This is a genomic window from Bacillus gaemokensis, from assembly GCF_001590835.1.
In the GTDB taxonomy this organism is placed as follows: Bacteria; Bacillota; Bacilli; order Bacillales; family Bacillaceae_G; genus Bacillus_A; species Bacillus_A gaemokensis.
The window spans coordinates 115344-173014 of record NZ_LTAQ01000001.1; the positions used below are offsets into that span (position 1 = coordinate 115344).

The 57671-nt window shown below is 37.8% G+C and carries 57 protein-coding genes (2 of these 57 cut by a window edge); 1 reads left to right on the forward strand and 56 read right to left on the reverse strand.

Going from position 1 to position 57671, the window contains the following annotated elements:
• From AZF08_RS00595 to AZF08_RS00790, 40 genes are all read right to left on the reverse strand, one after another.
• A protein-coding gene (locus tag AZF08_RS00595) for a PolC-type DNA polymerase III (RefSeq protein ID WP_033672084.1) crosses the window boundary here: on the reverse strand, nt 1-2184 show its 5' portion. It extends 2118 nt beyond the left edge of the window; 2184 of the gene's 4302 nt are visible here — the first part of the coding sequence; its start codon is at nt 2182-2184; its stop codon lies beyond the left edge, outside the window.
• A 128-nt stretch (nt 2185-2312) separates the two neighbouring features.
• Nucleotides 2313-4013 carry a proline--tRNA ligase gene (locus AZF08_RS00600; protein WP_033672085.1) on the reverse strand — a complete coding sequence of 567 codons (1701 nt, stop codon included), beginning with the start codon at nt 4011-4013 and terminating at the stop codon, nt 2313-2315.
• Between the two features lie 131 nt (nt 4014-4144).
• Entirely contained in the window at nt 4145-5401 is a 1257-nt protein-coding gene (rseP, locus tag AZF08_RS00605; RefSeq protein WP_033672086.1) for an RIP metalloprotease RseP, read from the reverse strand.
• Between the two features lie 17 nt (nt 5402-5418).
• Nucleotides 5419-6561 (reverse strand): 1-deoxy-D-xylulose-5-phosphate reductoisomerase, encoded by a 1143-nt coding sequence (dxr, locus tag AZF08_RS00610; RefSeq protein ID WP_033672087.1) that lies wholly within the window; start codon nt 6559-6561, stop codon nt 5419-5421.
• A gap of 23 nt (nt 6562-6584) precedes the next feature.
• Entirely contained in the window at nt 6585-7376 is a 792-nt protein-coding gene (locus tag AZF08_RS00615; RefSeq protein ID WP_033672088.1) for a phosphatidate cytidylyltransferase, read from the reverse strand.
• 17 nt (nt 7377-7393) lie between these two features.
• On the reverse strand, nt 7394-8170 hold the full coding sequence (uppS, locus tag AZF08_RS00620; RefSeq protein ID WP_033672089.1) for an isoprenyl transferase: 777 nt from the start codon (nt 8168-8170) through the stop codon (nt 7394-7396).
• An 85-nt stretch (nt 8171-8255) separates the two neighbouring features.
• A complete protein-coding gene (gene frr / locus AZF08_RS00625; RefSeq protein ID WP_033672090.1) occupies nt 8256-8813 on the reverse strand; it encodes a ribosome recycling factor in 558 nt (185 codons plus the stop codon).
• Nucleotides 8814-8815: 2 nt separating this feature from the next.
• Nucleotides 8816-9538 carry a UMP kinase gene (gene pyrH / locus AZF08_RS00630; RefSeq protein ID WP_033672091.1) on the reverse strand — a complete coding sequence of 241 codons (723 nt, stop codon included), beginning with the start codon at nt 9536-9538 and terminating at the stop codon, nt 8816-8818.
• Nucleotides 9539-9604: 66 nt separating this feature from the next.
• On the reverse strand, nt 9605-10492 hold the full coding sequence (tsf, locus tag AZF08_RS00635; RefSeq protein ID WP_033672092.1) for a translation elongation factor Ts: 888 nt from the start codon (nt 10490-10492) through the stop codon (nt 9605-9607).
• 82 nt (nt 10493-10574) lie between these two features.
• The gene (rpsB, locus tag AZF08_RS00640; RefSeq protein ID WP_033672093.1) at nt 10575-11276 is read right to left on the reverse strand and encodes a 30S ribosomal protein S2; all 702 of its coding nucleotides are present in this window, start codon (nt 11274-11276) and stop codon (nt 10575-10577) included.
• A gap of 361 nt (nt 11277-11637) precedes the next feature.
• A complete protein-coding gene (gene codY, locus AZF08_RS00645) occupies nt 11638-12417 on the reverse strand; it encodes a GTP-sensing pleiotropic transcriptional regulator CodY (RefSeq protein WP_033672095.1) in 780 nt (259 codons plus the stop codon).
• Nucleotides 12418-12494: 77 nt separating this feature from the next.
• A complete protein-coding gene (gene hslU, locus AZF08_RS00650) occupies nt 12495-13886 on the reverse strand; it encodes an ATP-dependent protease ATPase subunit HslU (protein ID WP_033672097.1) in 1392 nt (463 codons plus the stop codon).
• A gap of 22 nt (nt 13887-13908) precedes the next feature.
• Nucleotides 13909-14451 carry an ATP-dependent protease proteolytic subunit HslV gene (gene hslV / locus AZF08_RS00655; RefSeq protein ID WP_033672098.1) on the reverse strand — a complete coding sequence of 181 codons (543 nt, stop codon included), beginning with the start codon at nt 14449-14451 and terminating at the stop codon, nt 13909-13911.
• 42 nt (nt 14452-14493) lie between these two features.
• Nucleotides 14494-15393, reverse strand: a complete 900-nt coding sequence (gene xerC, locus AZF08_RS00660; RefSeq protein WP_033672100.1) for a tyrosine recombinase XerC — start codon at nt 15391-15393, stop codon at nt 14494-14496.
• Between the two features lie 65 nt (nt 15394-15458).
• Complete coding sequence (gene trmFO, locus AZF08_RS00665; RefSeq protein WP_033672101.1) at nt 15459-16763, reverse strand: FADH(2)-oxidizing methylenetetrahydrofolate--tRNA-(uracil(54)-C(5))-methyltransferase TrmFO; 1305 nt, start codon at nt 16761-16763, stop codon at nt 15459-15461.
• Nucleotides 16764-16812: 49 nt separating this feature from the next.
• Complete coding sequence (gene topA, locus AZF08_RS00670; protein WP_033672103.1) at nt 16813-18891, reverse strand: type I DNA topoisomerase; 2079 nt, start codon at nt 18889-18891, stop codon at nt 16813-16815.
• A gap of 144 nt (nt 18892-19035) precedes the next feature.
• Nucleotides 19036-19905 (reverse strand): DNA-processing protein DprA, encoded by an 870-nt coding sequence (gene dprA / locus AZF08_RS00675; RefSeq protein WP_033672104.1) that lies wholly within the window; start codon nt 19903-19905, stop codon nt 19036-19038.
• A gap of 88 nt (nt 19906-19993) precedes the next feature.
• Nucleotides 19994-20896 (reverse strand): succinate--CoA ligase subunit alpha, encoded by a 903-nt coding sequence (gene sucD, locus AZF08_RS00680; protein WP_033672106.1) that lies wholly within the window; start codon nt 20894-20896, stop codon nt 19994-19996.
• A 19-nt stretch (nt 20897-20915) separates the two neighbouring features.
• A complete protein-coding gene (sucC, locus tag AZF08_RS00685; RefSeq protein WP_033672108.1) occupies nt 20916-22076 on the reverse strand; it encodes an ADP-forming succinate--CoA ligase subunit beta in 1161 nt (386 codons plus the stop codon).
• A gap of 194 nt (nt 22077-22270) precedes the next feature.
• Entirely contained in the window at nt 22271-23044 is a 774-nt protein-coding gene (locus AZF08_RS00690) for a ribonuclease HII (RefSeq protein WP_033672109.1), read from the reverse strand.
• 101 nt (nt 23045-23145) lie between these two features.
• Nucleotides 23146-24009 carry a ribosome biogenesis GTPase YlqF gene (gene ylqF, locus AZF08_RS00695; RefSeq protein WP_033672111.1) on the reverse strand — a complete coding sequence of 288 codons (864 nt, stop codon included), beginning with the start codon at nt 24007-24009 and terminating at the stop codon, nt 23146-23148.
• A gap of 21 nt (nt 24010-24030) precedes the next feature.
• Complete coding sequence (gene lepB, locus AZF08_RS00700; protein WP_033672112.1) at nt 24031-24582, reverse strand: signal peptidase I; 552 nt, start codon at nt 24580-24582, stop codon at nt 24031-24033.
• Nucleotides 24583-24683: 101 nt separating this feature from the next.
• Nucleotides 24684-25028: a 50S ribosomal protein L19 gene (gene rplS, locus AZF08_RS00705; RefSeq protein WP_033672113.1), complete on the reverse strand. Its 345-nt coding sequence runs from the start codon at nt 25026-25028 to the stop codon at nt 24684-24686.
• Between the two features lie 147 nt (nt 25029-25175).
• Nucleotides 25176-25910 carry a tRNA (guanosine(37)-N1)-methyltransferase TrmD gene (trmD, locus tag AZF08_RS00710; protein WP_033672114.1) on the reverse strand — a complete coding sequence of 245 codons (735 nt, stop codon included), beginning with the start codon at nt 25908-25910 and terminating at the stop codon, nt 25176-25178.
• Nucleotides 25910-26425 carry a ribosome maturation factor RimM gene (gene rimM, locus AZF08_RS00715; RefSeq protein ID WP_033672115.1) on the reverse strand — a complete coding sequence of 172 codons (516 nt, stop codon included), beginning with the start codon at nt 26423-26425 and terminating at the stop codon, nt 25910-25912. Before rimM ends, trmD begins: the two co-directional genes overlap by 1 nt.
• Nucleotides 26426-26545: 120 nt before the next feature.
• The gene (locus AZF08_RS00720) at nt 26546-26773 is read right to left on the reverse strand and encodes a KH domain-containing protein (protein ID WP_033664774.1); all 228 of its coding nucleotides are present in this window, start codon (nt 26771-26773) and stop codon (nt 26546-26548) included.
• 14 nt (nt 26774-26787) lie between these two features.
• A complete protein-coding gene (gene rpsP / locus AZF08_RS00725) occupies nt 26788-27060 on the reverse strand; it encodes a 30S ribosomal protein S16 (RefSeq protein WP_000268750.1) in 273 nt (90 codons plus the stop codon).
• Between the two features lie 101 nt (nt 27061-27161).
• The gene (gene ffh / locus AZF08_RS00730; RefSeq protein WP_033672116.1) at nt 27162-28511 is read right to left on the reverse strand and encodes a signal recognition particle protein; all 1350 of its coding nucleotides are present in this window, start codon (nt 28509-28511) and stop codon (nt 27162-27164) included.
• A gap of 12 nt (nt 28512-28523) precedes the next feature.
• The gene (locus tag AZF08_RS00735; protein WP_000891064.1) at nt 28524-28856 is read right to left on the reverse strand and encodes a putative DNA-binding protein; all 333 of its coding nucleotides are present in this window, start codon (nt 28854-28856) and stop codon (nt 28524-28526) included.
• Nucleotides 28857-28988: 132 nt separating this feature from the next.
• Nucleotides 28989-29978: a signal recognition particle-docking protein FtsY gene (gene ftsY, locus AZF08_RS00740; RefSeq protein ID WP_033672117.1), complete on the reverse strand. Its 990-nt coding sequence runs from the start codon at nt 29976-29978 to the stop codon at nt 28989-28991.
• Between the two features lie 14 nt (nt 29979-29992).
• Nucleotides 29993-33565 carry a chromosome segregation protein SMC gene (smc, locus tag AZF08_RS00745; RefSeq protein WP_033672118.1) on the reverse strand — a complete coding sequence of 1191 codons (3573 nt, stop codon included), beginning with the start codon at nt 33563-33565 and terminating at the stop codon, nt 29993-29995.
• Between the two features lie 147 nt (nt 33566-33712).
• Nucleotides 33713-34450, reverse strand: coding sequence for a ribonuclease III (gene rncS / locus AZF08_RS00750; RefSeq protein ID WP_033672119.1), 738 nt, complete (start codon nt 34448-34450; stop codon nt 33713-33715).
• Nucleotides 34451-34509: 59 nt separating this feature from the next.
• Nucleotides 34510-34743 (reverse strand): acyl carrier protein, encoded by a 234-nt coding sequence (gene acpP / locus AZF08_RS00755; RefSeq protein WP_000786063.1) that lies wholly within the window; start codon nt 34741-34743, stop codon nt 34510-34512.
• 72 nt (nt 34744-34815) lie between these two features.
• Complete coding sequence (fabG, locus tag AZF08_RS00760) at nt 34816-35556, reverse strand: 3-oxoacyl-[acyl-carrier-protein] reductase (RefSeq protein WP_033672120.1); 741 nt, start codon at nt 35554-35556, stop codon at nt 34816-34818.
• A complete protein-coding gene (gene fabD / locus AZF08_RS00765; RefSeq protein ID WP_033672121.1) occupies nt 35550-36500 on the reverse strand; it encodes an ACP S-malonyltransferase in 951 nt (316 codons plus the stop codon). The genes fabG and fabD overlap by 7 nt, the downstream gene beginning before the upstream one ends.
• A gap of 14 nt (nt 36501-36514) precedes the next feature.
• Nucleotides 36515-37507 (reverse strand): phosphate acyltransferase PlsX, encoded by a 993-nt coding sequence (plsX, locus tag AZF08_RS00770; protein WP_033672122.1) that lies wholly within the window; start codon nt 37505-37507, stop codon nt 36515-36517.
• Nucleotides 37504-38097, reverse strand: a complete 594-nt coding sequence (fapR, locus tag AZF08_RS00775) for a transcription factor FapR (protein WP_033672123.1) — start codon at nt 38095-38097, stop codon at nt 37504-37506. Before fapR ends, plsX begins: the two co-directional genes overlap by 4 nt.
• 90 nt (nt 38098-38187) lie before the next feature.
• Entirely contained in the window at nt 38188-40236 is a 2049-nt protein-coding gene (recG, locus tag AZF08_RS00780; protein ID WP_033672124.1) for an ATP-dependent DNA helicase RecG, read from the reverse strand.
• Nucleotides 40237-40612: 376 nt separating this feature from the next.
• On the reverse strand, nt 40613-42289 hold the full coding sequence (locus tag AZF08_RS00785; protein ID WP_033672125.1) for a DAK2 domain-containing protein: 1677 nt from the start codon (nt 42287-42289) through the stop codon (nt 40613-40615).
• Between the two features lie 21 nt (nt 42290-42310).
• Nucleotides 42311-42673 (reverse strand): Asp23/Gls24 family envelope stress response protein, encoded by a 363-nt coding sequence (locus AZF08_RS00790; protein WP_000021111.1) that lies wholly within the window; start codon nt 42671-42673, stop codon nt 42311-42313.
• 377 nt (nt 42674-43050) lie between these two features.
• On the opposite strand from AZF08_RS00790, the gene rpmB reads away from it, so the two are divergent.
• Nucleotides 43051-43239: a 50S ribosomal protein L28 gene (gene rpmB / locus AZF08_RS00795; RefSeq protein ID WP_000124776.1), complete on the forward strand. Its 189-nt coding sequence runs from the start codon at nt 43051-43053 to the stop codon at nt 43237-43239.
• A 73-nt stretch (nt 43240-43312) separates the two neighbouring features.
• Here rpmB and spoVM read toward each other — a convergent pair whose 3' ends face one another.
• The 16 genes from spoVM to AZF08_RS00875 form a co-directional block, all read right to left on the reverse strand.
• A complete protein-coding gene (spoVM, locus tag AZF08_RS00800) occupies nt 43313-43393 on the reverse strand; it encodes a stage V sporulation protein SpoVM (RefSeq protein ID WP_001213600.1) in 81 nt (26 codons plus the stop codon).
• A gap of 66 nt (nt 43394-43459) precedes the next feature.
• Nucleotides 43460-44101: a thiamine diphosphokinase gene (locus AZF08_RS00805; RefSeq protein WP_033672126.1), complete on the reverse strand. Its 642-nt coding sequence runs from the start codon at nt 44099-44101 to the stop codon at nt 43460-43462.
• A 147-nt stretch (nt 44102-44248) separates the two neighbouring features.
• Nucleotides 44249-44893: a ribulose-phosphate 3-epimerase gene (gene rpe, locus AZF08_RS00810; RefSeq protein ID WP_033672127.1), complete on the reverse strand. Its 645-nt coding sequence runs from the start codon at nt 44891-44893 to the stop codon at nt 44249-44251.
• A gap of 2 nt (nt 44894-44895) precedes the next feature.
• On the reverse strand, nt 44896-45777 hold the full coding sequence (gene rsgA / locus AZF08_RS00815) for a ribosome small subunit-dependent GTPase A (RefSeq protein WP_033672128.1): 882 nt from the start codon (nt 45775-45777) through the stop codon (nt 44896-44898).
• Between the two features lie 209 nt (nt 45778-45986).
• Nucleotides 45987-47960: a Stk1 family PASTA domain-containing Ser/Thr kinase gene (pknB, locus tag AZF08_RS00820; RefSeq protein ID WP_033672129.1), complete on the reverse strand. Its 1974-nt coding sequence runs from the start codon at nt 47958-47960 to the stop codon at nt 45987-45989.
• An 8-nt stretch (nt 47961-47968) separates the two neighbouring features.
• Complete coding sequence (locus AZF08_RS00825) at nt 47969-48721, reverse strand: Stp1/IreP family PP2C-type Ser/Thr phosphatase (protein WP_033672130.1); 753 nt, start codon at nt 48719-48721, stop codon at nt 47969-47971.
• Nucleotides 48722-48725: 4 nt separating this feature from the next.
• Nucleotides 48726-49814: a 23S rRNA (adenine(2503)-C(2))-methyltransferase RlmN gene (gene rlmN, locus AZF08_RS00830; RefSeq protein WP_033672131.1), complete on the reverse strand. Its 1089-nt coding sequence runs from the start codon at nt 49812-49814 to the stop codon at nt 48726-48728.
• A 4-nt stretch (nt 49815-49818) separates the two neighbouring features.
• A complete protein-coding gene (gene rsmB, locus AZF08_RS00835; RefSeq protein ID WP_033672132.1) occupies nt 49819-51153 on the reverse strand; it encodes a 16S rRNA (cytosine(967)-C(5))-methyltransferase RsmB in 1335 nt (444 codons plus the stop codon).
• Complete coding sequence (gene fmt, locus AZF08_RS00840) at nt 51150-52094, reverse strand: methionyl-tRNA formyltransferase (protein WP_033672133.1); 945 nt, start codon at nt 52092-52094, stop codon at nt 51150-51152. Before fmt ends, rsmB begins: the two co-directional genes overlap by 4 nt.
• A 16-nt stretch (nt 52095-52110) precedes the next feature.
• Complete coding sequence (gene def, locus AZF08_RS00845; RefSeq protein ID WP_033672134.1) at nt 52111-52587, reverse strand: peptide deformylase; 477 nt, start codon at nt 52585-52587, stop codon at nt 52111-52113.
• A gap of 11 nt (nt 52588-52598) precedes the next feature.
• Nucleotides 52599-55004, reverse strand: a complete 2406-nt coding sequence (priA, locus tag AZF08_RS00850; RefSeq protein ID WP_033672135.1) for a primosomal protein N' — start codon at nt 55002-55004, stop codon at nt 52599-52601.
• Nucleotides 55001-56206, reverse strand: coding sequence for a bifunctional phosphopantothenoylcysteine decarboxylase/phosphopantothenate--cysteine ligase CoaBC (coaBC, locus tag AZF08_RS00855; protein ID WP_033672136.1), 1206 nt, complete (start codon nt 56204-56206; stop codon nt 55001-55003). Before coaBC ends, priA begins: the two co-directional genes overlap by 4 nt.
• 200 nt (nt 56207-56406) lie before the next feature.
• Entirely contained in the window at nt 56407-56619 is a 213-nt protein-coding gene (rpoZ, locus tag AZF08_RS00860; protein WP_033672137.1) for a DNA-directed RNA polymerase subunit omega, read from the reverse strand.
• Between the two features lies 1 nt (nt 56620).
• Complete coding sequence (gmk, locus tag AZF08_RS00865; RefSeq protein WP_033672138.1) at nt 56621-57238, reverse strand: guanylate kinase; 618 nt, start codon at nt 57236-57238, stop codon at nt 56621-56623.
• Nucleotides 57239-57251: 13 nt separating this feature from the next.
• Nucleotides 57252-57515 carry an extracellular matrix/biofilm regulator RemA gene (gene remA, locus AZF08_RS00870; RefSeq protein ID WP_001251456.1) on the reverse strand — a complete coding sequence of 88 codons (264 nt, stop codon included), beginning with the start codon at nt 57513-57515 and terminating at the stop codon, nt 57252-57254.
• Between the two features lie 67 nt (nt 57516-57582).
• Nucleotides 57583-57671: the end of a YicC/YloC family endoribonuclease gene (locus AZF08_RS00875; RefSeq protein WP_033672139.1), read on the reverse strand. Its footprint extends 787 nt past the window's final position; the window shows 89 of its 876 coding nt (coding positions 788-876); the start codon falls outside the window, past its right edge; its stop codon occupies nt 57583-57585.

The window sequence follows — 57671 nt, forward strand, 5'->3', positions numbered from 1 at the left end:
AACAACAGGCTTGTCTAATGTTTCACCTAATTTTACTAAGTTAGAAATAATTGTTTTTAATTGCCCCTCATCTCGCACAAGTTCAAGCTCTACTAAATGACGTAATACGACCGGAGGCATAACCTCAATATAATCATAAAACTGTGCAATTTCCTCCACTTCTTCCGGCGCCTTTTGCATCATCGCTTCAAACACTTCACCTTTATCACAAGCCGTACCAACTAATATACCTTCGCGATATTTTTTTAATAACGAACGCGGCACACGTGGTACGCGGTAAAAGTAATTCAAATGAGAATACGAAACAAGTTTATATAAATTCTTCAATCCAATATCCGATGTTGCAAGTAGTGTCGTGTGACTCGGACGTCCACGTTTATACGCATCTCCTTGCCCCATACTGTCATTTAATTGATCGTGATATTCAAAACCTTTTTCAATCACATCTTTTAACATCTTTACAAGTAAATAACCTGTTGCTTCCGTATCGTAAATCGCACGGTGATGTTGTGTTAGCTCGATGTCAAGTTTTTTACACATTGTGTTTAAACGATGATTTTTCATCTCCGGGAATAAGAACCTAGCTAATTCCAGTGTATCAATAACTGGATTTTTTGGCTTTTCTAAACCACATTTCTTAAATCCAACATTTAAAAATCCCATATCAAAACTTGCGTTATGCGCAACAAGTGTATGGTCACCCATCCATGCTTCAAATTTCTTAAACACTTCTCCTACTTCTGGTGCATCCGTTAGCATATCATCTGTTATGCCTGTTAATTCAATGATTGTTGCCGATAATGGTTGATGCGGATTCGCAAAGGATTCAAAGCGATCAATAATTTCGCCATCTTTGACTTTTACAGCAGCTAATTCGATAACGGTATCATAGACAGCTGATAAACCTGTCGTTTCGACGTCAAAGACAACATATGTTTCATCTGCAAGTAATCGATGTACTTCATTATACGCAATTGGAACACCATCGTTTACAAGATTGGCTTCTACCCCATAAATGACCTTTACACCTGCTTTTTTACCTGCAGAATACGCCTCTGGGAAAGACTGTGCAACGGCATGGTCTGTAACCGCTATTGCTTCATGTCCCCATTTTCCAGCTTGGGCAACAAGCTTAGATACTCCAGTAACAGCATCCATTTGACTCATTGGTGTATGCAAGTGAAGTTCTACCCGCTTTTCGCCTTCAGGTGCTTTATCTTTACGAGAAGGTCCCGTTATTTCGTTAATATCGTTCGCAATCATTACTAAGTCCCGAACAAATGTATCATTTTGAACAGATCCTCGCGCTTTTACCCACATTCCTTTTTTCAATGATTGTAGAAGTGGAAGATCTTCTTTATCGCGTGAGAACATCTTAATCATGATAGAATCCGTATAATCTGTTATTTTTAAAGTCAATAACGTACGTCCACTACGGAGTTCTTTTGTTTCCACATGAAAGACATAACCTTGTACTGTTTTTCGTCTTTCTTCATCTTGAATTTCACGCATCGGTGTAATTTCTTCATCCGGTTTAATAAGATAACCAAGTACAATAGGTCCTTCATGCACAACATCGCTCTCTTCAGCTTGCTTCTTTGCCATTTCTTCCATAGCTTGTACAACACGCTGACGATCTTCTTGCTGCGTTTGTTCACGAAACTTTTGAACTTCCTCATCATTTTGTTTAATATTTGTTTCTAGCTGAAAGCGAGGGAATCCAAAGACTTCATATTGATCTCCTACCGACTTGGCAAGATTTTTCTTTAACGCAGTAGATTCTAACTCATTATTTACATCTAGTAATAACTTCACTCCATTTACATGTGGAAGCTGCGTTTTTAAATATGCAAACATTGGAGAAAAAGTGATTCGATCCGTACAAAGTGGCCAATATGCTTTGACCTGTTCCTCCGTAAATTGTTTATTCTCTGTTTGTAGTGCAAATGACGTTTTGGCAATATGTGAAAACGACTGCTTGAGCTGCGTTTCTAACAGTTCATATAATTCTGTTGGTAAAATTCGCGGTACCTGCAAATCAAAATGCCAACTCTTATTTTCTTTATCAACAAGCAATCTTTGGATGCCGCCACCTTGTAAATATTGATTTATAAGATTTTCAGGCATTTGCAATTGCTGAAGCAAAATTTGAAATCGTTCTTGTTGTTCATTTGTTAACGACATGAGCAACCTCCTTCCATCTGCTATTATAAATTGAAATGTTCCGTTCAGCAAAGAAGGTTTTTTCCTTCTTCACTAAAAAGTTTACTCTACAAAGAAAGAGAAGGTACCTCACTTAGAGGTACCTCTTCTTATTTTAAAATATTTGCAATGTACGCATGAAGTTCTTCCACTTTTACTTCAGCAGATTCATTTGTCGCACGTACTTTTACTTCTACAATACCTTCATCTGCTTTTTTACCAACCGTTACACGAACTGGAAGACCAAATAAGTCCGCATCAGCAAATTTAACACCTGCGCGCTCTGCACGATCATCTAACAATACTTCATAACCTTGTTCTTGTAATGAACTATAGATATTTCCGCCTACTTCACGCTGTACATCAGATTTCATATTTACTGGAATCACATGTACATGGAACGGCACGACTGCTTTCGGCCAAACTAAGCCATTCTCATCATTAAACTGCTCAGCAACCGCTGCTACTGTACGAGATACCCCAATACCATAGCAACCCATAATAAGAGGTTTCGTTTTTCCATTCTCATCAAGGAACGTTGCATTCATAGCTTCACTATAGCGAGTTCCTAATTTAAATACATGTCCTACTTCAATTCCGCGAGCAAAGCGAATTGTTCCATGTCCATCTGGAGATTGGTCTCCTTCTTGAATGAAACGCAAATCTGTATATTGACTTACTTTGAAATCACGCTCTGGATTTACATTTACATAATGGAATCCTTCTTCGTTTGCACCACAGCAACCATTTACAACTGCTGCTACAGCATGGTCAGCAATTACTTCAACATCACCTGTTACACCCATCGGTCCTAAAGAACCAACTTCACAATTTAGTAGTTCTCTTACTTCTTCATGAGAAGCGAGTTCAACAACTGAAGCGCCGTATACATTTTTCACTTTAATATCATTTACTTCATGATCTCCACGAACAAGTACAACAACGAATTTCTCATCTACTTTAAATACCATAGATTTAATACAATTCGATGCTTCGATATTTAAGAAGGTAGAAACTTCTTCAATTGCTTTTTGATCTGGCGTTGCTACTTTTTCAAGTTCTTTTTCTGCTTCATCACTCTTTGTATAAGAAACAACAACAGGAGCCATTTCAATATTCGCTGCATAATCAGATGTATCAGAATACGCAATTGTATCTTCTCCTACGTCAGATAATGCCATAAACTCATGTGTATCTTTACCACCCATTGCTCCAGAATCAGCAATAACTGCACGGAAATTCAATCCACAGCGAGCAAAAATATTAGAATACGCTTGATATAGACCGTTATAAACTTCATCCAAACTTTCTTGTGTTGCATGGAAAGAGTAAGCATCTTTCATTAAGAATTCTCTTCCGCGTAATAAACCGAAACGAGGTCTTTGCTCATCACGGAATTTTGTTTGAATTTGATACAGTGTTAACGGTAACTTTTTGTAAGATTTAATTTCATCACGTACAAGATCTGTAATAACTTCTTCATGCGTTGCTCCTAACGCAAACTCACGATCGTTACGATCTTTCATACGCATTAACTCAGATCCATAAGAATACCAACGACCTGATTCTTGCCATAATTCCGCTGCTTGTAATGCTGGCATTAATAACTCTACAGCTCCTGCACGTTCCATCTCTTCTCGAACAATACGTTCCACTTTATGCAATACTTTCAGTCCAAGGGGTAAAAAGCTGTAAATACCAGAAGCATTTTGACGCATGAATCCTGCACGAAGTAGCAATTGATGACTCTTAATCTCAGCATCAGCTGGCACTTCACGTAATGTAGGGCTAAATACCATACTTTGTTTCATCTATTCGCACCTCTTTAATTTACTCTAATACGCAGTAAAACCCCCACCTCAAATTAGGTGAGGGATTACGACTCTAAGAGTTCTATTCATTTCATTCATTATTCATAAAAAACTATACGTTTCACTTTATTTTACAAGAAAAACTTCCGGATGTCATTCCACGTTACAACTAACATAAGTAACATTAATAACGCAAATCCAATAAAATGAACCATTCCTTCTTTTTGACGATCGATTGGTTTCCCGCGCAAAGCTTCAATTAAGAAGAAGAACAAGCGTCCGCCATCAAGAGCAGGAACCGGTAATAAGTTAAATAAACCAAGATTTATACTTAGCACTGCTGCCAAGCTAAGGACACGTGTAATTCCATAATCCACCACTTGATCTGTTAAATTATAGATTCCTACTGGACCTGATAAATCATTAATAGAAAATTGACCTGTCACTAATTTTACAAGGGAATCAAAAATTAATTTTGTCCATGTATATGTCTGCTCAAAACCTGATTTAATAGAACCAAAAATAGATTTCTCTACAGGAGAGTACACACCAATTTTACCAATCTTTTCTTTCCCCTCTGTATCAGCTGCCGGTGTTACTTTCACATTAAATTGTTCACTGTCACGCTTTACCTGCAGCGTGATTTCTTTATTTGGGTTTTCACGTACAATTGTTACAACATCTTTCCATGTACTTGTATTTTTCCCATCAATCGCTTGAATTGTATCATCTTGTTTCAATCCCGCTTGCTCGGCGACACTATCCTTCATTACTTTCCCAACCATTGGCTTGTCAATAGGAACCCCTTGTACAAATCCAAGGATAACAAAAATAACAAATGCAAGAATAAAGTTCATAGCAGGACCTGCAAAAATTGTTAATGCACGCTGACCTAACGTTTTAGAACCAAACTGCCTTTTAAACGGAGCAATTTGTATTTCTTCCCCCGCTGAAACAATACGAGCTTTTTCGTTCACACGAAATGTTTGCAAATCTTCCTCATACTCTTCGTAGCCAGAGATTGTAAGGTTATATTCTAAATCAGCTTGTTCTACTTCAATCACACGAACATTCGGATACTTTTCGCGCCCGTCTAAAACTAATTTCATAACCTCTTCATTTTCATTTAAAACCAGTCCAACTTTTGTTCCCGGTTTTAATTCAACCGTTTCCGCATCTTCACCAGCCATTCTAACATAGCCGCCAAGCGGAAGTAACCGAACCGTATAAATTGTTTCATTCTTTTCAAATGAAAATATTTTTGGTCCAAAACCAATTGCAAACTCGCGGCATAAAATCCCAGCTCTTTTTGCAAAATATAGATGCCCTAGCTCATGGAAAAATACGAGTGCACCGAAAATTAATATAAAGGCAATCGCTGTATTCAATTCCATAACCACCTTTGCTAAATTTGTTCCATCACAAACCGTCTTGTGGCCGCATCAATTTCTTGAATTTCCTCTAAGCTCGGACGTGCAATGACATTGTGATGGTGCATTGCTTTTTCAATAAGGTCTTCTACTGTTAAGAAACCAATTTTCTTTTGTAAAAAGGCCGCTACAGCTACTTCATTCGCTGCGTTCATTACAGCCGGCATGCTCCCGCCAGTCTTTCCAGCTTCATAAGCAAATCGTAGGCAACGGAAACGTTCTTGATTCATCTTTTCAAAATGCAATGTTCCGATTTCCCATAGGTTTAACTGTTTTGTATCTAAAAGAGGTAATCGATCAGGGTATGTAAGTGCATATTGAATTGGTACACGCATATCTGGTGAACCGAGCTGCGCCATTACACTACGATCCTCAAATTCAACCATAGAATGAATAATGCTTTCTTTATGTAAAACAACATCGATTTGCTCATAAGGTATGCCGAAAAGCCAATGTGCTTCAATTACTTCAAGCCCCTTATTCATCATTGTAGCAGAATCAATTGTAATTTTCGAACCCATTGACCAGTTTGGATGACGAAGCGCATCCTCTACTGTCACATGATGCAATTCATCTCTCGTTTTATCACGGAAGCTCCCGCCTGAAGCTGTAATGATTAATCGAGAGATTCGCTTTTCATTTTCTCCATTCAAACATTGAAAAATAGCAGAATGCTCACTATCTACCGGAAGTAACGACACATTATGTTTACGCGCAGCTTCCATTATGATATGTCCCGCAGTTACTAAAGTTTCTTTGTTCGCAATTCCAATTGTTTTTTTCGCCTCAATTGCACGGAGTGTTGGTAACAATCCTACGCTACCTACAACAGCATTTATTACAAATTCTGTACTCGGATGAAGAGCTACCTCTAATAGTCCTTCATTACCATATACTACTTTCGTATTTCCAGAAACGGATTGTAACTTTACAACATCTTCCTCTCTTTGTACGGAAACAAGTCGAGGAGAAAACTCTTGAATAACTTTTACTGCGTAGTCAATATTTTTCCCTACAGAAAAAGCAACGAGACGGAATTGGTCTGGGTGCGAGCGTAATACATCTAATGTTTGTGTCCCAATTGACCCGCTTGCACCTAATAAACTAATGTTTTTCATGACTCAGGCCCCTCGTTCATTGATTAAATGTATTGTAATAAGAAATATAGGATCGGTAAAACAAACAGCCAGCTATCTGTTCGATCTAATATACCGCCATGTCCAGGCAAGATGGTACCTGAATCTTTTACGCCATAATGACGTTTAAATGCAGACTGTACTAAGTCACCAATTTGTCCAAAAATAGAAATTGCGATTGTAGCAACAATTAAAATTCCTACACTGTTTTCAACTGGATAAAACATATTGTATACAAGCGCAACGATAATTCCGCAAACAATACCGCCTAATGAACCTTCTATCGTTTTATTCGGGCTAATCTCTGGCCACAATTTTCTTTTGCCAATCGCTTTCCCTATGAAATATGCGCCTGAATCAGTTGCCCAAATGACAAATAATGCATAGAACACATAATGGATTCCCATTATTCTCGTTTCATTTAAATATAAGAATCCCATTGCAACATATGTTGTTGCCATAAGTAAAAATGAAGCATTGTCAAAAGTAAATGTATTCTTAGAAAGGACTGTATATGATAAAAGTAATAAAACAATCACAAATGTGATTTCTAATTTACCTAATTCAATCCAATTAAACACTTCTGATGCATTACTTGGAACTAAAATAATCCACAATAATAATGCAGCTAGAACTGTTGGTACCGAAATAAGTGTAAGCTTGTTCATACGAATCAACTCATACAACCCTATAGAAGCAAGTGCATACACTAAAACTGTAAAAGGCACGCCACCGTAAATTACGATGGGAATGAATAGCGCGGCAGCAATCACTCCAGTAATAATTCTCTGTTTCACTACCAAACCCTCTCTTTCTACACGCCTCCGAATCTGCGCCCTCTATGTTGAAAGTCTGTAATCGCATTTAGCAAATGTTCCTCAGTAAAATCTGGCCAATACACATCTGTAAACCAAAGCTCCGAATACGCAATTTGCCATAACATGAAATTACTAATACGCAGCTCACCACTTGTACGAATAAGCAAGTCTGGATCAGGTAAAGAACTCGTCATTAAGTATGAAGAAATCATTTCTTCATTTACATCTTCTGAGCCAACTTTCCCTTCTTCGCTATCTTTCATCATATGTTGCACAGCAGAAACGATTTCATCGCGACTCCCATAGTTTAACGCAAAATTGAGAATTAATCCCGTATTCTCTTTTGTATCTTCCATGGCCTTTTCCATCGCTCTACGTGTATGCGTAGGAAGACGATCTTTTTGTCCGATTACTCGAACTTGTACATTTTCCTCAATTAGTTCCGGTAAAAATGTACCTAGAAATTCTTCTGGAAGCTTCATTAAATAATCGACTTCCTTTTTCGGTCTTTTCCAATTCTCAGTAGAAAAAGCATAAAGGGTTAACACTTTCACATCAAGTTTACTTGCAAATTTCGTGATCTTTTTTACAACTTGCATTCCTTCATGATGTCCCGCGATACGAGGCATTGCTCTTCTCTTTGCCCATCTTCCATTACCATCCATAATAATAGCGATATGTTCTGGGATGTATCCTTTTTTTACTTTTTCAATGAGATGATCAAACGATGTGACCTTTTTACCTTTAAAAAAAGGAAACTTTTTAAACATCATTCATACCCTCCAACAAGCAGACGTATGCCTAAAAGTGTAAAAAGACCCCCTTAAGAAGAGGGTCATATTTGCGAAGGAATCGCTATTACACTTCCATAATTTCTTTTTCTTTGTTTTTTGCGATTTCGTCAACTTTTGCAATATATTTATCTGTTTCTTTTTGGATATCTTCTGTATATCCTCTTAAATCGTCCTCTGTAATGTCACCTGCTTTTTCAAGCTTTTTAAGATCATCATTAGCATCACGGCGTACATTACGAACAGCAACTTTTGCTTCCTCAGCATATTTCTTAACAGTTTTTACCAGGTCTTTACGACGTTCTTCTGTTAATGCAGGGAATGCAATACGAATTACTGATCCATCATTAGAAGGGTTTAAACCTAAATCTGCTTTTAAGATTGCCTTTTCAATATCACCGATAGACGTTTTATCATAAGGTTGAATCACAAGTAAACGTGCTTCAGGAACTGTGATGTTCGCTAATTGCACAACAGGTGTTGGTGCACCATAATAATCAACTTGTACCTTATCTAAAGCAGACGCGCTTGCACGACCAGCACGAACTGAAGCTAATTCACGAGAATAAGCACTAACTGCTTTTTCCATTTTTTCATTTGTAGCTTTTAATACTTGTTGTCCCATATTTATTTCCCCCTTACAATTGTTCCAATATTTTCGCCTAAAACGGCACGTTTAATGTTTCCATTTTCCATAACTGAGAATACAATTAGTGGAATATCGTTATCCATACATAAAGAAGAAGCAGTAGAATCCATTACACCTAAACCTTCTTTTAATACATCTAAGTAAGTAAGTGTTTCATATTTCGTGGCTGTTGGATCAATAGATGGATCTGCATTATACACACCATCTACATTGTTTTTCGCCATTAAAATAACATCAGCTTCAATTTCTGCCGCACGTAGCGCTGCAGTTGTATCTGTAGAGAAATAAGGGTTACCTGTACCTGCTGCAAAAATAACAACACGTTTTTTCTCTAAGTGACGAATTGCTTTACGACGAATGTACGGTTCTGCCACTTGACGCATTTCAATGGACGTTTGAACACGTGTTTGAATACCAATGTTCTCTAAGCTATCTTGAAGAGCTAATGAGTTCATAACCGTCGCTAACATGCCCATGTAATCTGCTCCTGCACGATCCATGCCCATTTCACTTCCGATTTTCCCACGCCAAATGTTACCGCCACCTACAACAACAGCAACTTCTACATCAAGCTCTGCAATTTCTTTTACTTGTTCTGCTACTGATTTAATAACAGATGGGTTAATTCCAAACCCTTTTTCACCAGCTAAAGCTTCACCACTTAACTTTAGCACGACACGATTATATTTCGGTTTACTCATAATGAACCTCCAATTGCTTACATCTTTATTTTAAAAAAGGGAACACAATGTGTTCCCTAGTCTGTATTAGTTGTTACCTTTTACTTGGTTCATTACTTCTTCAGCAAAGTTGTCTTCACGTTTCTCGATACCTTCACCAACAGCATAGCGAACGAAACCTTTTACTGTTCCGCCTTTAGACTCAACAAACTGACGAACTTTTAAGTCAGGGTTTTTAACAAACACTTGATCAAGTAAGCAAATCTCTTCGAAGAATTTACCTAGGCGACCTTCAACCATTTTAGCAACGATTTTCTCTGGTTTGCCTTCATTTAACGCTTGTTGTGTTAATACTTGACGCTCATGTTCAACCTCTTCAGCTGTTACAGCATCGCGGTCGATGTATTTAGGGTTAACAGCTGCAATGTGCATCGCTACATCTTTCGCTGCATCTTCTTCTGTAGTTCCTTCAAGAACTGCTAATACACCAATACGTCCACCCATGTGTAGGTAAGCGCCGAATGCATCTGCATCAGTTTTTGACACAATTTCAAAACGACGAAGTGTAAGTTTTTCACCAATTTTAGCAATAGCTTCATTGATGTGAGCTTCTACTGTTTTGTCGTTTGCAATTGTTTGAGCCATAGCTTCTTCAACAGTTGCAGGTTTGTTAGTTAATAAGTGAGCAGCTAATTCTTTTATTAAAGCTTGGAAACCTTCGTTTTTAGCAACAAAGTCAGTTTCAGAGTTAAGCTCTAAAATAACTGCGTCATTTCCATTTGCTTCAATATAAGTTAAACCTTCAGCAGCAATGCGGTCTGCTTTTTTCGCAGCTTTCGCAATACCTTTCTCACGTAAGAAATCAATTGCTTTCTCCATGTCGCCATTCATTTCTGTTAAAGCTTTTTTGCAGTCCATCATACCTGCGCCAGTTTTTTCACGAAGTTCTTTTACCATTTGTGCAGTGATTGCCATACTTTTCATCCTCCTAAAATATGTATTTATACCTTAAAAAAGGTGATAAAAGGCCGAACCCCTTATCACCTTTCCAAATTTGTTACGCAGTAACAGTTTCTTCACCTTGTTTTGCTTCAAGGATCGCGTCTGCCATTTTAGATGTAAGAAGTTTTACAGCACGAATTGCATCATCGTTTGCTGGGATTACGTGATCGATTTCGTCTGGATCACAGTTTGTATCAACGATACCGATGATTGGAATGTGTAATTTGCGTGCTTCAGCAACTGCGATACGCTCTTTACGAGGGTCTACTACGAATAATGCACTTGGAAGACCTTTCATATCTTTAATGCCGCCTAAGAATTTCTCAAGACGCTCTAACTCTTTTTTAAGTTGAACAACTTCTTTCTTAGGAAGTACTTCGAAAGTACCATCTTCTTGCATTCTTTCGATGTCTTTAAGACGCTTAATACGCTTTTGGATTGTTTGGAAGTTTGTTAACGTTCCACCTAACCAACGTTGGTTAACGAAGTACATACCAGCACGAGTTGCTTCTTCTTTAATAGCTTCTTGTGCTTGTTTTTTTGTACCTACGAATAAAATGTCTCCACCTTCAGCAGCGATGTTACGCATTACGTTGAAAGCTTCCTCTACTTTTTTCACAGTTTTTTGTAAGTCGATGATGTAGATACCGTTACGCTCTGTGAAAATGTAACGTTTCATTTTTGGGTTCCAACGACGTGTTTGATGTCCGAAATGAACACCTGCTTCAAGCAATTGTTTCATAGAAATTACTGCCATGATTTTGTTCCTCCTAAATGGTTTCTGATATCCTCCGTTCACTTCATCTTTAAGCGAAACTACAAATGTAGCACCAACACTTAAATCAGTAAACGTGTGTACTTTGTACTGACACCACTGCTTACTATACCATAATGAAATATTACAATCAAGTCGAAAATACGAACAATGTAAAACTTTCTTTATCATTATGAATTTACTTCCCTACTTCTTAAATTTAATCCTAGTATTACCACTCTATTTCGTCTTTAAGCAATCATCTCCAATCTAGTATAGTTCCAGCGTTTCCACTCATCAAAATACAATAAATCTCTTAGAAAGAAAAAAAGCTCCCCTCAGGTGAGGAGAGCTTTTTCAACAATTAGTTTGTTTTTAGTTTAGCAAGTTCATGTAAAAACTTGTCATTTAATACTTTAATGTATGTTCCTTTCATACCTAAAGAACGAGATTCAATCACGCCTGCACTTTCTAATTTACGCAGTGCGTTTACGATTACAGAGCGAGTAATTCCAACGCGATCAGCAATTTTACTTGCAACAAGTAAACCTTCTGTCCCGTTCAATTCTTCGAAAATATGTTCGATCGCTTCTAACTCACTATATGATAATGAGCTAATTGCCATTTGAACAACAGCTTTACTACGTGCTTCCTCTTCGATTTCTTCTGCTTTTTCACGTAAGATTTCCATGCCTACTACAGTTGAGCTGTACTCAGCAAGGATTAAATCATCATCTAAGAATTCTTGACCTAGACGAGCTAATACTAATGTACCTAGGCGCTCACCACCACCAACGATCGGTACGATTGTTGTTAAACCTTGACCGAATAATTCTCTATTTTCCACTGGGAACGCAGTGTAGTCACTATCCACACCTAAGTTTGAAGATGTTTCTGTAACATTGAATAAGCTTTGCGTATATTCTTCTGGGAATTGACGCTCTGCAAGCATTTGCTTCATACGCTCATTTTCAATTTGTTGGTGGATTGCATATCCTAGTAATTTACCACGACGACTTACGACGAATACATTCGCTTCAATCACTTCACACATTGTATCTGACATTTCTCTAAAGTTTACAGGCTTTCCTGCTGCGCTTTGTAATAAAGCATTTAATTTTCTTGTTTTTGCTAATAATTCCATTTCAAAAGTTCCTCCTACATGTTACTTACATATTTTTTCATCACTTGGAAACTAGGGCGAGTCACCTGATGACACTATTACAAAATAAACTGGCTCACATCTTTATTTTTAGCAATCGTCGCTAATTTCTCCTCGACATATTGAGGTGTTATCGTTATTTTCTCTAACGTAATTTCAGATGCTTCAAATGATAAATCTTCAAGAAGTTTCTCCATAATAGTATGAAGTCTTCTCGCTCCAATATTATCTGTATCTTGATTGACTTGATAAGCAATCTCGGCAATCTTACGAATAGCTTCGTCTGAAAATTCAATTTCTATACCTTCAGTGGCTAATAATGCTATATATTGTTTCACTAAGGCGTTATCAGGTTCAACAAGAATTTTAACAAAATCCTCCACTGATAGTTTTGTTAATTCCACTCGAATCGGGAATCTCCCTTGCAATTCCGGAATTAAATCAGACGGTTTGGACATATGAAACGCACCAGCTGCAATAAATAAAATATAATCAGTTTTCACCGAGCCATATTTCGTTGCAACGTTCGACCCTTCTACAATCGGCAAAATGTCACGCTGCACACCTTCACGCGATACATCCACACTATTCGACTGCTTACCAGCAATTTTGTCAATTTCATCAATAAAAATAATCCCGAGCTGTTCAGCACGATAAACAGCCTCTTGTGTAACTTCATCCATATCAATTAAGCGCTGTGCTTCCTCATTTGTCAAGACTTTTCTTGCTTCTTTCACAGAAAGCTTACGTTTTTTTGTTTTTTTCGGCATAAAATTCCCAAGCGCATCCTGGAAATTCATCCCCATTTGTTCCATACCTGTCCCTTGCAGCATATCAAACATCGAGGATTGCTGTTCCGTCACTTCAATCGATACAATTTCATCCTCAAGTAAGCCAGCAGCAAGCTTTCTTTCAACATCTTGACGTTTTTTTTCAATTTCCGTGTCATCTTGCGCTTCAGATGTCTGATTAGAGTTTTGATTTCCGCCAAACAACATTTCTAACGGGTTTTTAAATCCTGATTGTTTTTCAGGACTAGGTACCAAAATTTCAACAAGTCGTTGATCCGCTTGCTCCTCAGCTTTATCTTTAACTTTAACTACCATTTCTTCTTTCACAATACGAACAGACGTTTCGACAAGATCGCGTATCATAGACTCTACATCCCGACCCACATATCCAACTTCTGTGAATTTGGTCGCTTCAACCTTAATAAAAGGAGCTCCAACGAGCTTCGCCATTCGTCGTGCTACCTCTGTCTTTCCAACTCCTGTCGGTCCAATCATTAAAATGTTTTTCGGAGCAATTTCATCGCGCAAATCTTCCGCTAGTTTACTGCGACGATATCGATTTCTAAGTGCTACTGCAACCGCTTTTTTCGCATCTTTTTGACCTATAATGTATTGATCCAATTTTTCTACAATTTGACGCGGAGTAAAATGTAAATGCATATAAAATGCCTCCCTTACGATTCTACAATTCTTCCACAATTATATTGTGATTTGTATACACACAAATATCGCCAGCAATCTCTAAACTCGCTTTTGCAATCTGTTTTGCTGTTAAATTTTCACTCGCATGTTGCTTTAAAGCACGACCAGCTGCAAGCGCATAATGCCCACCTGAACCAATCGCTAAAATACCGTCATCTGGCTCGATTACTTCCCCTGTACCTGAAACAAGAAGAAGCGTTGTTTGATCCATGACAATTAGCATCGCTTCCAATTGACGTAGCATTTTATCACCACGCCATTGTTTTGCCATTTCAACTGCTGCACGTTGTAAGTTTCCGTTATACTCTTCTAGTTTCCCCTCAAACATTTCAAAAAGAGTAAAAGCATCTGCAACAGAACCTGCAAATCCAGCTAACACTTTCCCTTGAAATAGTTTTCGAACTTTACGGGCTGTGTGTTTCATCACAACAGCGTTACCAAACGTTACCTGTCCGTCACCAGCCATTGCACACTCTCCATGATGACGAATTGCAAATATTGTAGTAGCGTGGAAATTCCCCATAGAAAAAACTCCTTTATATGTTTTTATAGCTTTAAAAGCAATTTATGCCCGTGGGTGATGCTTCATGTAAACAGAACGCAATCTTTCTTTTGAAACATGTGTATAAATTTGTGTCGTTGATAAATTTTCATGACCTAATAGTTCTTGTACAGTACGTAAATCTGCTCCTTCATCTAACATATGCGTAGCAAATGTATGCCTTAACATATGTGGACTCATTCGCATCGTAAGTGAAGCCTTTTTAATAAGCTCATTTAAAATATAACGCACACCTCGATCTGTTAACGGCGTACCCTTGGCATTTAAAAACACCATTTGAGAGTGGTCCTCTGTTTTTTTAGCTAACTGCTTTCTCCCGTTTTCTATATAAGTAATTAAAGCATCTTGTGCATAGCTTCCAAACGGAACATATCTTTGTTTTTTACCTTTTCCCATCACTAGAATTGTCCCCACTGAAAAATCAATGTCGGTAAGTTGTAAATTCACGCATTCACTCACACGAATCCCCGTTGCATACATGAGTTCTAATAAAGCTTGATTCCTTTGACCAAGCGGTATTTCTGGATCAGATACTTCAAATAATTTTTCTAGCTCTTCATTGTACAAAAACTTTGGGATTGACCATTCTTTTTTGGGGAGTGACGCAAGTGCGAACGGATTATCTTCGCGATATCCTTCACGCATCAAAAAACGATATAAACTTCGTAAGCTTGATACTTTCCTTGCGACAGATTTACGGGCTAGCTTTTTATCATGTAACGTCGTTAAGTACAAACGAACATCTATGTATGTAACGTCTAAAAAAGAGGATATGCCTTCTTGCTCCATAAATTGTACAAAATCTTCTAAATCATTTTGATAACTTGCAATTGTATATTTTGAATAATTTCTTTCAATTTGTAAATATCCAACGAATAATTGTAACAATTTCTTCACATTCACATAACTCACCTCAATAAAGGCTACTAAATCGTATCACAACTCAGTAGCCTTTGCAAGAAATTTAACTAAATATTTACAAAATTTCGAATTGTTTCTAAAGCGCGTGTTGCGTACGCTTCATTTCGTTCTTGTTTCTTTTTAATTTTCTTTTCTAACGGCATAAATAAACCGAAGTTTGCATTCATCGGCTGGAAATTTTTTGCATTTGTTGCAGTGATATAATTCGCCATACTTCCCATCGCAGTTACAGGAGGTAATACAACAGGATCCTCTCCTTGTACAAGACGAGCAGCATTAATCCCCGCTAACAATCCTGAGGCAGCTGATTCTACGTACCCTTCCACACCTGTCATTTGTCCTGCAAAGAATAAATCGTCACGATGTTTATATTGATAGGTTGGACGAAGTAACTTTGGTGAATTGATAAATGTATTACGATGCATGACACCATAGCGTACAATTTCTGCATTTTCTAATCCAGGAATCAATTGTAATACCTCTTTTTGTGGTCCCCACTTTAAGTGCGTTTGGAATCCAACAATATTGTATAACGTTCCTGCCGCATCATCTTGACGCAACTGAACAACTGCATATGGCGTTTTCCCTGTTTTCGGGTCTTCTAATCCAACTGGTTTCATTGGTCCAAATAACAATGTCTGTCTACCACGACCTGCCATAACTTCTACCGGCATACAACCTTCAAAGAAAACTTCTTTCTCAAATTCTTTTAACGGCACTGTCTCCGCAGCAATTAAAGCATCATAGAAACGATCAAACTCTTCCTCTGTCATCGGACAATTTAAGTATGCCGCTTCCCCTTTATCATAACGAGATTTTAAATACACTTTATTCATATCAATGCTATCTTTCTCTACAATCGGTGCAGCAGCATCATAGAAATAAAAATAATCTTCACCTGTTAATTCTTTTAACTGCGCAGAAAGATCAGGAGATGTAAGTGGACCAGTTGCGATAACAGTTGGCCCTTCCGGAATTTCTGTAATTTCTTCATTCATCACAGTTACGTTCGGATGGTTTTTCACATACTCCGTTACTTTCGCTGCAAACTCATGACGATCTACTGCTAAAGCTCCTCCTGCCGGCACAGAACATTCATCGGCCGCACGAATAATAACAGAGTCCATTAGACGCATCTCTTCTTTAATAACACCAACAGCGTTTGTTAACGTATTTGCACGAAGTGAATTACTACATACTAACTCAGCAAATTTATCTGTATGATGGGCTGGCGTTTGCCTTACCGGCCTCATTTCATATAATTTGACTTGGACACCACGTTTTGCAATTTGGTAAGCTGCTTCGCTTCCTGCAAGACCTGCGCCAATGACATTTACTATTTGTGTTGTCATATATATCACCTTTCCTTTTCTATCCCGAAAAAAATGTGAGCAGTTACGCTCACATTTGTTGTTCTTCTTCATAATCACAAGAAATACATTGTACTTGAACGCCTTTTTTCAACTTCTTCTCTACAAGCATACCTTCACACTTCGGACACTTCCGGCCAATTGGCTTATCCCAAGATACAAAGTCGCATTCTGGATATGTACCACATCCATAGAAAAGACGTTTCTTTTTATTGCTTCGTCGTTCAATAATTTGTCCTTTATCACATTTCGGACAAGTTACACCGATTTCTTTCACAATCGGCTTGGTATTACGGCAATCAGGGAAATTAGAACACGCCATAAACTTCCCGTATTTACCCATTTTAAAGACCATCGGGTGACTACACAATTCACAGTCTTCCCCAGCGGGCTCATCTTTAATTTCTACTTCTCGCATTTCCTTCTCCGCTTTTTCCAAACGGGGTTCAAATCCTACGTAGAAATCATCAACAATTTTTACCCAATTCGCTTTGCCATCTTCTACTTCATCAAGATTTTGCTCCATATTGGCAGTGAATTCAATGTTAATAATTTCCGGGAAAAACTCTAAAATAAGTTCAATTACAATTTCACCAAGTTCAGTAGGAATAAATCGTTTATTGTCTAATGCAACGTACCCTCGTTTTTGAATCGTTTCGAGTGTTGGTACATACGTAGACGGTCTCCCAATTCCAAGCTCTTCAAGTGTCCGGACTAAACGAGCCTCTGTATAACGTGGTGGTGGTTGTGTAAAATGCTGCTTTGGATCCATATCTTTAGAAAATACAGTTTCTCCTATTTCTAAAGGAGGTAACATTTTATCTTTTTCTTCCGCACCATCATCTTTTGATTCCACGTATACCTTCATAAAACCTGGAAATTTCACTACTGATCCACTTGCTCGGAATTGAACATTATTATTAATGAGTCTCGCTGTAACAGTATCCATTATAGCAGATGCCATTTGACTTGCAACAAATCGCTCCCAAATCAATTTATACAAACGATGTTGATCACGACTTAAGAAACTTTTCAATTCCTCTGGCTTTCTCATTACAGAAGTTGGACGAATCGCTTCATGCGCATCTTGTGCGTTTGCTTTTTTCGTTTCCTTCTTCTTCTCTGTTCCTATGTATTCCGAACCAAACGCTTCAGTAATGTAAGAGCGAGCTTCTTCTTGAGCGGTTTCTGATATACGCGTTGAGTCTGTTCTCATATACGTAATAAGACCTACAGTACCTTGTTTACCTAAATCTATCCCTTCGTATAGCTGCTGTGCAAGCATCATTGTTTTCTTCGCTCGCATATTTAATTTACGTGCTGCTTCTTGCTGTAGGGAAGACGTTGTAAATGATAATGCAGGGTTCCGTTTTCGCTCTTTTTTCGTGACATTTTCAACTGAAAACGCATTGTCTTTCATTTTTTCAAGTATGTCATTTACTTGTGCTTCATTTGTTAACTGAACTTTTTCTCCATTTACGCCGTAAAAAGATGCTTCAAATACGTCTTTTCCTTTTACAAATTCTGTTTTAATTGTCCAGAATTCTTCGGGAATAAAGCTTTGAATTTCTTTTTCACGATCGATAATTAATCGAACCGCTACAGATTGTACACGTCCTGCACTTAATCCTTTTTTGACTTTCTTCCATAATAAAGGACTAATATTATAACCAACAAGGCGATCAAGTATTCGTCTTGCTTGTTGTGCATCTACTAAATCCATATTAATCGCACGAGGATGCTTAAATGACTCTTTAATCGCATCTTTTGTAATTTCATTGAATACAACTCGGCAATCCGATTCAATATCTACATTCAGCGTATTCGCTAAATGCCAAGCAATCGCTTCTCCTTCGCGGTCTGGATCGGCTGCGAGATAGACTTTTTTTGCTTTTTTTGCTGCTGATTTTAAATCTTTTAAAACAGGACCTTTACCACGGATGGTAATATATTTCGGGGTGAAGTTGTTTTTCACTTCTATCCCCATTTGGCTTTTAGGTAAATCGCGAACATGTCCCATAGACGCGACGACTTTGTATTTTTTCCCTAAATATTTCTCAATGGTTTTCGCCTTAGAAGGCGACTCCACGATTACGAGGTAATCTGACATGCTAGTGCCTCCTTAAGAGGTGGATTCAAGTCTTCATTAATCTTATTGATTTCTCTTGTTTTTGTCAATCAAGAATGAGTATAACATACATTGCCAATCTACCATTTGTCAATAATTGTTTAATAAAAACATGAAAATATAAGGTTAATTTAAAAATTCTTCAAGAATATCCTCTGCTTTTTGAACAAGTTTTGCCCCTTGCTGAATAAGTTGATTTGTCCCTGCTGCACTTTCCGTAAAAATAGGTCCAGGAAGAGCAAATACTTCTCTATTTTGTTCTAAGGAAAGATCTGCCGTAATAAGCGATCCACTCTTCGCTTTCGCTTCCACCACTAAAATCCCTTGACAAAGTCCGCTTATAATTCGATTTCTTTTTGGAAAATACCATTTTCGCGGGGGATAATGAGATGGATATTCTGTTAATAAGAGCATGTGCTCTTTCCACATGTTATAAAACTGATTATTTTCTTTTGGATACATATATTGTAATCCATGCCCTAATACAGCGATGGTCGGACTCTGCCGCTGTACTGTAACCTCGTGGGCAAACGTGTCAATTCCACTTGCAAAACCACTAACAATTACCCACCCTTCATCTATCAGTGGTCGCAAAATAGATTGTATACTATCTTTCCCATATAGAGATGGTTTTCTCGTTCCAACCACTGCATATTTTTTCACTTTACTAAGTAGCTCTCTCTTTCCTTTTCCATATAAAATAAAGGGAGGATCCGGTATTTCACGCAATAATTTTGGATAGTCCTCATCCCATATTGTGACATAAAAGTTTTGATTTTTTTCTAAATGACGAATGCACTCGGAGGGCGTTGATTTTTGTAGAAACTTTGCTAATTCAGAAGATGCCTTCGGAGTTAATCCTGCATATTTTTCGAATTGTTTCGGGCCAAAATTATACAATTCCTTCAACTCTGGATCAAGCTGTAACAACCGATTTAATGCTTTCCAATAATCCGCCAACATGTAATGAAGATGAAGCAATCGTTCCTTTTTCACAATCATTCTCCTTACCCATAATTTTCGTTATGTAAACAAAAAATGTGTAAAAAGACACCCTCTTATATGAAGGTGTCTTTCAAAAAGATTAATAGTTTTTACAAGTTTCAAATAATCCTGTTTCTTTTAGAACAGAGATTAATGTTTCACCCATAACAGCTGGTGTTTCAGCAACTTTAATACCACAAGCTTCCATTGTTTTAATCTTTTCAGCAGCTGTTCCTTTACCACCAGAAATAATAGCACCAGCATGCCCCATACGCTTACCAGCAGGCGCTGTTTGACCACCAATGAATCCAACAACAGGTTTTGTCATATTCGCTTGTACCCACTCAGCAGCTTCTTCTTCTGCTGTTCCACCGATTTCACCAATCATAATAACAGCATGTGTTTCTTCATCTTCATTAAATGCTTTTAACGCATCAATAAAGTCCGTACCATTAACAGGATCACCACCGATTCCTACAGCAGTTGATTGACCGATTCCTTCCTGTGTTAATTGATGTACAGCTTCATATGTTAATGTACCAGATCTAGATACAATACCTACATGACCTTTTTTATGAATATATCCTGGCATAATACCAATCTTACATTCATCTGGTGTAATTACACCAGGACAGTTTGGTCCAAGTAAACGTGTATGTTTACCTGCCATATATTTCTTTACTTTTACCATATCTAATACAGGAATTCCTTCTGTAATACATACTACTAAATCAATCTTTGCATCCACAGCTTCCATAATTGCATCAGCCGCAAAAGCGGGTGGAACGTATACAACTGAAGCGTTTGCTCCTGTTGCTTTCACTGCATCTTCTACCGTATCAAACACCGGTACACCTTCAATATCAGTGCCGCCTTTACCAGGTGTTACACCACCGACAATTTTCGTACCATATTCAATCATTTGTTTTGTATGGAATAAACCTTGAGAACCAGTAATACCTTGTACAATAACTTTTGTATCTTTATTAACTAATACGCTCATTTTTCTCCCCCGCTTTCTATTAGCCCACTAGCGAAACAATTTTTTGTGCACCGTCTGCCATAGATTCTGCTGCAACAATATTTAAACCAGATTCATTTAAAATCTTCTTACCTAACTCTACATTTGTACCTTCAAGACGAACAACAAGCGGTAATTCAAGACCTACTTGTTTCGTTGCTTCAATAACACCTTCTGCAATTACATCACATTTCATAATGCCTCCAAAAATGTTAACAAAAATACCTTTTACATTTTTGTCAGAAAGGATAATTTTGAATGCTTCTGTAACTTTTTCAGCTGTAGCACCGCCACCAACATCTAAGAAGTTAGCTGGGTCGCCATGGTAATGTTTAATGATATCCATTGTTGCCATCGCTAGCCCTGCGCCGTTAACCATACAACCGATATTTCCATCTAAAGGAATATAGTTTAAGTCGTATTTAGAAGCTTCAATTTCCTTTGGATCTTCTTCTTCAAGATCACGAAGTTCTAAAATATCTTTATGACGATATAATGCATTAGAATCAAAATTCAGTTTCGCATCTAATGCCATAACTTTCCCGTCACCTGTTGTAACAAGCGGGTTAATTTCTGCAATAGAACAATCTTTTTCGATATAAGCACGATATAAGCCCATCATGAACTTCACAGCTTGTCCAACAAGCTCTTTTGGAATATTGATGTTGAATGCGATTCGGCGCGCTTGGAATCCTTGTAATCCTACTGCAGGATCGATATATTCTTTAAAGATTTTTTCAGGTGTTTTTTCTGCTACTTCTTCAATTTCTGTTCCGCCTTCTTCAGACGCCATTAAAACAACTTGAGAAGTTGCACGGTCTAAAACAAGACCTACATAATATTCTTTTTTAATATCGCATCCCTCTTCGATAAGTAAGCGTTTTACTTCTTTACCTTCAGGACCTGTTTGATGCGTAACAAGCGTAGTACCTAATATACTTTCCGCATATGTACGAACTTCTTCTAAATTTTTCGCCACTTTTACACCGCCAGCTTTGCCGCGTCCACCAGCGTGAATTTGCGCTTTTACTACACATACACTCGTTCCTAATTCTTTCGCTGCTTCTACAGCTTCTTCTACTGTAAAGGCAACCTTCCCGTTTGGAACGCTAACCCCATAGCTTCTAAGGACTGCCTTACCTTGATACTCATGGATATTCATAGTCCCATCCTCCCCTGTTTTCCTATTTTACTCGAAAAGTTTTTTAATGTTTAAAAAACACTACATTGCCATTGTATAAAATGATTGCCACGCTGTCTACAATAAAGTGTCAGAAAACTGAAATCGCTTTATTCTTTTTTGAAAATAATAATGTTAACCTACAAAAATAAAAAAATAAGCTGTGTATTCACAACTTATTTTTGGATCATCTCTTTAATTGGTGCAAATGTTTTCCGATGTTCTTCTAGTACACCGTATGTTTCAATTGCTTGTAAATGTTGTTTTGTCCCATACCCCATATGTTGTTCAAATCCATATTCTGGATATTTTTTTCCGAGCTCCTTCATCATGCGATCTCGCGTTACTTTCGCAACGATAGATGCAGCTGAAATAGAAATACTTTTTGCATCCCCTTTAATAATGGACGTTTGCGGAATTGGTGTCGGAAGTTTCATCGCATCAATTAATAAATACTCCGGTGTGCACGATAAATTTGCAACAGCATCTAGCATTGCTTGTTTCGTTGCTTGATAAATATTTATCTCATCAATTACTACCGGCGGTACAATTCCAATCCCAATCGCCACTGCCTGTTTTTGAATTTCATCGTAAAACTGCTCACGCTTCGCTTCACTTAACTTTTTAGAATCATTTAATCCTGGTATATAGAACTCTTCTGGAAGGACGACAGCAGCCGTAACCACAGGACCTGCTAACGGACCTCTTCCTACTTCATCAATTCCAGCAATATAAGAGAGCCCCTTTTCTCTTAACGCCTGCTCATATTTTGACATCTTTAAAAATTGCTCTCTTTCTTTTCGTGACTGCTCTTTTTGCTTATGCCATTTCACAAGCAATTTTTGAACACCTTTTCGCTCATCATTTCCTAGCATTTGAAAGCGTTCATCTTCTTCTGCTGTAATTTCTCGCAGCAAACATTCTACCTCTTGAATCGTTAACTTTTGCACCTTGCGTACACTCCTTCTCAAGATTACTTCAATACTAAACGATACATTTATCAACTCTCTTTAAAAATAATCAAAAAGAAAAGACGTACAAACGCACGTCTTTATACCTCTTCTACAAACTCATCCGGTGTTTCAAATGTCATTTTTCCAAGTTTACCACTACGTAGTTCACGAAGAACAAGTTCTGATGTTTTATCATAATCAATCATTCCACCGCCCATTAAGCAGCCTCTATTTTTACCAACTGCATCAAACAATTCGACAATTTCTTCAGGTATTTCACTTAATTTATAACGTTCTTTTAACCGCTCTGGATATTGTTTCTCCATAAATCGAAGTGCATATACAGCAACATCTTGTAAATTTAAAATAGAATCTTTAATGGCACCAGTTGTCGCCAGACGTAGTCCAACCATTTCGTCCTCGAATTTCGGCCATAAAATACCCGGAGTATCTAAAAGTTCCATCTCTTTACCGACTTTAATCCATTGCTGTGCTGTTGTAACACCTGGACGATCACCAGTTTTCGCAATGTTTTTCTTTGCTAATTTATTAATCAATGTAGATTTCCCGACGTTCGGAATACCAACAATTAGAGCACGAATAGCTCGTGGTCTAATACCTTTTGCAATCATTTTATCAAACTTTTCTTTCACAAGTACTTTACAAGCTGCAGCAATTTCTTTCATACCTTGTCCAGCTTGCGCATTAATCGAAATTGCTTTATGACCCTTTTCTTCAAAATAAGCAATCCATTGCTTCGTTACACGATCATCCGCCATGTCTGCTTTATTTAAAACAACGAGCCTTGGTTTATGAGTAATAATTTCATCAATCATTGGATTTCGAGATGATAAAGGTAAACGAGCGTCTACAAGTTCAATTACAACATCGATTAACTTTAACTTTTCTGTTACTTGGCGCCTCGCTTTTGCCATATGCCCTGGAAACCATTGAATTACCATGTTGCCACCTTCTTTTTTCGTTTATTTCACAATACGAGCATCTTTTAATGGCCAATATAACATATTCGCTTTACCGATTACTTGGTCAATTGAAATTGTCCCAATGGTACGACTATCTTTACTAAAACGACGATTATCCCCTAATACAAATAATTGCCCTTTTGGAACAGTCTTTTTACCTGTAATTTCTTCAAGCTTAAAATCATATGTGAGTGGTCCATCAGCAAGTTGCTTTTTCTGTTTGTCTAGATACGGCTCCTCGTAAGGTTTTCCGTTAATATATAGCTTATCATTACGATATTCAATTTGATCGCCTGGCAAGCCGATAACGCGTTTAATATAATCCTTTTCTTCCGTTGCTCGGAATACAATTATATCAAAATGTTTCGGTTCTCCGATGTGATAGCCAATTTTATTAACAATCATTCGATCACGGTCATGAAGTGTCGGTGACATTGATACACCATCTACTAGAATTGGCGCAAAGAAAAACTGTCTAATAACACCAGCTAATACAACAGCAATTAAAATGGCCTTGATCCATTCCCAAAGTGAACTCTTCTCTTTCTTCATGCATTTCCCCTCCACAGTTATGTAAGCTGCTCGTATTATATCAAAAATCCATATAGATTGGAAAAAGGGAGCTTGTGCAATTACAAGCTCCCATACATTTCTTATCGAATTTCTTTAATACGTGCTTTTTTACCGCGAAGGTTACGTAAGTAGTATAACTTAGCACGACGTACTTTACCACGGCGAAGTACTTCGATTTTCGCGATTCTTGGTGTGTGAACTGGGAATGTACGCTCAACACCTACGCCGTAAGAAATTTTACGAACTGTGAATGTTTCACTAATTCCGCCACCACGACGTTTAATTACAACACCTTCAAAAAGCTGAATTCTCTCACGAGTACCCTCAACTACTTTTACGTGTACACGTAAAGTGTCACCAGGACGGAATGAAGGTAGGTCAGTTTTTAATTGGCCTTTTGTAATATCTGCGATTAATTGTTGCATATTCAATTCTCTCCTTTAAACAGATGCTCTTATAAAGTCTTTAATAAATTACAGCGGAACACCGTTAATACGGCCACTGTTTTCAGTAGCACAAATGTTATAATAGCACATTGCTAGGCCTGTTGCAATAGAAAATATATGAAGTTGTTACTGTTCTTCTTTCATTTGCTCTAGCCATTTTTCCTCTTGCTTTGATAATTGACGTCCTTCAAGTAAATCCGCCCTACGCGTATATGTACGGCGCAATGATTCTTTATGACGCCATTCTTCAATATTTTTATGATTACCCGACATAAGTACATCTGGTACCTTCATGCCGCGAAAATCTGCCGGACGTGTATAGTGTGGATGTTCTAATAAACCTGTGCTAAAGGAATCTTCCACCTGTGAATTCTGATTTCCTAGCACCCCCGGTAAAAGGCGTACAACACTATCAGTCACAACCATAGACGCTAATTCTCCGCCTGTTAACACATAATCGCCAATAGAAATCTCATCTGTTACAAGATGTTCACGAATCCGTTCGTCATACCCCTCATAATGACCACACACAAAAATGACATGTTCTTCCCCAGCCAACTCTTCCGCCTTTTTCTGCGTGAAACGCTCTCCTTGCGGACACATTAATACGACCCTTGGTTTACACGCTGTTTCTTTTGTTAGTGTCTCTACAGCATCAAAGATGGGCTGTGGGGTCAATACCATACCTGCACCGCCACCATACGGATAATCATCTACACTGTTATGTTTACTTGTCGTATAATCACGAAAATTTACAACTCGAAGCTTAACCGCTTCTTTTTCTTGCGCTTTTTTTAAAATCGAAGATCCGAACACACCCGTGAACATCTCTGGAAATAATGTTAAAATATCGATTTTCATTATAGCAATCCTTCCATTACATGAATGGTTACTAATTTATTTTCAATGTTAACTTGCAGTACAACATCATCAATGTACGGAATTAAAAGTTCTTTTCCTTTCGGGCCTTTAATCACCCACACATCATTTGCACCTGGAGATAGAATTTCTTTTATTGTTCCTAATTTTTCCCCATCTTCTGTCACAACTTCGCAACCAATGATTTCATGGTAATAATACTCACCTTCAGCAAGCTCACCTAGTTGCTCTTCTGGCACTTTTAATAGAGAACCTTTAAACTTCTCCACTTCATCGACGTTGTTATACCCTTCAAACATCAATAAATCAAACGTCTTATGTTGACGATGGGAAGTTATTTTTACTGGAAGTGGTTCTGTTCCTTTTTCACTCCATATGTATAATGTATTCCCTACTTTATATCGCTCTTCCGGAAAATCAGTACGAGAAATGACACGGATTTCTCCTCTAACACCATGAGTATTTACAATTTTCCCTACATTAAACCATTTTGTCATAAACAGCATGTCACCCCTGTTTTCTATATAAGTTAAGCATTTCCATTCTATAAATAGAACATGCAATTTCTCTCAAAATGTTAAAAAAGGGAGAGGAACAGATCCTCGCCCTTTTAACATTTATTGAATTTCCAATGTGACTTTTTCATGATTATGATGTCCCACTGAATACAAGAGCATCCGAATTGCCTTCGCAACTCGCCCTTGCTTTCCAATGACTTTTCCAACATCCTCAGGATGTACAGTTAATCGATATTTTATCTCTCCGTTGCAAAGTTCCTGTGTAACCTTCACATCTTCAGGATGATCTACAAGAGGCTTGACGATCGTTTCGATTAACTCTTTCATAGCCATTGCCTCAATTACTTACCTTGTTTAGATAAGTGGAATTTCTCCATGATACCTTGGTTAGAGAACAGATTACGAACTGTATCAGATGGTTTTGCACCATTTCCTAACCATTTTAATGCTGCTTCTTCGTTGATTTTCACTTCCGCTGGTTGAGCAACCGGATTGTAAGTACCGATTTCCTCAATGAAACGTCCGTCACGAGGAGAACGAGAATCTGCAACAACTACACGATAGAAAGGAGTTTTTTTAGCTCCCATACGTTTTAAACGAATTTTAACTGCCATTTATAAAGCACCTCCGAATTTATTTCACACAGATAATTATATTAGCAAAAAGACTATTGCTTTGTAAAGTATTTTTTCTTAACAGAGCTATCTTTTTTTCCTTACATGAATGGAAACTTCAATCCACCTAGTCCTTTTTTCTTACCTTTTTGCATGCCTGTCATCGTTTTCATCATTTTTTTCATATCATCAAACTGTTTAATTAAACGATTGATTTCTTGAACGGTTGTACCGCTACCTTTGGCAATGCGTTTTTTACGACTAGCATTGATTATTTCCGGTTGTTCTCGTTCTAATTTTGTCATAGAACGAATAATTGCCTCAATATGCCCAATTTGTTTTTCATCAACTTGTGCATTTTTCAGCCCTTTTATTTTATTCGCACCAGGAAGCATCCCTAGCAATTCATCAAGCGGTCCAAGTTGACGCACTTGTCCAAGTTGCTCTAGGAAATCATCGAGTGTAAACGAAAGCGTACGCATTTTCTGCTCAAGTTCTTTTGCTTTTTCTTCATCAACTGTAGCTTGCGCTTTTTCAATTAATGTTAGCACGTCACCCATACCTAAAATACGGGATGCCATGCGCTCAGGATGAAAGGCTTCGATTGCGTCTAATTTCTCACCCATACCAGCAAATTTAATCGGCGTATTTGTTACAGCTTTAATAGACAACGCCGCACCACCGCGCGTATCGCCATCTAATTTTGTTAACACAACACCTGTTAAACCGAGCTGATCATGGAAACTCTGTGCAACATTAACCGCATCTTGTCCTGTCATCGCATCGACAACTAGGAATATTTCATCTGGCTTAGCAACCTCTTTCACTTTCGCTAATTCATCCATCAGTTCTTCATCAATATGCAGACGACCTGCTGTATCAATTAAAACATAATCATGATGATCTTCTTTTGCTTTTGCAATCGCTTGTTTCGCAATTTCAACTGGACTTACTTGATCCCCTAATGAGAAAACAGGCATGTCCAATTGCTTCCCTAATGTTTCAAGCTGTTTAATGGCTGCAGGACGGTAAATGTCAGCTGCAACAAGCATCGGTTTACGATTATGCTTTTTACGAAGCAAATTCGCAAGCTTGCCTGTTGTTGTCGTTTTACCTGCTCCTTGCAAACCAACCATCATAATAACAGTTGGCGGCTTATTTGCGACAGCAATTTTACTTTGCTCCCCGCCCATAAGGTCTGTAAGTTCTTCCTGTACAACTTTAATTACCTGTTGTCCAGGTGTTAAACTCTTCATTACATCTTGTCCGACAGCACGCTCAGACACACGCTTCACAAAATCTTTTACTACTTTAAAGTTAACGTCTGCTTCTAAAAGTGCAAGACGAACTTCTCTCATCATTTCTTTTACGTCGGCTTCAGAAACTTTCCCTTTGCCACGGATTTTTTGCATCGTCTGTTGAAGTCGGTCGGCTAATCCTTCAAATGCCATATTGCCGCCCTCCTAATCTAATTTTTCGATAGCTTCAACAACTTGTTTCATCTCTTTATTCACATGCTCTTCTTCGCTGATTAGCTGTTTTAGCTTTGCAACAAGTCGCTGTCGCTCTTGAAACTTTTGAAGTAATACTAATTTCTCTTCATATTCTTCAAGCATCGCTTCAGTCCGTTTAATATTATCATACACGGCTTGGCGACTTACATCAAATTCTTCTGCAATTTCACCAAGAGATAAATCATCCAAATAATAAAGCGACATATAACTTCTTTGTTTTTGCGTTAACAACGATTGATAAAAATCAAATAAATAATTCATTCTCGTTGTTTTTTCGAGCATGTTGGATCATCCTTTGTTAAGTGATTTCCCTTTACATGAATTAGTTTACATGGAGTAGAAAAGAGTGTCAAGTTTTTTTCTTAACATGGCATATTTTTTACAAAAAAGAAGCGGTAATACCGCTCCTTTTACTTACACTTCTTCTTTTTCAACTAGATTTGCAAACAAACCATAAACATATTGTTCTGGATCAAATTGCTGTAAGTCATCCATTTGCTCTCCCAGCCCAACGAACTTCACTGGTACATCCATCTCATTACGAATCGCCAATACGATACCACCCTTAGCAGTACCGTCTAATTTTGTTAAAACAATACCTGTAACATTCGTTGCTTCACGGAATGTTTTAGCTTGACTTAAACCATTTTGTCCTGTCGTTGCATCAATGACAAGTAATACTTCATGTGGAGCCCCTGGAACTTCACGTTCAATGACACGTTTTACCTTCTCCAGCTCTTTCATTAAGTTTATTTTGTTCTGCAAACGACCTGCTGTATCACATAGCAAGACATCCACTTTACGCGCCTTTGCCGCTTGAACAGCATCGTACATAACAGCCGCCGGATCAGAACCAGAGCCTTGTTTAATAACTTCTACACCAACTCGATCTCCCCATACTTCTAGCTGTTCAATTGCACCTGCACGGAACGTATCGCCTGCTGCTAGTAAGACAGACTTTCCTTCTGATTTAAATTTATGTGCCATCTTACCAATTGTAGTTGTCTTTCCTACACCATTCACACCAACGAATAAAATAACAGTTAATTGATCCTGTTGCATATTAATTTCATTACTAAATTCTTGATCACCTTTGTATATCCCTACTAACTTTTCTGAGATAACAGCTTGTACTTCTTTCGGATTCTGAATATTACGACGCTGCACTTCTTCTTTCAGCTGATCAATAAGTTCCATCACTGTCGCAACCCCAACATCTGCCCCAATTAAAATTTCTTCTAATTCTTCAAAGAAATCCTCATCGACTTTACGATAGCGATACACTAGATCATTTACTTTATCCGCAAATGAATTTCTCGTTTTTTCTAACCCTTGCTTAAACTTTTCAGTTACCGTATCTGTCTGCTTTGAAATCTTTTCTTTTAATGTTTTAAAGAAACTCATTCTTCTCATCCTTCCTATTCACTTGTAACAAGTTCTTCTTCCTCGTCACCTAAACGAACGGAAACAAGTTTAGAGATACCCGATTCTTGCATTGTTACCCCATAAAGTACATCTGATTCTTCCATCGTACCTTTTCGGTGTGTGATAACAATAAACTGCGTTTCGTCACTAAATTTTTTCAAATACTGTGCAAACCGAGCTACATTTGCCTCATCAAGAGCAGCCTCTACCTCATCTAGTACACAAAACGGAACAGGTCTCACTTTCAAAATCCCAAACAGCAACGCTATCGCTGTTAGCGCACGCTCTCCGCCTGAAAGTAAACCTAAATTTTGCAGTTTCTTTCCTGGTGGCTGCGCTACAATATCAATACCCGTATTTAATAAATCTTGTGGATTTGTCATTACTAAATCCGCTCTACCGCCCCCGAACAGTTCACAGAAGACAGACTGGAATTCTTTACGAATCGCTTCGAATATAGTTGAAAAACGTTTTTTCATCTCTTCATCCATTTCCATAATAACTTGATGCAATGTCGACTTCGCTTCTTCTAAGTCATCCCTTTGCTCAAGTAAGAACGTATGTCGTTCCGCTACACGTTCATATTCATCAATCGCCCCTAAGTTTACTGTTCCGAGCTCCTCGATAGATAATTTAATTAATTTCACCTTTTTGCGCGCATCTTCTGCCGGCATTGTCATTGTATATTTCATTTTTGCTGCTTCAAATGAAATAGTATACGTTTCCCTCAAATGTTGCAATCTATTTTCTAACTCAACATCAAGACGATTAATTTTCACTTCTTGATCTTTTAAAACTTCAAGAATATATTTATATCGCCCTTTCGTCTCTTTTACTTCGCATTCTAACTGTTCTACCCTCTCCTGCAACGTAATACGTTGTTCACGACGAGAACGAATCAATTCTGATGTTTGATTACGATCATGCGCTTTCTTATCAATCATGTTTGTAATTTGCTCTTCACCACTTGAGTTCGATGTCATCTCTTGTTTTAAGAACGCTAAATCTTCTTTTGTTTTCACAAGTGTTTGCTTTGTTTCTTCTTGTTCTTTCGTTAAGCGATCCACTTTTTCTTTTTGGTTGGACAAACGTTGCTGCTTTTCTGCCGCTTTCACTTTCAGCTCCGTCATCTCCGTCTGAACCTTTTCTTTCGAAGAATGTTGCTCGCTTTTTTGTTTTGTTAAGGAGACAATTTTCCCATCTAACCCTGCAATCTCTGTTTGAAGATTTACTAATATTCCTTCTAATTCTTCTTTACGCCCTTGCATTTTTATTTGATCTTGTAAAAAACCTTCTATTTCTAAATCATAGATAGATAAACGATCATTAATACGATGTTCTTCTAACTCTAGTTGATTAATTTCTTCTTTTAACTTCTGCTCATCCACACGTTCTTCTTCTACACCATGACGTAATTCTTTTACTTTTAATTCTTTTTCTTGAATTTCTTGCTTCAATGCTTTAACCAAGTTTTCTAACTTAAACGTTTTTTCTTCCATTTCAACAAGCTTCTTACTCCACTCTTCTAGTTCACGCTGACGCCCTAATAAAGAAGATTTGGCTTGTTTTACAGCCCCACCAGTCATGGAACCACCCGGATTCACAACATCGCCCTCAACTGTTACAATACGGTAGCGATACTGTAATTGTTTAGCTAACTCATTGGCCCCTCTTAAATCCTTTGCAACAACAACTGTACCTAATAAATTCGAAACAATGTTTTCATATTTATTGTTGTAATGTACTAACTCTGCTGCTACACCAATAAACGACGGGTGTTGTTTTACAATGCGTAACTGGTCAAACGATAAAGATCTTCCTTTAATAACCGCCTGAGGTAAAAACGTTGCACGGCCATGCCTGTTTTGTTTTAAAAAGGCAATTGCAGCACGGGCATGCTCTTCTGTTTGTACAACAACGTGCTGCATCGCGGCACCAAGAGCAATCTCCATTGCAACCTCATATTCTTTCGGTACAGTAAGAAGCTCTGCCACCGCTCCTTCAACGCCCTGAATCTTATTTTCACGAGCTTTTAATACTTCGCGCACCCCTTGATAAAATCCAGAATAATCTTCTTGCATTTCTTCTAGCATTTCTTTCCGGGAACGAGCTTGCTGAACAAATTGATATGCCTGATATAACTTTGTTTCATTTTCACTATACTGCACCTTACATTTTGCAAGCGCCGCTTCTGTTTTTTGTATATTTGTAATAATATTTGTAACTTTTTCTTTTACTTGCTCATAACTATCCACAAGCTTTGTCTTTTTAGAAGTAATTTGCATACGCATTTGTACATATTTTTCATTTTCTTCATCAAGACGTTGATTTTTAGAACTTTGTTGTTTAAATTGTTCTTCAATCATTGATAGCTCATTACGATAGCTTGCTTGTTTATTTAAAAGTTCAATATAATCCCCTTTTAAATGCTCAATTTGCTCTTCCAAGTTTTCTGCATATGTAGAAAGGAGTTTCTCATTCTCGTGTAATTTTTGTTCTAACTCTTTTACTTGATTTGCAAATTCCATTAATTCTTCTGTACTTGTTTTAATTTCACCATCATATGTCTGCGCTTTTTCTGTCAACTCAACAATCAACTGCTCTAGCTGCGCGCAATGCGTCGTTGCATTTTGCTTTCGTTCTTTTAATAACTCCCGCTGTCCTTCTAGTTTTTCTAACTCTTTACTAGAAAGTAGGAGAACTTCCTGTAAGGAGTCTACAGATTCATCAATTGCTTGCAACTGCGCACGTAGTTCTTCAAGATTTATTTCACTTTTTTGTAGATACGTGGACATTTTCACTTCTTCATCTTTATTGTGCCCAAACTGTTTTCGAAGCGTCTCCCATTTTTCATGTAATTCTTCAATTTCATATACAATAAGAGCTGCCTCTACTTTTTCTAACTCTTCTTTTTTCTCAAGATAATCTTTCGCAATAGAAGCTTGTCTTTCAAGTGGCTCTACTTGACTGCTTAATTCATGAATGATATCTTGCACACGATTTAAATTTTCTTGTGTTTCTGCTAATTTTCCTTCAGCTTTCTTTTTACGAAGTTTATATTTTAATACACCTGCAGCTTCTTCAAATACACCACGACGCTCTTCAGATTTACTACTTAAAATTTCTTCTACTTTCCCTTGGCTAATGATTGAGAAAGCTTCTCGCCCCATACCAGAGTCCATGAACAAATCGACAATATCTTTTAATCTACAAGATTGTTTATTTATAAAAAAGTCACTATCTCCTGAGCGAGAAACACGACGCGTTACACTTACTTCGTTGTATTCGATCGGCAAACGTTGATCTTCATTGTTCAAAGTCAATGTTACCTCTGCAATATTAACTGCTTTTCGCGTATCACTCCCTGCAAAGATAATATCCTCCATCTTTGCACCACGTAATGATTTTGCTGATTGCTCACCAAGCACCCAGCGAATTGCATCAGTAATATTACTTTTTCCGCTTCCGTTCGGACCAACGACAGAGGTTACACCTGGAACAAAATCAACAGATACACGCTCCGCAAAGGATTTAAATCCTACTATTTCTAATCTCTTTAAAAACACGAAAGGCCTTCCCCCTATTCTCCGTTGTTATAGCTAATGTCGGTAAAAACAAACCAATGTACGGATTCATATTTATCTGTTATATCCAAATCAAAATAAAGTTTCATTCTATGCACAAGGAATCCCCCTCAGTTAAAGGGGGATTCCTTATGATTGTTCTTTTAACTTTTTCAGCGCTTCTGCGGCTGCTCGCTGTTCTGCCTCTTTTTTTGACTTACCATTTCCAAGTCCTAAAGCCACGCTATTTAAAGTAACACGTGACACAAACTCTCGATTATGAGCAGGTCCTTTTTCTTGCAGAATTTGATACTCAATATTCCCACTGCCATCACGCTGAATTAATTCTTGCAATTGACTCTTATAATCCATCACATGAGAAAAAGCACCTTCATTAATTTTTGGATATACAATTTCTTTTAAGAATTCCCAAACTGTATCCAATCCTTGATCAAGATACAGGGCACCAATAAACGCTTCAAAGACATCCGCTAATAAAGCTGGTCGCTCACGTCCACCTGTCATTTCTTCACCCTTACCTAATAAAACTAGGTTACCAAATGACAATTCATTCGCAAAACGAACTAGCGATGGCTCACACACAATAGCTGCACGTAGCTTTGTTAATTCTCCTTCGCTCATTGTCGGATATTTTTGAAACAGATACTGTGATACAGTCAGTTCTAATACAGCATCTCCAAGAAATTCAAGACGTTCATTATCTTCATGCGGCTTTTTCCGATGCTCATTCACATACGATGAATGCGTAAATGCTTGAATCAATAATTTTTCATCTGTAAACGTAATACCTATTTTTTGTTGAAACGTTTTGAAAACTTCACGATATTTTGTTTCATACTTTTTTTCTCTATGTTTTCGGTACGGCATAGGTCCCTCCAGATATAAGCCGAGAAAGCCCCGCTATAAAACGGGACTTCACTCAAACATTATAGATGACTCTCTATGTAAGTCACAGCATCGCCAACAGTAGCAATTTTTTCCGCTTCTTCATCAGAAATTTCCATTTCAAACTCATCTTCTAGTTGCATTACAAGTTCTACTACATCTAGGGAGTCTGCACCTAAGTCTTCTTTAAAGCTTGCAGCTGGTACTACTTCTGTTTCTTCTACTCCTAAACGATCTACGATAATTTTCGTTACACGCTCTAAAACATCTGCCATAATTCATTCACCTCCCCTCAAATTATTATATTAAATATTTCACAAAAAAACTAGGTGAAATCTTTTCTTTTATTACATTACCATACCGCCATCAACATTTAATGTTTGACCTGTAACATATTTACTGTGATCAGCCGCAAAAAATGTTACCGCGTTCGCGATATCTTGTGCTTCTCCAAACTTAGCAGCAGGAATTAATTTTAACATTTCTTCTTTTAAGTTTTCCGCTAATACTTCTGTCATATCGGTTGCAATAAAACCTGGTGCAATTGCATTTACCGTTATGTTTCGACTAGCTAGTTCTTTTGCGGATGTCTTCGTCAAACCAATTACCCCCGCTTTTGCAGCCACGTAATTCGCTTGACCAGGATTCCCTGTAATGCCGACAACTGAAGCTATATTAATAATCCGACCATGACGTTGGCGCATCATGTAGCGAGATACTGCTTTCGTACATAAGAAAACACCTTTTAAGTTTGTATTAATAACTGTATCCCATTCTTCCTCTTTCATACGCATTAATAAATTATCTCTCGTTACACCTGCGTTATTTACAAGGATATCAACTTGTCCAAATGTGTCTACAGTTTGTTTTACCATATTTATAACATCTTCACCGTTAGCAACGTCAGCTCTTACCGCAATTGCCTCTGAACCAAGTTTTTTTATTTCATCAACTACTTCATTTGCCTTTTGTTCATTACCCGCGTAGTTTACTACAACTGTTGCACCTTGTTTAGCTAAATCAATAGCAATTGCACGGCCAATTCCGCGTGATGCACCTGTTACCAATGCTACTTTTCCTTTTAACATCCGCTTTCTCCCTCCAAACTCGAAATGGTATCTTTCAATGTCTCCTCATCATATATTGCATAGACTTTTACAGATGAGTCGATTGATTTCATAAGACCAGCAAGCACTTTCCCAGGCCCAATTTCAATAAATGTATCTACCCCTTGTTCTATCATATGTTCGATAGATGGATACCATAAAACAGGCGAATAGAGTTGCTCAATTAGCTTTTCTTGAATTACCTCACTACGCGTAACACAATCTGCAGTGACGTTTGCAACAACTGGAATTTCAGCATCTCGAATGACAATTTCATTTAAGACACTTTGAAATTTCTCAGCTGCCGGCTTCATTAATGAAGAATGAAATGGACCACTCACCCGAAGTGGAATTGCTCGCTTTGCACCGTTTTCTTTCACTTTTTGAGAAGCAAGTTCTACTCCTTGTTTCGTCCCAGAGATGACAATTTGCTTTGCACTATTCATATTAGCAATTTGTACAGCATAGCCTTCACGCGTCACTTCTTCCGTAACCTGTTTCAACATAGCTGGATCTGCTCCTAAAATAGCTGCCATTGCACCTTCTCCATTCGGAACAGCTTCTTCCATATATTCACCGCGTTTTCTTACAGCATAAACAGCATCTTCAAATGTCAATGCTCCAGCCGCAACAAGTGCGCTATACTCCCCTAAACTATGTCCTGCCACATAATCAGGCGTAATATCATATTCTTTCAAAGCTGTTAAAATCGCAAAACTCGTCGTCAATAATGCAGGTTGCGCATTTGTTGTTAATGTCAGTTTTTCCTGAGGTCCTTCAAATATTACTTCCGAAATAGACTCCTGTAAAACTTCATCCGCTTTTTGAAATACTTTCGCAACCTCTTTATTATTCTCCGCTAACTGTCTACCCATTCCAACTGCCTGTGAACCTTGGCCCGGAAAAAGAAATGCTAGTTTTCCCATTTCAAATCCTCCTCTTATTGAAGCGGCTCTTTCTCCATTACACTTGAAATTGTAGGAATTACTTCTTTCGCTACCATTTCTCTCGTCTGACGAATCGCACTAAATATCGATTGGTCATTAGAAGAACCATGAGCCTTAATAACTGGCGCCTTCAATCCAAATAACGCCGCTCCACCATACTCTGAATAATCCATTTTATCTTTTAACACCATAAGTTTCGGTTTTAATACCGCTGCTGCTAATTTACTTGTAAACGAACTCATCAGCTGTTCTTTTAACATAGAGAATAACGCAAGCGCTGTTCCTTCTAATGATTTTAAAGCTACATTCCCAGTAAAACCATCACATACAACTACATCCGCCACACCTTGCAACAAGTCTCTTGACTCAACATTTCCAACAAAATTAATTGGTGCATCTTTTAACATAGCAAAGACTTGTTTTGAAAGTTCATTCCCTTTTCCATCTTCTGTTCCAACATTTAAAAGTCCAACGCGTGGATTTTTAATACCTCTTACCTTTTCAGCATACACAGCTCCCATGACCGCATATTGATATAAATGAATCGGTTTTGCATCAACATTTGCTCCAACATCGAGCATAACAAATCCTTCTCCATCAACTGTTGGCATTGTAGGTGATAAGGCAGGTCGTTCAATCCCTTCCATCCGACCTACAACAAACAGTCCAGCCGCCATTAATGCTCCTGTACTACCTGCTGATATACAAGCATCTGCCACACCATCTTTTACTTGTTTTGCTGCAAGTACCATTGAAGCTTGCTTTTTCCGACGTACCGCTCTTACCGGCTCGTCTGTTGCTTCAATCATTTCGTCTGTATGAAGCACAGTAATACGTTCTTCGTTCGTTAAATACTGACGAATCGCTTCTTCTTTTCCTACTAACGTAATATGTAAATCCGAATATTCTTTAATAGCTTTCATTGCCCCTAACACAACTGCCTTCGGAGCATGATCGCCGCCCATTGCATCTATTGCGATTTTCATAAATTGTTACCTTCCTCACTATAATTACTAGATCGATACATTTCAAAAGTGCCTGTAAGAACAAGTTCTTCTCCAACAAAACTTCGCACTTTGACAACCGTCCGACCTTTATCATTCTCCATATCTTCAACGCGAGCTTTCGCTACAACACGTTCCCCTAATTTCACAGGACGAATATATCGAATGGTAGACTTTGCAGTTAAAGCAAGTTCTTCATCAATAACCGCAACAGCTAGTGAGTTCGCTTGAGCAAACAAATGGTGCCCACGAGCAATTTGATTTCTTTTAAATACATGCTCCATCTTCAATTCAAAAATAGAAATTGCATGTCTATCTAATTCTATATCAATAATTTCTCCGACTACCTCTTCTAAGGGCAAAGACTTTACATCTTCTTCATGTTGCTTTGTGGCTACATTCTTAATTCGCTCTCTTAACTCCGGAATAGATAATTCCATACGATCAAGACGAACTGTTTGTATGCTCACCTGAAACTGCTCTGCTAAATCTTCATCCGTTATAAACGGGTTCATTTCTATTGTTTGTTGTAATAATGTTTGTCTTTCTTTTTTGCTTTTTCTTTTTTTCATACCGCACCATCCATTTTTATGACTAGGTACTAACAGTAGTATATAATCAATAAAGGTAGAATGCAACAAAAAAATTTGCATATTCCACTTTTAATCGAGCTTTTCTCCTTGGAACACACCTGTCCCTTCAAGATAAACGCGCAATGCAGTGTACTGTTCGTTATGCCAAAAAGCTTCGGACTCAACAAGTATAGCCGCATCTTGTCTCGCTGTTTCTAACGCTCGATAATCATGTACCATATCAGCTACCTTAAACTCTGGTAGACCACTTTGTTTACTTCCAAAGAAATCCCCAGGACCACGTAACTCTAAATCTTTTTCCGATAATACAAATCCATCATTTGTTTCCGTCATAATGCGCATGCGCTCTTTCCCAGTTTCCGATTTCGGATCTGCGATTAACAAGCAGTACGATTGCTCACTCCCACGTCCAACACGCCCCCGAAGCTGATGGAGCTGAGATAAACCAAATCGCTCCGCATCATAAATCACCATAACGGTTGCATTCGGTACGTTCACACCAACCTCAACTACTGTGGTTGAAACAAGAATTTGTACTTCATTTTCACTAAATTGCCCCATCACTGCTTCTTTTTCTTGAGAAGATAAACGTCCGTGCATTAATCCAACCTGGAACTTCCCTTGATAATGGTGCATCAGCATACTATGTAAATCTATCGCATTTTGCACATCAAGCTTCTCAGATTCTTCAATGAGCGGACATATGACGTAAGCTTGCCTTCCCTTTTTCACTTCTTTTTCAACGAAACCAAGAACACGATCTAACATATCGTGTTTAGCCCAATACGTTTCAATCACTTTACGACCAGCCGGCATTTCATCAATAATAGAAACATCCATTTCTCCAAAAGCAGTAATTGCCAATGTGCGGGGAATTGGCGTTGCTGTCATAAACAATACATCTGGACTTTCACCTTTTTCACGCAAAACACGACGCTGCGCTACTCCAAACCGATGCTGTTCGTCAGTAATAACAAGTCCAAGTCTATGGAAAATGACCTCATCTTGAATTAAAGCATGCGTCCCAACAAGAATATCTATCTCTCCCTGTTCAAGTCTTGCTAAAATTTCACGACGACGTACTCCTTTTACAGAACTCGTTAGCAATTCTACATTCATATCAAAATGAGTAAACGTCTCTGCTAGCGATTGATAATGTTGCTCTGCTAAAATTTCTGTAGGGACCATTAGTGCACCTTGATAATAGGCTAATTTAGCTGCATAAAGAGCAATTGCAGCTACAACTGTTTTTCCCGATCCAACATCTCCTTGCAATAACCGATTCATCCGATATGGAGACTCCATATCTTTCATAACTTCAGAAACCACGCGGCGCTGTGCACCAGTGAGGGGAAACGGAAGTGCATCAATGAACTCTTCTAATTTCTCCATTGAAATATCTTTTTTCGTCCCTTTTGAACTTTCTCTTTCCATTTTGCGAAGTGCTTGCATTTTGAGCTGAAATAAGAAAAATTCTTCATATACAAATCGGCGGCGCGCCTGCTTCAAATCCTCTTGCCCAACCGGGAAATGTAGCGTTCGAAGCGCTTCATAACGCGGTAATAATTTATAGCGTCCCAACAAACCATCCGGCAATACTTCCACTATAGAAGAACCATATTCTTTTAAAGCTTGCGCAATAAAACGCCGCATTTGTTTGACTGTTAATTTCCCTTTTACCGAATAGACAGGCTCCACTTCTTGCTGACGTACGACTGGTCCAAAGTGAATCTCAGAGACAGAAATCGTTTGACGATGTTGATCCCATTTCCCAGTAATCGTTACCGTCTCATCAAGCTTTAATTTTTGCTTATAATATGGCCTATTAAAACATACAGCTGTAATTAAATAACGACCAACAAGTACACGAACAGTTAGACGTGATTTCTTTTTTCCGTAATACTGCAATAAAGGGGCACTATGCACTTTTCCTTCCACTGTCACACGTTCTTCATGTTTCACTTCTGCTAAATCTTTCATCGCATAGTCTTCATAACGGTACGGAAAATGCTCTAATAGATGAGAAACTGTATAAATTCCCATCTCATGTAATAATTCAGATGACTCTTCCCCAATTCCCTTTACATCCGTAACAGGAACTTGCACAACTTCATTCAAGATTTTCACGCTCCGTCACATCATTTTCTTTTTCACTATCTTATTACTTTAAACTACATTCACATACGATTCCACAGCGATTACCTATTTACTATCCTTAATTTACAATCGCTCTCTTCCACCTTTTCTATTCTATCATAGGCACTATAAGGGAAACTACTCTTACCCCTCTCACTCTATTAGCCAGACAGTTCATTCATTTTCGATATACCAAATTATATACGAAAGAAAAGAGCCTCACTATAATAGCAAGGCTCTTTTCTTTCATTAATATGCTAGCCTTTTGAATAAGAACCAAGGCCAACCGAAATGTCATTCGCTCTTGCTCATTAGCAAGTAAAACAAATTATCTCTTAGCAAAAAAAGGAATTTCACCTTATTCTACAGAGAATATGAAAGAATATACAGGTTGATTTCCTTGATGAACTTCTACCTCTACATCTTCAAACTTCTCTTCTACAGATGCAACTAACTCCGCCACTTCTTCATCTGTTGCATCTTCACCTTGCAAGATCGTTACAATTTCAGAATCTTCATCAATCATGTTTTCTAACAATTGCTTCGCTGCACCTACTTTTTCTCCATTTGTAGATACAATCTTACCATCTGCAATACACATGAAATCATTCTTTTGAATTGCTACGCCGTCAATTTCCGTATCACGAACCGCATACGTAATCTGACCTGTTTTCACATGTGCTAGCGCTTCTTTCATGTTTTCTTCATTCTCTTCTAGCGTTCCAGCTGGGTTAAATGCTAGCATCGCAGCCATTCCTTGAGGAACAGTTTTCGAACGAACCACAACAACTTCTTGATCCACAACAGAAGCAGCTTGTTCTGCTGCCATCACAATATTCCCGTTATTCGGTAAAATGATGATTTTTTCAGCATTTGCTTCTTCGATCGCCTTAACGATATCCTCTGTACTTGGATTCATCGTTTGACCACCTTCAATTACTTGCGTCGCACCGATACTCTCGAATAAATTTTTAATACCCGATCCCATCGCTACAGTTACAATACCGTATGGTTTCTTTTCTTTCGGCTGATTCACTTCTTCGTGCATCGGCGCTGGTTCATCTAATAAAGCAGTATGCTGCTCACGCATATTTTCTACTTTAATTTTAATTAAGCTACCATAACGTTGACCATAGTTCATTGCATCTCCAGGGTGTTCTGCATGAATATGAACTTTTACAACTTCATCATCGGATACAACAAGTAATGAATCTCCATATACGCTAATATCTTCACGGAATTTTTGTTCAGAGAAATTATGTTCCTTCATTTTTTCAGAATCTAATTTCACCATGAATTCCGTACAATATCCGTATTTAATATCTTCTGTACTCAATTGGCTTTGTACACTACGGTGATGCTCTGCACGTACCATTTCATTCATAGATGCTTGTGCTGGTGCATCAGAAGAAATTGTTTCTCCCTTTAAATCAGCTAAAAAGCCTTCATATACAACAACAAGACCTTTACCACCGCTATCTACAACGCCAACTTGTTTTAATACAGGTAATAAATCTGGCGTACGATTTAACGATGCATTTGCTTCTTTCACAACATCTTCCATAAACAAAACAAAGTCGCGCTGTTTTTTCGCAACTGTGACTGCATGTTTGCCCGTTTCTCTTGCAACTGTTAAAATCGTTCCCTCAATTGGTTTCATAACCGCTTTATATGCCGTTTCTACACCAGCTTCTAACGCTGCTGCGAAATCAACTGTTGTTAACTCTTCCTTTTGTTCAATGGATTTAGAGAAACCACGGAATAACTGAGATAAAATAACACCTGAGTTACCACGAGCTCCCATTAATAATCCTTTTGCTAAACTTACGCCGACTTTACCAGCATGCTGTGAAGGGTTTGCTTTTACTTCACGCGCACCTGAAGTCATTGATAAATTCATATTTGTACCGGTATCGCCATCTGGAACTGGAAAAACGTTTAATGCATCAACAAGCTGAACATTATTTGTTAAATTATTCGCTCCTTGAATAATCATTTGTGATAAACGTTTCCCATCAATTTTTTGAATTGACACAGATTTTCCTCCTTAATGCACTTACAAGTTTATTACTTTAACTCCCTGTACGTAGATGTTTACAGAATCTACTGCTAGTCCTACCGTTTGATCTAGTGTATATTTCACTTTCGTCTGGACGTTATGTGCTACCTCTGAAATTTTTGTACCATAGCTCACAATAATATACATATCAATATGTACTTCATCTTCGTCTTTACGAACAATAACGCCTCTAGTGAAGTTTTCTTTTCGTAAAATTTCTGTTAATCCATCTTTTAACTGATTTTTTGAAGCCATACCAACGATACCGTAGCAATCTACCGCGGCACCTCCAGCAATCGTTGCAATTACATCTGTACTAATATCAATTTGACCGTACTTCGTTTTAATTTCAATTGACATCTCGTTTCCCCCTTCATAAATGGTGAAAGTGAGCTAGACTACTTTAATTACTATCATATAATCTTTTAAAAGAAAATTCCATCGTTCTTTCTTTTCGCTCTCACATTTTATACTTACAATTACATTTTTTCATGATGAGCAAAATAGTCCATTGTTATTATACAACATGTAGACCTATAATATGTCAAGTAATTTTTCTTGATTTCTCCTTTTCTTCCTTAAGATATAGTGTCAAGTAATTTTTCTTGATTTCTTTTTTCTACACTGTTGCATTCTCTTTTTACTTGTGTTAAATTATAGTAGTGTTTTTAGCATCGCATAAAAGACTAACATTGAAAAATTACGTATGTTAAGGTAGTTAAGGGAGGGAAATATAGATGGCTCGTGTTTGTGCTATAACTGGAAGAAAAGCTCGTTCTGGTAACTCTCGTTCTCACGCAATGAACGCTACAAAACGTAAATGGGGCGCTAACCTTCAAAAAGTTCGCGTACGCATCGACGGTAAAGTTCAACGTGTTTACGTTTCTGCTAGAGCATTAAAATCTGGCAAGATCGAACGTGTTTAATAATAAAAAAAAGAGCCGCTAGGCTCTTTTTTTATTATTCCCATGAAAAAAGCACCGGTAATAGGTGCTTTTTTTAGTCCTTTTTAAAGGTATTTAACACCGCGCGAACAATTCCACCAAGAAATTTAGGTAACTTTATTGTATAAAATCTCATGGTTTCCCTCCTAATCCCCATTACTCCACTTGTTTACTATATGACACAAAAAGCAAAAGTGTTTCTTCAATCAGTGCTTCTTATCACCATTAATATGCCGGAAGTAAATGAAAAAGTACCTTTTTCCATAATGAGTTCATTACTAATACAAAGTGTCGATCCCCATTCTATCGTTTTATTAGTAAGAGGATATTTAAACCCATAAAGCGTAATACCTGTTACAACTTCTGTCACAGGTACAAACGATACATATGGAAATTTTTTATTTTCTTCGATTATATATGTACCTACTTTTTTTACTGCTATCTCATTCTTATTATCAATAATATACATTTCCGCACGTTCCTCTAAACCTTTTAGAAGCATTTGTATATTTGCTAGACCATGATCAAGCCTTCCACCTGTAGCCCCAAAAATACGAATTATGTTTGGGTTTTGCTCTAATGCCCAATGAATTGCGATTTCTAAATCTGTTTGGTCTTTTTCCCTCGGAACAATATGTAACTCATTTGTTTGTTCTTGCATCCACGCTAACTCTTCAGCTGTAACTGAGTCGTAATCGCCAAATGCAACAGTTGGTACGATACCTCTTTGCAATAAACGATATACACCTCGATCAACCGCTACCCATATTACCTCTTCACTTTCATACCGAGAAAAATCAGCACAGTACTCTACAGGTCCTCCAGCTAAAATATGAATAATCATCTTTTCTTCCCCTTCTATAGAAAAAGGCAATCTGCCAGTCGGTAGATTGCCTCTTTTCACATTATCCCGTTCTAACAGGTCATGAAAACTCCCGCCCCTGATTACTAGTTGAACCAATCGGGATAAAAGTTTTCTTACATATGTTCCTTATCCACGAATAACTCGAATTGCTTCACCGCGGTCTTTTTGATTGTATACTGCTGATCCTGCCACAAGAACATTCGCTCCAGCTTCCACACAAAGTCTTGCTGTCTCAGCATTTACACCACCATCAACTTCAATTTCTACTTGTAAATTACGCTCCTGAACCATTTCCGCAACTTGTTTAATTTTTGGTAATACAGAATGAATAAATTTCTGCCCACCAAATCCTGGATTTACTGTCATAAGTAATACCATATCAATATCTTCTAATACATGCTCAATTATCGAAACTGGCGTATGTGGGTTTAATACAACTCCAGCTTTAATACCATGAGACTTGATTAATTGAATCGTACGATGTAAATGCGGACACGCCTCTACATGAACAGTAATAATATCCGCTCCAGCTTTTGCAAAAGTAGGAATATAATTATCAGGATTTTCAATCATTAAATGTACATCTAATGGTAAAGATGTAATTGGACGAATTGCCTCTACAATTAAAGGGCCAATTGTAATGTTCGGAACAAAGTGTCCATCCATTACATCAACATGGATATAATCCGCTCCGCCTTTTTCTACATCTTTAATTTCTTCCCCTAATTTTGAAAAATCTGCTGATAAAATCGATGGTGCAATTTTAATCATGACTAATACCTCGGCTTTCTCTCTCTAATTTCTTCTACAAATTGTTTGTAATGTTCATAGCGATACTGCGTAATCTTCCCTTCTTCAACTGCAACTTTCACTGCGCATTTCGGTTCCGAAAGATGTGTACACCCTCTAAATTTACAGTATTGACTCTCTTCTTTCAACTCTGGAAAACAATGTGTAAGATCTTCGACTTCTATATCAATGAAATCAAGCGAACTAAAACCAGGTGTATCTGCGACTAATCCGCTGCCCACTGCAATTAATTCCACATGTCTTGTCGTATGTTTCCCCCGACCCAAATGCGAGGAAATGTCATTTGTTTTCAGTTCCAAATCTGGACGTAGTACGTTTAACATTGACGATTTACCTACACCTGATTGTCCTGCAACAACAGAAACACAACCTTCTAGAAACGGTTTTAAAATATCAATACTTTCCGATGTATTTATAGAAGTAAATAATACATCATATCCCATTTCACGATAATCATTTGCATAAGACTCCACAGTTTCTCGCGTTTTTTCATCTACTAAATCCATTTTACTAATACAAATAACCGGCTTAATGTTATGATATTCAATCAATACTAAAAATCTATCTAGTAATCCTGGGTTGAAATTCGGTTCAACTGCCGAGAAAACAAGGATTGCTTGATCAACATTAGCAATTGGAGGTCTTACAAGTTCATTTTTTCGGTCAAAAACTTCTAAAACATAGCCTTCACTCGGATTATCAGCTTGAAAGACAACTTGGTCTCCTACAAGCGGTGTGATTTTATTTTTTCTGAATACACCACGACCACGGCATTGTGTAATGCCTCCTTCATGCTGCACATAATAAAAACCACTTAAAGCTTTTACAATTTTTCCTTCTGCCATATAATTCTCCTTTATTCTATATAAAGTGAAACGTTTATTACTCCTCACCATTCGGACTTTTATAGTCACGTTTTATGGCCATTGTTCTTTTCAAAGCATAAAACATTTCCCTATTACAACGTCGACTATATCAACAGCATAACAGGCACGAGCAACAAATACTACCTCCCATACAAAGAAGGTGGTATCCACAAAGTGGAGACTCACCTTTACCCAGCTGGATATGGGACTTCTTTATCAATGATTGTCTTTCCATCTCGAACAATCTTATAATGTCCTGTTGTTCCTTCTTGAATCACAAATTCTAAAGATATAGTAGCAGATTCTGTTATTGTTCGGGTTTCAATTGGTTTATCCATTTTTTGCTGCATATCTTCTTTATAAATTTCAATTGTTTGCGGCTTTTTCTCACCTGTTACAGGAGACTCATATGGAATCGGGATATTATCGACTTTTACTGTCTTCGTTACTTTCGGCTTCGGACCATTAGAGATAGTAATCGTTACTTTATCCCCTTCTTTTAGCGGTGTTCCTGGTTTTGGTGATTGTGAAATCACCAAACCTTTATCAACTGTATCTGAATACTCTCTTTGTATATTTGGGACAAGTTTATTTTCATTTAAGTAGCTATTCACGTAATTTTCAGTCCATCCTGAAAAATCGCTAGGTCTAATTTGATAAGGTCCTTTACTCACCCAAACCTTTACATCTTGCTCCGTTTCCACAACCATTTGATCTACTGTCGGAATTTGATCTACAATTTGACCTTTTGGTTTCTCACTTTCAATATAGTTTGGAACAACAATTTTGTATTTCTCTTCCAATTCGTTCTTCAAACTATCAAAATCTTTTCCGATTAGATTACTCATTTTGTTCTTCTTTTTCCCGCCGGATTGATAGATTGTAATTTTAGAGCTTTCCTTTACAACCCTTCCTGCAGCCGGACTTGTTTTAATTACTTTTCCCGCTTCAACGTCATCTGTATAAACAATGTTTGGTTCAGTAACTTCAAATCCCTTCTCAACAAGGGTATTAACCGCTGTTTCATACTTCATACCAGACACTTCAGGAATTTTGACATCTTTCGGGATAAAGAATCCAGGAATTACAGTAAGAGCTAGTGTTGTGCCGATCGCTAAAAGTAGAAATGTTGTAATCAAAACCTTCAGCCATTTACTACTTCGTCTTGTTTCCACACCTGGTTTCACTTGGTTATTTATCGGTTGTTCATCAGTTTTATTCCCTGTCAATATAATTGTTTCCTCGCTTACATTTCCAAGTAATTGTTCTTGCTGAATAATTGGAATTGCTTTTGTCGCTTCCATATCTTCTGGTATATAAAAAGGCTGTTCATTAATACGTTCTGGATATAACGCTGTTTCAACATCCCTCTTCATTGCATTAGCAGACTGATATCGATGGAATGGATCTTTTGCAGTTGCTTTTAAAATAATATTTTCTACACTTTGCGGAATATCTGGATTCCAACGCTTTGGAGATGGTGTTTCATTTTGTAAATGTTTTAAAGCAATCGCAACGGCAGACTCTCCTGAGAACGGTTGTCGTCCTGTTAACAATTCAAACATAACAATCCCAAGTGAATAAATATCCGATTGTTTGTTCGCTATCCCTCCGCGCGCCTGTTCTGGTGACAAATAGTGCACAGAACCAAGCACTGAGTTCGTATGTGTTATCGTTGTGGCACTTGTTGCTGTCGCAATCCCAAAATCTGTTACCTTCACAACTCCATCATTCCGAATTAAAATATTATGTGGTTTAATATCACGGTGTACAATTTCAAAATGATGGGCATGCGCCATCGCAGATGCTAGCTGGTCCATAATATCAAGAGCTTCTCCTACAGGTAACATCCCGCGTTGAGTTATGTATTGCTTTAATGTTTGTCCAGGAACATATTCCATAACAAGATAATAAATTCCATCTTCTTCCCCAACATCATACATATTCACAATATTTGGATGCGACAACGTTGTAACAGATTGCGCTTCTCGATGGAAACGCTTAATAAACTCTTCATTATTTGCATAATCGAGTCTTAATATTTTCACCGCTACGTCCCGGCCTAATATATCATCGTGAGCTAAATATACATTAGCCATTCCTCCGCCACCGATCATTTTAAGCAGCTTATAACGGTCGTTTAGGCGTTTTCCAATCAGCACGTTGTAATTCACCTACTTTCATTTGCCGAATCCGCATAATCAACAATGACAAGAGTAATATTATCTTCTCCACCACGATCATTCGCCAATTGAACAAGATGTTCTCCCTTTGTCTCAAGTTGTTCATCTAATTGCAAAATCTTTTGCATATCATCTATAGCAACTTTATTTGATAATCCATCAGAACAAAGAAGCAATTGATCATTCTCTTCTAATACTAATGTTTTCACATCTAATCCGACTTTTTCTTCTGTTCCAAGCGCACGTAAAAGTACATTCTTCTTCGGGTGATATTCCGCATCCTCTTTTGAAATTTCACCGTACCGAACAAGTTCGTTTACAAGTGAATGATCTTCAGTTACAAGAGATATATCCCCATCGGATACCATGTAACAACGGCTATCTCCTATATGTCCAATTGTTACAAAACCTGCTGTACAAATCGCGACAATAACTGTAGTTCCCATGCCACTACACTCTGGATATTTTTTAGAATATTCATATATACGCTCGTTAATCATTCCAACATTTGTATGTAACCAATCTTCTGCTTTTTTTGGTGTATCCATATTATAAGTTTGTTTCCAATAATCATGAAATAGTTGAATGGCCATCGAGCTAGCAACATCACCCGCTCGATGACCCCCCATTCCATCAGCTACTACAGCTAAAATCTCTCCATCTAAATTATGAAAAACTCCTGCACTATCTTCATTATGTTGACGAACTTTCCCTTTATCCGATAGAAACACGGCTTTCATTTTGTCACCTCGTCTCTTCTTTGCGCTCCTTTGCACGCAACTGACCGCAGGCAGCATCAATGTCATGACCTTGTTCACGACGAATCGTTACATTCACTCCACGCTCTTTTAGTACTTTTTCAAATAAGAAAATTTGTTCACGTGGTGTTCTTACGTAATCGCGTTCTGGTACGTAGTTTACCGGAATTAAGTTCACATGACATTTTACACCTTTTAAGAGCTGAGCCAATTCTTCAGCGTGCTCAACCTGGTCATTTTCTCCCCCAAATAAACCATATTCAAACGTAATACGACGCCCAGTTCTATTTACATAGTATTTAATAGCTTCCATTAAATCAGGTAGCTTATAAGCACGGTTAATCGGCATTAATTTTGAACGTAATTCTGTATTGGGAGCGTGCAATGAAATTGCAAAGTTAATTTGCATATCTTCTTCAGCAAACTTGTAAATTTTCGGGATGATCCCACTCGTTGAAACCGTCATATGACGTGCACCAATATGAATTCCTTTTTCATGATTTACAATGCGTAGGAATGCCATTAAATTATCGTAGTTATCAAACGGTTCTCCAATACCCATTACAACAAGAGAACTTACACGTTCTTCTGTTTCATCAAGCGCACGCTGCACCTCTACTACTTGCGCTACGATTTCTCCAGCCTCTAGGTTTCGCTTTAAGCCACCTAGTGTAGATGCACAAAACGTACAACCAATACGGCAACCAACCTGTGTTGTTACACAAATGGAATTTCCATATTCATGTCGCATTAATACCGTTTCAATAGAATACCCATCATATAATTGGAATAAAAATTTAATTGTTCCATCAGAAGATGTTTGTTTTACTAACGTATTTAAAGTAGTAATATCAAAGGAATTCGACAATTTATCACGCAATCCTTTAGAAAGGTTTGTCATATCCTCATAATTTTTCACACGTTTTTTATATAGCCAATCAAAAATTTGACCTGCACGGAATTTCGGTTCATTCTGTTCCTTTAACCAATCTTGCATTTCATGAAGTTGTAAAGAGTAAATCGATGGTTTTTTCGTTTCTAAATTTTTCTTTTGTTTTTTTACAGTCGTTTCCATGATGCTACACCTTCTTCCTTAAACAAGCAATATAAAAGCCATCTGTTGCAAAATAATGTGGTAAAATTTGTACTTGTCCTTCATTTATATAAGGACGTAACTTTTCTGGCATACGCTCTTTTAGAGTAGAATCCCATTCAAATTCTGGATGCTCTTGCAAAAATTTCTCTATTACTTGTTCATTTTCTATTTTTTCAATTGTACATGTACTATAAACTAGACGACCACCTACTTTTAACAGAGGTGCTATTTTTTCTAGTATCGCTAGTTGAATTGTCGATAGTCTCTCACTATCGCCTTTTTCCTTACCTAATTTAATATCCGGTTTACGTCTGATAACACCAAATCCAGAGCACGGTGCATCTACTAATATTTTATCAAAACTTTCATTCGCAAATTGCTCTTGAACTTTTCTAGCATCTAACGCCTTTGTTTCGATGTTTTCTAACTGAAGACGCTGTGCCTGTTGCTGAATTAAACGCACCTTATGCGGATGTAAATCAAGCGACATTACCTTCCCAGTTCCTTTTAAGCGTTCTGCAATGTGTGTTGTCTTTCCACCAGGAGCTGCGCAACTATCAAGAACTGCATCTCCCTTATTCGGATCTAAAGCACGTGCAACAAGCATAGAGCTCTCATCTTGAATAGAAAGAAACCCCTTTTGAAACGCCTCTGTGTGCGCTACGTTTCCTTTTTCAATTTGAATAGCATCTTCCGATAAATCACCAATTTTCGCTTGCACGCCCTCATTTTCTAACAAAGCAATCGCTTCTTCTACTGTCCCTTTATCGACATTCACACGTGCTGCCGAAACAGGGGGGATCATGTTTACTTCACACATTTTTTGCGCCGTTTCTAAATCATATGCCAACGTCCATTCCTTCACAAGCCACTCAGGATGACTCGTTGCAACAGCAAGTCGTTTTACAGGATCTTGTATCTCTTCTACAGACGGAACACCTTCACGTTGAATCGAACGCAGTACCCCGTTTACCATTCCCGCAATTCCTTTATGACCACGACGTTTTGCAATTTCAACTGCTTCATGGATTGCCGCTCTTTCTGGAACACGATCTAGGTATACCATTTGATATAAAGACAAACGGAGTAAAACTTTCACCCACGCCTCTACCTTTTTTCTTAAAAAGGGTTGTAAATAATAATCAAGCGTGTCACGACGCTGAATCGTTCCATACACGATTTCTGTTAACAAGCCGATATCTTTTCTATCAATTGCACTTTTTTCAATCAAATTATTTAAAAGTAAGTTGCTATAAGCACCACTTTTCTCTACTTGTATTAAACCATCGAGAGCTAACTCACGAACATTTTGTCTCATGCGTCTTCTCCTAACTTCGTACCAATTTCAGGTTTTGTTCCACGTAAAAATTGTGCACAGTCCATACGTTTTTTTCCCGATGGTTGCAACTCAGTAATTTTAATACCAGTTTCATTTCCTGTTGCCACAACGAAACCATCTTCTTCAATGGCTACAATAGAACCTGCTTCAGCTTTGACTGTTACAGGAACCTTTTCTCCCCACCATACTTTTACAACTTGTCCTGCTAAAGTTGTATAAGCAACTGGCCACGGATTTAAACCACGAATGTGATTGTATACTTCTTCTCCTGTTTTCGTCCAATCAATTTTTTCTTGTTCACGTTTAATATTATAAGCAAATGTTACTTCATCCTCATTTTGCTTAATCGGCTCTAACTTCCCTTGTATTAATAAAGGTACCGTTTTTGATAATAAGTGTGCTCCTGCCTCACTTAATTTATCAAATAAGGAGCCCGTTGTTTCACGTTCTTCGATTTCTACTTCTACTTGCGTTAAAATATCGCCAGCATCTAGTTTTTCAACCATATACATAATTGTAATGCCTGTTTTTTCTTTCCCTTGCATAATAGAATAATGAATCGGTGCACCGCCGCGAAGCTCTGGTAATAATGAAGCATGAACATTAATACATCCGTACTTCGGCGCTTCTAAAATTTCATTTGGTACGATCTGTCCAAATGCAGCTGTCACAATTAAGTCTGGCTGTAATGCCAACACTTTTTCATATTCATCTTTTTCCCGAATTTTTAACGGTTGTAACACCGGAATACCATGTTTTTCTGCTTCAACTTTAACAGGTGTTGGTGTCATAACTTTTTTTCTACCTACTGGACGATCAGGTTGCGTCACAACACCAATTATATCGTATCCATCCTCGATAAGACGACGAAGCACCGGCACAGAAAAGTCCGGTGTTCCCATAAATACTACTTTCACCATTCAAAAACCGCTCCTTTTACATCTCTTCTAATTCGTTTTCCTCATAATATCTCGTCACTTTTGATGTAAATAATACACCGTGTAAATGATCGATTTCATGTTGAATTGCACGTGCTAAGAAATCATCCGCTTCTAATAAAAATACTTTACCACGGCGATTTTGCGCGCGTACTTTAATATATTCAGCACGTTCCACTTCACCATAAAGTCCCGGAAAGCTTAAGCAGCCTTCGGGACCTACTTGTTCACCACGTTTTTCTAAAATAACCGGATTAATCAATTCAATCTTTCCAGTATCATCACCAATATCAACAACAGCTACTTGCAAGCTTACGCCTACTTGCGGCGCAGCTAAGCCAACGCCATCTGCAACTAACATTGTTTCATGCATATCTTTTAACAATTTTACTAACTTTTTATCAAAGTTAATTACCCGTTCACACGGTTTTTCTAACACTTCATTTGGATGCTTCACAATTTCTAAAACTGCCATATTTCCCTCCGCTACATTAACATTGTTGGATTAAAGTCAATTGAGATCTGTAGCTCTTTTTGCATTTCTGCTTGATAATGTTCATTTACCATTTTGAGCACGTACTTTAAGTTTGGTTCCCGTTTGTATTTTATCATGCATTGGTATCGATATCTATCTTTTATCCTTGGAATTCCTGAGGCGACCGGACCTAGCACCATTGTTTGCTGCGTGCAATGCGTTCGTAAATAACCAACAATTTTTTCCGTTACTTGCACTGCTTTTAATAATTCTGGATGCGATACTGTCACCAGTACTACATAATAGTAAGGCGGATATTGCCTCATTTTTCTCATTTGCATTTCTTGCTCGAAAAACACATCGTACTGCTGATCTTTTGCTAGTTCTACACTATAGTGTTCTGGCGTGTACGTTTGAATTACAACTTCCCCCGGTAACTCATGCCTTCCTGCACGACCACTCACCTGTGTCAATAACTGATACGTTTTTTCACTTGCACGGAAATCTGGTAAATGTAGCATCGTATCAGCCGTTAAGACACCCACAAGCGTAACTTTTGGAAAATCAAGCCCTTTGGCAATCATTTGTGTTCCAAGTAAGATATCTGCCTTCTCTTCACCGAACGCTTTTAATAGTTTTTCATGCATGCCTTTGCGACTTGTCGTGTCAACATCCATTCGGATAACCCTAGCTTCAGGAAATAGCTTTGTAATTTCTTCTTCTACCTTTTGCGTCCCTGTACCAAAGAAACGAATATACGAACTATTACAAGCAGGACAAGCAGTTGGCATACTTTCTTCATAACTGCAATAGTGACATTTTAAACGATGATTCATTTTGTGATAAGTGAGTGATATATCGCAATGTGGACATTGTACGACATAACCACAATCACGACACATGACAAACGTTGAATGGCCTCTTCGATTTAAAAAGAGAACCATCTGCTCTTTCTTCTCTAATCGATCCGCTATTTTCTCGTGAAGTAATGTAGAAAACATCGAACGATTCCCATCACGTAGTTCCTCACGCATATCCACAATTTTCACTGTCGGCAACGCCTGTTTGTTCATACGCTTTTGCATGGTTAGGAGTTCATAAACGCCTTTCTTTGCTCTAGCAAATGATTCAAGCGTTGGTGTTGCACTACCAAGTACAATTGGACAATTATGATATTGCCCTCTCCAAATCGCAACATCCCTGGCATGATACCTTGGATTATCTTCTTGTTTATAACTGGACTCATGTTCTTCATCAATAATAATAATTCCTAAGTTTTCAAATGGCGCAAAAATAGCAGAACGTGCACCAACAACAACTTTTACTTCTTTTCGTAAAATTTTCCGCCACTCATCGTATTTTTCCCCAATAGAAAGCGCACTATGAAGAACGGCAACTTGAGAACCAAATCGTCCTTTGAAACGGTCTACCATTTGCGGTGTTAACGCAATTTCTGGAACAAGTACAATTGCTTCTTTTCCTTTTTCTAACACCGCAGCAATAGATTGTAAATACACTTCTGTTTTACCGCTTCCTGTAACACCATATAGCAAAAATGGATTATATGTTTCATTTGAAATAGATGACAAAATAGGCGTAATCACTTGACTTTGTTCCTCTGTAAGCGGAAATGGTTTCGTCTGCTCAAAGGCCTCATCATCATATGGATTACGATATACTTCCACATACTTTTCTGAAAGCAGTCCCTTTTTCACAAGAGACTTTATCGGCGCATCTGTCATTTGTAACTCTTCTGTTAACATTTTTAATGGAACAGTATGATAGTTTTCTACAAAATAGTAAAGTACATCTTGCTGTTTTTTACTTTTCAGTTCAAATGCTGCTGCCTCTAATTCTTCTACCGGTAATTCTGGCTGAATCATCCTTTGTTTTTTCTTTTGTACTTTATCTTTTACTTTATAGACAACTTCAACAGTACCATTTGCAATTTCTTTTTGAACCATACGATGCAGATGTGACTGCGTTGCAATCTCTTCCCAATCAATTGCTTCTTTCCCCTGAAATAAATTATGAATTTCCGGCGCTACTTCTTCTGATTTATGAAGCTGTAATCGCTTTTTATAAGTAGCTTTTATCGCAGTTGGAAGCATAACTTGGAAAGCTGAAATCGTATAACACAACGTTTCATTCGTCAGCCAAAAACCGAGTTTTAACAACTCTTCATTTAAGACTGGTGTGACATCTAATATTTCATGCAATGCTTTTAACTTTTTACTTTCCACATCGACTGAATCTTTTATTTCAATAATAAAACCTTGTAATTTCCGCGGACCAAACGGAACGACTACACGCATACCTGTTTGCACGATATCTTCCCATTTCTTTGGAATAACATAATCAAACGGTCGGTCTGTTTGACGTGCAGGTACATCAACAATTACACTTGCAAATTTCATACATGATCCTCTTCTAACATCGCCTCAATTTGCATGAAAATTTCACGAGCTACTTCACGCTTTGTTAAAAGTGGTAATTGAATAATCTCTCCATCTTTTCTATACATTGTGACAATGTTCGTATCCGTACCAAACCCTGCGCCTTGAGCTTTCACATCATTTGCAACGATCATATCCGCGTTTTTTTCACGCAATTTTTTTGTGGCATATTCTTCTACATTTGTCGTTTCAGCGGCAAAACCGACAAGTAATTGATGCTCTTTTTTCTCACCTAATGTTTTCAGAATGTCGGTCGTTCTTTCCAACTCAATAACCGCATCGCCACTTTTCTTTTTCATCTTTTGATCATGCACAAATTTCGGACGGTAATCCGCTACTGCCGCTGTTTTAATGACAACATCCATACTAGCATAATGTTGCAGAACAACTTCTAGCATATCTTGTGCAGACTCTACTGGCACCGTTGTTACATTTGCGGGCGGTGTTAATGCAGTTGGACCTGACACCAGGGTTACATCTGCTCCTAGGTTTGCAGCAACTTCCGCTAGTGCATAACCCATTTTCCCTGAAGAAAAATTCGTCATAAAACGAACTGGATCAACTTTTTCACGAGTCGGACCAGCCGTAATTAATATTTTCTTCTTTTGTAATGGTTTATGTGCTGAAAAAGTTTCTTGTAATCGAGCAATGATTGTTTCTGGTTCTTCTAATCGTCCTTTCGCAACATATCCACATGCTAAAAAGCCTTCTCCAGGCTCAATAAATGTATATCCTAACGTTTTTAACGTCATCATATTCTTTTGAACAATTTTATTTTCATACATATGCACATTCATAGCAGGTGCAATCCAAACTGGTGCCGTAGTTGCCAATAATGTAGTTGTAATCATATCATCAGCAAGCCCATTCGCTAATTTCCCGATACAGTTTGCTGTTGCTGGAGCAACAAGCACAACATCCGCCCAATCTGCTAAATCTATATGGGCGATAACTGCTGAATCTTTTTCATCAAACGTATCCGTGTATACATCATGGCGAGAAAGCGCTTGAAATGTAAGAGGTGTAACAAACTTCATTGCCGATTCACTCATCATTACTTTTACAAGTGCCCCCGCTTGCGTTAATTTACTCGTTAACGCAGCCGCTTTAAAAACCGCAATGCCTCCTGTTACACATAGAAGTATCTTTTTCTCTTTTAGCATATGACTCGTCCTCTTTCTTTTTCAAACTTATTCTACTGAAATGTAATGATTTCAGCTCGTCAGTGCTAGCATTTCGTTAAACCTTTATTTCATCACTTGTTATCTCTATCGTAAAAAAATAACAACCTACTTGTAAATAGGTTGTTACCGTTACATAGAAAATTATAAAGTCTATGTTTTCATTTGTCGAAGAGAATGTCTTATTCAGACACTTTCCCTTCGCTTGGCTCGTAGCCTAATACTTCTGCATCAATTTCTTCTAGTGCTTTTCCTACACATTTGTGAGAAACAGGTTGTGTAATTACACAATTATCAGCAAGCTGCATTTCACGTGCACGCTTTGCAGCTACTGTTACTAATGTATACTTAGAGTCGATTTTTGTTAATAATGAGTCAATTGATGGATTTAACATATTATATACCCTCCGTCATTTCTTTATAATATTTTGCTACTCTTTCGCGGCGGCAATGTTCACCAACCACAATAGCTTTAATACGCTCACAAGCAAGCTCTACTTTATCATTTTCTACCACATAGTCATAAGCGTCCATCATTTCGATTTCTTCTTTTGCCACTGTTAAACGATTTTCAATAACCTCTTCGGTCTCTGTACCACGACCTACAATTCGGTTCTTCAGTTCTGATAGGCTAGGAGGAGCTAAGAAGATAAATACACCTTCTGGGAAAGCCTTCTTCACTTGAATTGCTCCCTGTACTTCAATTTCTAAGAACACATCTTTTCCTTCTTGCAGTGTCTGTTCAACATAATCGATTGGTGTTCCATAATAATTCCCAACAAATTCTGCCCATTCAAGCAACCTTTCGTTACGGATCATTTCCTCAAACTCTTCTCTTTCTTTAAAGAAATAATCTATACCGTCCACTTCACCTTCACGCGGTTTACGTGTCGTTACTGAAATAGAGTATTGAAACTTTGTATCTTCATGGCTGAACAATTCTTTTCGAACTGTCCCTTTTCCAACGCCAGAAGGTCCCGAAAGAACGATGAGCAACCCTCTTCTACTTCTCATAAATATGTAAAACCTACCCTTCCTCACTTAAATCTTCTTTATTATTTAAACGATGTGCAATCGTCTCTGGCTGAATAGGACTTAATACAACATGCCCATCATCCATAACAATAACCGCCCTTGTTTTTCTCCCATAAGTAGCATCAAGTAGCGCATTATGTTCACGCGCTTCCTGCACTGTTCGTTTAATAGGAGCTGACTCCGGACTTACAATAGCAATAATTCGATGAGCAGATACGATATTTCCATATCCAATATTTAAAAACCGCATGGCCATAGTTTGCGCCTCCTAGTAAGTCTATCCGATTTCTCCACCACGTATAACTTTATATATTTTTTGACAGCTACTCAATATTTTGTACCTGTTCACGAATTTTTTCAAGATTATTTTTCATTTCTACAACATATTTTGAAATTGTTAAGTCATTTGCCT

What these genes read in the sequence shown, in the direction of transcription:
- AZF08_RS00600 (WP_033672085.1), bottom strand. Translation starts at nt 4,013, where the DNA reads ATGAAACAAAGTATGGTATTTAGCCCTACATTACGTGAAGTGCCAGCT.
- dxr (WP_033672087.1), bottom strand. Translation starts at nt 6,561, where the DNA reads ATGAAAAACATTAGTTTATTAGGTGCAAGCGGGTCAATTGGGACACAA.
- uppS (WP_033672089.1), bottom strand. Translation starts at nt 8,170, where the DNA reads ATGATGTTTAAAAAGTTTCCTTTTTTTAAAGGTAAAAAGGTCACATCG.
- frr (WP_033672090.1), bottom strand. Translation starts at nt 8,813, where the DNA reads ATGGGACAACAAGTATTAAAAGCTACAAATGAAAAAATGGAAAAAGCA.
- pyrH (WP_033672091.1), bottom strand. Translation starts at nt 9,538, where the DNA reads ATGAGTAAACCGAAATATAATCGTGTCGTGCTAAAGTTAAGTGGTGAA.
- tsf (WP_033672092.1), bottom strand. Translation starts at nt 10,492, where the DNA reads ATGGCAATCACTGCACAAATGGTAAAAGAACTTCGTGAAAAAACTGGC.
- rpsB (WP_033672093.1), bottom strand. Translation starts at nt 11,276, where the DNA reads ATGGCAGTAATTTCTATGAAACAATTGCTTGAAGCAGGTGTTCATTTC.
- codY (WP_033672095.1), bottom strand. Translation starts at nt 12,417, where the DNA reads ATGGAATTATTAGCAAAAACAAGAAAATTAAATGCTTTATTACAAAGC.
- hslU (WP_033672097.1), bottom strand. Translation starts at nt 13,886, where the DNA reads ATGCATTTACATTTTACTCCGCGTCAAATTGTAGAAAAATTGGATCAA.
- hslV (WP_033672098.1), bottom strand. Translation starts at nt 14,451, where the DNA reads ATGGGGAATTTCCACGCTACTACAATATTTGCAATTCGTCATCATGGA.
- trmFO (WP_033672101.1), bottom strand. Translation starts at nt 16,763, where the DNA reads ATGACAACACAAATAGTAAATGTCATTGGCGCAGGTCTTGCAGGAAGC.
- topA (WP_033672103.1), bottom strand. Translation starts at nt 18,891, where the DNA reads ATGTCAGATTACCTCGTAATCGTGGAGTCGCCTTCTAAGGCGAAAACC.
- sucD (WP_033672106.1), bottom strand. Translation starts at nt 20,896, where the DNA reads ATGAGCGTATTAGTTAATAAAGATACAAAAGTTATTGTACAAGGTATT.
- sucC (WP_033672108.1), bottom strand. Translation starts at nt 22,076, where the DNA reads ATGAATATCCATGAGTATCAAGGTAAGGCAGTCCTTAGAAGCTATGGG.
- ylqF (WP_033672111.1), bottom strand. Translation starts at nt 24,009, where the DNA reads ATGGTAATTCAATGGTTTCCAGGGCATATGGCAAAAGCGAGGCGCCAA.
- lepB (WP_033672112.1), bottom strand. Translation starts at nt 24,582, where the DNA reads ATGAAGAAAGAGAAGAGTTCACTTTGGGAATGGATCAAGGCCATTTTA.
- rplS (WP_033672113.1), bottom strand. Translation starts at nt 25,028, where the DNA reads ATGCAACAATTAATCGCAGATATTACAAAAGGCCAATTAAAAACTGAC.
- trmD (WP_033672114.1), bottom strand. Translation starts at nt 25,910, where the DNA reads ATGAAAATCGATATTTTAACATTATTTCCAGAGATGTTCACGGGTGTG.
- rimM (WP_033672115.1), bottom strand. Translation starts at nt 26,425, where the DNA reads ATGACAAAATGGTTTAATGTAGGGAAAATTGTAAATACTCATGGTGTT.
- AZF08_RS00720 (WP_033664774.1), bottom strand. Translation starts at nt 26,773, where the DNA reads ATGAAAGAGTTAATCGAAACGATCGTCAAGCCTCTTGTAGATCATCCT.
- rpsP (WP_000268750.1), bottom strand. Translation starts at nt 27,060, where the DNA reads ATGGCAGTTAAAATTCGTTTAAAACGTATGGGAGCTAAAAAAACTCCT.
- ffh (WP_033672116.1), bottom strand. Translation starts at nt 28,511, where the DNA reads ATGGCATTTGAAGGATTAGCCGACCGACTTCAACAGACGATGCAAAAA.
- AZF08_RS00735 (WP_000891064.1), bottom strand. Translation starts at nt 28,856, where the DNA reads ATGCTCGAAAAAACAACGAGAATGAATTATTTATTTGATTTTTATCAA.
- ftsY (WP_033672117.1), bottom strand. Translation starts at nt 29,978, where the DNA reads ATGAGTTTCTTTAAAACATTAAAAGAAAAGATTTCAAAGCAGACAGAT.
- rncS (WP_033672119.1), bottom strand. Translation starts at nt 34,450, where the DNA reads ATGCCGTACCGAAAACATAGAGAAAAAAAGTATGAAACAAAATATCGT.
- acpP (WP_000786063.1), bottom strand. Translation starts at nt 34,743, where the DNA reads ATGGCAGATGTTTTAGAGCGTGTAACGAAAATTATCGTAGATCGTTTA.
- fabG (WP_033672120.1), bottom strand. Translation starts at nt 35,556, where the DNA reads ATGTTAAAAGGAAAAGTAGCATTGGTAACAGGTGCATCACGCGGAATT.
- fabD (WP_033672121.1), bottom strand. Translation starts at nt 36,500, where the DNA reads ATGGGAAAACTAGCATTTCTTTTTCCGGGCCAAGGTTCACAGGCAGTT.
- plsX (WP_033672122.1), bottom strand. Translation starts at nt 37,507, where the DNA reads ATGAAAATCGCAATAGATGCAATGGGCGGCGATCATGCTCCGAAGGCA.
- fapR (WP_033672123.1), bottom strand. Translation starts at nt 38,097, where the DNA reads ATGAAAAAAAGAAAAAGCAAAAAAGAAAGACAAACATTATTACAACAA.
- AZF08_RS00790 (WP_000021111.1), bottom strand. Translation starts at nt 42,673, where the DNA reads ATGTCAATTGAAATTAAAACGAAGTACGGTCAAATTGATATTAGTACA.
- rpmB (WP_000124776.1), top strand. Translation starts at nt 43,051, where the DNA reads ATGGCTCGTGTTTGTGCTATAACTGGAAGAAAAGCTCGTTCTGGTAAC.
- spoVM (WP_001213600.1), bottom strand. Translation starts at nt 43,393, where the DNA reads ATGAGATTTTATACAATAAAGTTACCTAAATTTCTTGGTGGAATTGTT.
- AZF08_RS00805 (WP_033672126.1), bottom strand. Translation starts at nt 44,101, where the DNA reads ATGATTATTCATATTTTAGCTGGAGGACCTGTAGAGTACTGTGCTGAT.
- rpe (WP_033672127.1), bottom strand. Translation starts at nt 44,893, where the DNA reads ATGATTAAAATTGCACCATCGATTTTATCAGCAGATTTTTCAAAATTA.
- rsgA (WP_033672128.1), bottom strand. Translation starts at nt 45,777, where the DNA reads ATGGCAGAAGGAAAAATTGTAAAAGCTTTAAGTGGTTTTTATTATGTG.
- AZF08_RS00825 (WP_033672130.1), bottom strand. Translation starts at nt 48,721, where the DNA reads ATGAAAGCCGTGTTTCTATCGGATAAAGGGAAAGTTCGTCAACATAAT.
- rlmN (WP_033672131.1), bottom strand. Translation starts at nt 49,814, where the DNA reads ATGGAAACGACTGTAAAAAAACAAAAGAAAAATTTAGAAACGAAAAAA.
- rsmB (WP_033672132.1), bottom strand. Translation starts at nt 51,153, where the DNA reads ATGAGACAAAATGTTCGTGAGTTAGCTCTCGATGGTTTAATACAAGTA.
- fmt (WP_033672133.1), bottom strand. Translation starts at nt 52,094, where the DNA reads ATGGTGAAAGTAGTATTTATGGGAACACCGGACTTTTCTGTGCCGGTG.
- def (WP_033672134.1), bottom strand. Translation starts at nt 52,587, where the DNA reads ATGGCAGTTTTAGAAATTGTGAAGCATCCAAATGAAGTGTTAGAAAAA.
- priA (WP_033672135.1), bottom strand. Translation starts at nt 55,004, where the DNA reads ATGAAATTTGCAAGTGTAATTGTTGATGTACCTGCACGTCAAACAGAC.
- coaBC (WP_033672136.1), bottom strand. Translation starts at nt 56,206, where the DNA reads ATGCTAAAAGAGAAAAAGATACTTCTATGTGTAACAGGAGGCATTGCG.
- rpoZ (WP_033672137.1), bottom strand. Translation starts at nt 56,619, where the DNA reads ATGTTAAATCCATCAATTGACTCATTATTAACAAAAATCGACTCTAAG.
- gmk (WP_033672138.1), bottom strand. Translation starts at nt 57,238, where the DNA reads ATGAGAAGTAGAAGAGGGTTGCTCATCGTTCTTTCGGGACCTTCTGGC.
- remA (WP_001251456.1), bottom strand. Translation starts at nt 57,515, where the DNA reads ATGGCCATGCGGTTTTTAAATATTGGATATGGAAATATCGTATCTGCT.